We start from the raw sequence: 57,671 nt of genomic DNA, 5'->3' as shown, positions 1-57,671 counted from the left end.
GATGGTAATCTGTTATTGATGACCTTCAGAACCTCCATCTTCCATCTCCCATCTTCCAAGCTCTGGTGGTTAGATTTACGTATTAAAAAAACTATGCACGAGAAACTACTTTTAATATTAGGCTTACTGCTCATCGTTATGCTGCTGGTCATGTTGGCCCAGAGAATCAAAATAGCCTATCCTATTTTTCTGGTTCTTGCGGGGCTGGGGATCAGTATGATTCCGGGAGTTCCCGTATTAAAGCTGGATCCTGATATTATATTTCTTATTTTCCTGCCGCCGTTATTGTATGAAGCAGCGTGGTATACCTCATGGAATGACTTTTGGAAATGGAAACGACCGATCAGTTTACTGGCTTTTGGACTGGTATTTCTTACCTCTTTGGTTGTGGCATATGCTTCACAGGCTTTGATTCCAGGGTTTACTTTAGCATTAGGTTTTTTATTGGGCGGAATTGTTTCCCCACCGGATGCTGTAGCGGCAACCACGGTATTAAAAGGGCTGAAAGTACCCAAAAGAACCATCGCAATACTGGAAGGAGAAAGCTTAATCAACGATGCTTCTTCACTGATTGTATTTCGTTTTGCTCTGGCAGCAGTAATGACAGGAGCTTTTTCAATGCATGAAGCTACAGGTCAGTTTTTTTTAGTAGCAGGAATGGGAATCGTAGTAGGAATTGCAGGAGCCCATATCTTTTATGCCATTCACAAATTTTTACCAACCACTCCGGCTATTGATGCGGCACTTACGGTGATGACTCCATACATTCTATTCCTTTCCGCAGAACATTTTCATTTTTCAGGAGTAATGGCGGTGGTAAGTGGCGGATTGTTTATGTCTTTCCGTGCGCATGAGATGTTTAAAACAGGAACGACAAGAATCAATATGACGGGAGTCTGGAACACCCTGATTTTTGTGATGAATGCTTTGGTCTTTGTGTTGATTGGCCTTGAACTTCCCGATATTATCAACGGCTTAGGAGAAACTTCTCTGATGCAGGGAATTAAGTATGGATTAATGATCAGTGGTATTGTCATTGTCGTTCGCCTGTTATGGATTTATCCTGTCGCTCATCTTCCAAGATGGATCAGTGAAAAAGCGCGTCGTGATCCTAATCCCGGATGGAAGAATCCATTGATTATAGGATGGGCAGGAATGAGAGGCGTTGTTTCTCTGGCTACCGCATTATCCATCCCGGTAATGATGAATTCGCAGACTGATTTCCCTATGAGAAACCTGATTATTTTTATCACCTTCGTCGTCATTTTTGTAACATTGGTCTTCCAGGGACTCACGTTACCTTTGATTATTAAATTAACAAAAATAGGAGAGATTGATCCTATTATGCCTTCCCATGAGCAACAGGCAGGAATTCAGATAAGACTTGATAAACTGGCTATAGAAAAACTCAATAAAGAACAGGAAATCAGCTCGAACAGTTTGATTGAAAATCTTAAGAATTCTTTGAAAAATGATATTAAACTTCACCAAAATCACTTAAGCTCTCTGGAAATGTGTACCAACAGGCAAAATGACATGAAGGAATACCATAAGATCATGCTTGATATTTTTGCTTTGCAGAGGAAAGAATTATTTAAAATGAAACGTGAAAAGCTATTCAGCGATGATGAAATCAGAAAAGCAGAATCACAACTCGATTTGAATGAATTGAAAATAACAGGAAACAAACATTTATAACAGCCGGAGTAAACCTTAAACTTTGAACCTCGAACCTTAAACTTTAACCCCTGAACGTTAACCCCCATGAATACATTACATTTTTTAGTGATCGGAAAAAACCAGGAAATTCTGGATGTCCTAAAGCGGATTATAGAAAATAATGAAGGCTGGACTGCAGAAATTCAATCTGATGAAGAACTCAGTTATGATTATCTTACAGCAAATAATGTTGATATTGTCCTTTTAAGTTCCGGATTGGAAGAACAGTTTGAGAAAGATATGAAAGTATTTTGTGAGAATTCGGGTGGTAAAGTAAAAGTTATTGAACATTATGGAGGCGGAAGTGGATTGCTAAAGAACGAAGTTTACAGCCTTTTTCCTAATTTGCATTCATAAAATAATTTTATGTTTGAAAATATCATCAAAAACATTACACGATTTATTACCATTACCCCCGAAGAAGAGAAAATTTTTACAGACTTATTGGTCTGTAAGACATTTCCCAAGAAAACTGTTTTGCTGAGAGAAGGAGAGATCTGTCAGTTTGAAGGGTATATTCATAAAGGATGTTTGCGTATGTATTGTTTAGATGATAACGGAACCGAAGTTACCCTGTTGTTTGCCATAGAAGACTGGTGGATCAGTGATATTGCTTCATTTCAGGATCAAAAGCCCTCCAAAGTATATATTGAAACACTGGAGGATTCTGAAATTTATATGCTGAACCCTACAACGAAAGCAGAGCTGCTTGAGAAAATTCCTAAGTTTGAGAGGGTTTTCAGAATGTTGGTCCAAAGAAACCTTTCCACGCTTCAGGCCCGTTTGGTCAATACCATTTCAAAAGCCGCTTCAGACCGATACCTTGAATTTATCAAAGTGTATCCTTCCATCCCACAAAGAGTAGCCCAATATTATATCGCTTCCTATCTGGGAGTTTCAAAAGAATTTGTAAGTACCATCCGAAAACGTTTGGCCTCCAAAGAGAAATAAGCCTCTTATCTTTCTACATCAAAAATTTCATTCATGCATTTGTGGCAATCTAAAATCATTTTGCTACGAATGCACGAATTTTTTATTGGTCATATGATAAAATACTTCGGATACAGACACTCATATTTAAATCTGCATAAGAAAATAAACCCCTCGTATCTTCCATGCACTTTTTCATTCCGTAGAAATCTCAATGATACTCTCCATCAAAAATTTTACTCGTGTATTCGTCGCAAAAATAATATTCAGCCGTGAGAAAATGCCGAATATAAAAGTATCCGACATTTTTTTTATTGCAAAGTCATTTATTAAACTAGTTAAATGTGTAAGCTTTTTCATCTCTCTAAATTTGTCATATCAAAAACGAACAAATAACAATTGAGATATGGACAGAAAAGATTTTTTAAAAAAAGGATTACTTGGAACAGGAATGTTTGTGGCATCTGCTTCCCTAGGAAATACGATGAAAAATGAGATCGATGAAATCGAACCGCTAGAACCCATCGGCTACAATCATTTGCCTAATACAGAATCAAAAATCAAAGACAATTCTGTAATCCATAAAGCAGACTCAAGAGGGAAAGCAGACCATGGATGGTTATTGAGCCAGCATACTTTCAGTTTTGCCAATTACTACAATCCCGAAAGAATGCACTTCGGAGTATTAAGAGTTCTGAATGATGACAGAGTAGAAGCAGGAAGAGGTTTCGGAACTCACCCTCACGACAATATGGAGATCATCAGTATTCCGTTGGAAGGAGATCTGGAACACAAAGACAGTATGGGAAATACGGCGATCATCAAAAGTGGAGATATTCAGGTGATGAGTGCAGGAACAGGAATTATGCACAGTGAATTCAACAAAAACAGTGATCAACTGGTGAAATTTCTTCAGATCTGGGTATACCCGAATAAGAGAAATGTAACGCCAAGGTATGATCAGATCACTTTAGATAAAACGAAAAGTAACAACAGGTTTCAACAGATTCTTTCTCCTAATGCTGATGATGAAGGCGTTTGGATTCATCAGGATGCCTGGTTTCACGTGGGAACTTTTGATGAAGGGAAGGAAGTCAATTATCAGATCAGAAAAAAAGGAAACGGGGTGTATGCTTTTATCATTAAAGGAAGTGCTGAAATCGAGGGTCAGAAAATAGAGGAAAGAGACGGTTTCGGTGTTTGGGATATTAAAGATATAGATATAAAAACCCTTACAAAAGGTACAGAAATCCTCCTGATGGAAGTACCGATGACCTTATAAAGAACAAAACAAAATCCATATTATTATGAAAAATATCCTAAAAAACACTGTAAACAGATTATTGATAGCTGCAACATTAGCATTCTCAACGGTTACATTGGCACAAACCACCACTACGACGGCTGCAGCAAAAACAACTGCCGTTGGAACCTACAAAAACTGGGGTTCAGTAGATGGGATTTCTATGATAGGATTGGTGCAAGGGCCTTCTTCGGCTGATACTCAGCTTCAGGTAGCCTGTGTTTTCGAATATACAGACGGAGATATTTTCAACGCTCCGGCATTGCCAGCCAACCTGAACGGTCTGGTACACCTGGATGAGGGATTGAAAGGAGAGCTGACTAAAATCAGACAAACAGGACAGTTTCAGGGGCATGCTTTAGAAACCATTCTTATTACGCCACCATCCGGATCTATGTCTGCGAAAAAACTGTTACTGATTGGTTTAGGAGACCGAAATAAATTCACTCCTGATCTGATGACTTCCGTAGGGGAAGTGGCGGCCCGTGAAGCCATGAGACTGGGCGTTTCCAACTTTGCCTTTGCCAGCGATTTAAAAGATGCCGGAATAGATTCTCCAACAGCTTTGGTAGCAGGAAATGTAGTAAGAGGAATTGTACATGCCAACCGTTCCGAGAGTTATTTAAAAGAACATAAGCTTTCCACCACAAAAAAATTAGAAAAAGTATACCTGCTTGCAGGCCCTGCCTTCTTTGAAACTGCAGGAGGCGGAATTTCTGAAGCGATTTCAGAAGCGAAAAAAAAATAATGAACAGGTTTCATTAATATTGTTGATGTGCGGGCTGTCTCAGATATGAGATAGCCTGTTGTGTATGAGTCAATACTTAATCTGACACTTATAATCAAAAATAATAACTTTAAAACGGATTAAATATTGACTCATTCAGTTTAATAATGATCTGTTAAGCTATACTATTTCCATTAATAATCGGGTGCGATCATAAGGGGACTCCCAAAATCTTCTGATTTTTGTTTCTAAATTATTTTCCTTCATTAAGGACTCATTATAAGAATCTTCAGGAAATAAGTTTATATGATGAGATTGAATAGAAATTGAAAAACGATTCATTTGATCTCTAAAATACCCTTCTTCTTTTAAATCGCGCAAGACATCCAAAAACAGTAAATCCAGTGCTTTAAAATCAATTTCCGATTTAATATCTGTCAAAATTTCATCCATAGAAATAGCTTGGTGATAATTCATTGTTTCAGGGTTCCACAATTGATTATAATCTACCTTTTGCTTGTTCATTTCTACTTTGAAAGTATTAAGACTTCCGCCATATAAACGGTACAAATTACCCTCACTATTTTTTGCGATCACAATACCATATAAGGTATCTTGGTTGTTGGTAACGGTTTCATTCAATTGACTAAAACTCTTTATAAAAGAATTTTTCAAAGTATTTTTATGATCTTGAAAACTTTCATAAACGGAATTGACCTGTTGTATGATTTCAAACTTCTTAGAATCTAAAGCTTCTACAGCTTGTATTAACATTTGAGAAAAAGTCATTTCCAGATCAATCAAATGATCATCTTCTATTAAAAATAGCTTCTGATTTTCAATGTGTACAACAATAAGATTTTCATTGTATGCATCACCTATGGCAATATAGTCAGCATATCCTAATTCCTGAATCATCTCATTTTGCTCCACAAAATCAGCTTCCTCATTAAAAACTCCCCCAAATAAATTATCATTAAAGCCAAAGACTTTGAGATAGGATGTAAAAAAGTCAGGAATATTGTTTCCTGAATTCTCATTTAATACTCTAATGTCCTCTAAACTAAGTCCTTTTTCTTCTTCAAAACGGTTCATTTGGATTAACTTATCTATTATCTTATCCATGACGTATTTTTATTGATCTTTTATTTTCAAATTAAGGGTTTTAAAACTTACAAATCACTCCCCATAATCAGTGATTTTATACTTATAAATAAAAGGTAAACGATCTTGTTTTTTGTATAGATGATATGTTTACAAAGGAAAAAAGGGGTGGCAGATACAACATCTAAGGCGAAGAATCTTTATTTTCCGGGCTATCAGGAAATAATGGGGAAAATCGGGAAGGAGAGAGGGTGGTCCACTCCTGCACGGGAAATGTTTGAAGTTCAAGCTGATCCTAGCGGAGCTTATGTTATTGGCGACCCCGAAGAAGTTGCAGAAAAGATTTTACGACATAGTGAAGCATTAGGAGGGATCTCAAGATTTACCTTTCAGATGGATAATCCGGGGCTGAGCAAAGAAGATATATTCCGGGCTATTGAATTAATTGGAACAAAGGTAATTCCTATTGTCAACCAGTCCTGATTACTTTCTGATGGCCCGGGATCGGATTCTGCTCAGGGTTTCCTGGGTAATGCCTAAATATGATGCAATCATGTGTTGAGGAAACCGCTGTGCAAATTCAGGATAGCTCTCAATAAGCATAGTATATCGTTCCTCAGCCGTCATGCTTATGGCAGCATTGATTCTTCTTTGACTGGCGAAAGAATAGTTTTCATCCAACTGACGTCTAAGTTCATTCATAACAGGAAGGGAGAATACTTCCTCTGCCGCCGTCTTGGTTAAAACAAGTAAATCAGTATTTTCACAAGCCTCAATATTGAAGGAAGAAGGAGTGAGTTTTGCAAAACTTTCACGATCACCTACCCACCAGCCTTCAATATAGAGGCTCATGATGTGCTCGGTACCTTTAGAATCTGTACTGTATTTTTTCATGGAACCTTTGGCAAGAAATCCCATATAACTGCTTATATCTCCTTCATGCAAAAAAAATTCCCGTCTTTTGAGTTGATGAGGAACAAAATTATTTTTCAGAATGTCAATTTCATTGGGAGCTAAAGGTCTGGAGACCCGCGAATTGATATATTCGATTAAAGTGTCGTACATGAGTTGTTGCTTTGTCTAAACAAGAAGTAAATATACTGAAAATTTGAATCCTTCACTAGGGTATCATTACCATTAAGATCGTTGAGAATAATCTATATTTAGGACATTGATATTAATTTTCATTTCTAATCATAGAAGAGATATTGAGATTAGTTTTAAACCGATTTCTGATCAATAAAAGTAGCGGACAACTTTGGTAAAGTTGCCCGCTATCATTTAAAAAGAAATGCCTGTTGAATAGAATTCATTATAGCATATATTGAACGAATCTATGTAAGCTTTTTTGTTCATTCTCTCAACTATGATACAGGATGTTCAATAGTTTCAATTTTGGAACTGAATATTATCCATGTGCTTGTTCAGAAACTTCTTTCCATTCTTCAAAACTGGCCAAACGCTGCTCATAAGTACTCTTGACTGATGGGTAGGCAATTTTTCCAAGTAATAGTCGCAATGGTGGGTTTGGAGAATCAACCAGTTTTTCTATTGCTGTCACGGTAGCTTCCGGATTCCCGTAAATATCAGGGGTTGCTCCTTTCATAAATGCTTCCTTCACAGGATTGTAGACTTCCATCGGCTCTGTCTGGAAAGCTGATGCCCCTGACCAGTCGGTAGAGTAGCCATTAGGTTCAATCAAAGAGATATTGATCCCCAGATGCTTTACTTCACTTGCCAGTGTTTCACTAAATCCTTCCACTGCAAATTTAGAAGCATTGTATAGTCCTAATATCGGTAAGGTAACCAGTCCCAGAAAACTGGAAACCTGTATAATATGACCGCTTTGCTGGGCTCTCATTATGGGAAGTACAGCCTGTGTCATCCAAAGCGTACCAAAAAAGTTCGTTTCCATCTGGTCACGGGCTTCTTTTTCAGAAGTCTCCTCAATGGCTCCGAACAGTCCATATCCGGCATTATTAATCAGTACATCGATCTTTCCAAAATGTGCATGTGCCTCTTTCACTGCTTCAAAGGAAGCTTCACGGCTGTTTACATCCAGTTGAAGAGTCAATACATTTTCTCCGTATTTCTCTACAAGATCATATAATGTTTCTTTGTTGCGTGCTGTTGCAACCACTTTATCGCCACGTTTTAAAAAGGCTTCCGCCCAAAGTCTCCCAAATCCACGGGATGCCCCGGTAATAAAAATTGTTTTTGACATGTTTTCTATTTTTTAGAATGTTAATAATATATTTATGACCTTTCGGTCATTTTTGTTTCAAAAAAAATCAGCACAATTGTGCCTCAATCATTTTTTTTAGACTTTTATTGATAATACTCATCTTATCGATTTTCTTAGTGGTATTGCTTATAAAAATACCTCCTTCAAGCATGGCGAACATGATTGTAGAGAATTCTTTGTGATCCCAATCTGCTTTAAAAATATCTTTTTCAATCCCTTCTATAATAATTTCACTGATCAGATACTGACTTTTATTGACCAGATCCGCTACTTTCCCAAGTATTACGGGATTTTGGTCATCAGCTTCCATTCCAAAGTTCAACATGGGGCAACCTCCAGTTACCGGAGGATTTAATGGATTCTTAAATGCATCAATATAGGCAAATAACTTATCTTTCGGATGTTGAAATTTATTTATTAAAGCGATGACTTTACTTTGTAGCTGATCCATATTATAATCCACAGCAGCCTCTACCAATACGTCTTTATTCTCAAAATGAACATACAGGCTGCCTTTGGATAGCTTGGTAACCTCCATGATGTCGCTCATTGCTGTTGCTGCCATACCTTTCTTGTTAAAAAGCGGAGCAGATTGTTCAATGATCATCTGTCTTGTACGCTCACCCTTATTCATTTTATTTCTATTTTACACTGCAAATGTAAATGACCTTTCGGTCATTTCCAAATTTTAGAGTAAGTTTTTTAATACTATTTTTTCCAAAAATGCATGAGATCATTGTAAAACTTCCTTCCGAAAGGGATTGGAAGGAAGTTCGGTATGTTTTCTATCGTAAATGTTTTGGTTTAAGATTTAATGCAGCACTTTCTACGACTTCTTCTATGCGTTTTTGTCTGGTTTCCTGTTTTCTGACGAGGATAATCCAGCTCAATATTATTTTTCTTGTTGATTTGCTCAGGCCTAGAAAATAATCTTTCGAGCCATTATGTTTTTTGAATGCAGTTTCTAAGTCGTCTGGAATGATTACTTCTTCTATTTCATCCAAGATTGTCCAATATCCGTTCTGTTTTGCTATTTCAATACTTTCGTAGCTCTGTTTTGTCATTCTTTTGCTGTCGATGAGCTTCTGAACTTTTTCCTTGTTGATTTTTGACCAGTTGCTTTTTGGTTTACGTTTCCTAAAGAACTGCATAAACGAGATGTCATTAATCTTTTTCATTGTGCTATCAATCCAACCGAAGCAAAGCGCTTCGTCAACGGCTTCACTCCAACTTAATGAAGGAATATTTGATTTTTTTGTATGATAAACAAGCCAAACAGATTGTTTGGACTGATGGTTTTCTTCCAACCATTGTCTCCAATCTGTTTGACTTTGCGGGCAATATGTTTCAATGTCCTTATTATGCATTCTGTTGGGCTAACCATTTTAAAATTGAACGGTTGGTTTCCTCCGGTTTTTCCTGCTGAATCCAATGACCACAATCTAAACTGACAACGTCAAGATTAGGAACGATATTTTTCAGGTTTTCAGACTTTGGAATTGTATCCTGTTCTCCATATATCATCAGAGCTGGCTGATGAATGATTGGCTTTACGTCCGCCATCAGGTGCCAGTTTCTATCAAGGTTTCTGTACCAATTTATAGCTCCGGTAAACCCAGATAATTCAAAGGCAGAAACGAATATAGACAGTTCATTGTCTTCCATTAGAGGCTTCCCAAAAGGTTTTTCTGCTCTTGCAAGATTGATCATCAGCATTCCCGGAGCAGGTGGAGCGGGAGGGACATCTTTGCGGAATAGGTTACGCAGAAATCGAGGTGTATTTTCATGCATTATAGCATCTGAAATTCCCACTTTCTTGTTGAAGTGAACAAAATAGAAGTCTTCTCCAAATAGGGTTTCCATAAATTCAAGCCATGGTTGCTCTCCGCGCTCCTGATAAGGCAGAGCTAAGTTTATGATTTTATTGACCCGTTCAGGATATAATAGTGCCAGATTCCAGACAACATTTGCACCCCAGTCATGACCAACAAAGGTGGCATTCCTGTATCCGTAATAATCGAGTAGAGCAATAAGATCACCAGTAAGGTGCTTTATATCATAATCAGTTACTTCAGTTGGGCAAGATGAGTTACCATAGCCGCGTTGATTGGGGACAATGACATGATAACCTGCTGCAACAAGAGCTTGTATCTGATAACGCCAGGAAAATGCGTGTTCCGGAAAGCCGTGACAGAGAATGATTGGATTCCCTGAATTTTGTTTTCCTGCTTCAAATACTTCTAATACCACATTATTCACTGAAATCATAGTTGGCTTTGGAAATTCGGTTTGCTTGTTGGTTGTACTGGATGGGTCTCTCATGTTTTTATTGTTTAATAAATAATTGTGAGACAAATTTAAGTCTGGTTTATGACAACAAGCTGTCAGTAGGAAAAAGCATTTTAGTGATAACGATCAAAATATCCCTGTAAACTTATGTTTCGGTTCAGGTTTTATCATAGAAGGAAAATACCGTGCGTGCGTAATAGGAGTGAATCGTAATTGATTTCTCTAATCTTTTGTTTTACATCTCTCGTTATATTCTATTTGAAGATTTGTTTTTTTTGCTTGTATAATAGATGATAACTGCACTTAAAATCATCAAAACCGAAGCCAGAAGAAACGGAGCCCCTGAAAATTTAAACGGAGCCTTATCATGCGTAAAATAGTAAAAAAGATGAGTCATAATAGGCGGCCCAATAATTGAAGTGGCGCTTACCAGACTTGTTAATGCTCCCTGAAGCTCACCCTGTTGATTGGAAGGAATACTTTTACTGATCATCGACTGAAGGGAAGGCCCGCAGATGCCACCCAATGAATAAGGAATAAGGAACATCAGCATCATCCAGCCTTCACTTGCAAAAGAAAATAATAATAAACCTAATGCGTAAAAAATCAATCCGGAATAGATGCTTTTTTGTTCACCTAATTTAGGAGCTGTCCATCTTATTAAAACCCCTTGAACTAATCCAAGCAAAAGCCCTAGCACTCCCAACGATAAACCTACGGCTCTTTCTGACCAATTAAATTGATACATCGTAAAGAAATGCCAGTTACTTTGTACTGCCTGGAGCCCGATATATACTAAAATTAAAGCAATCACTAAATTTGAAATTTTTGGATGCTTTGCTAAAAACTTCAGAGATCCAATGGGATTGGCACGTCTCCAGTCAAATGACCGCCTTTTGTTTTTATCCAAACTTTCAGGAAGTATAAAGTAACCATAGAGAAAGTTCAATAAACATAGAACCGATGCAACATAAAAAGGAATTCTGGCACCATAGTGTCCTAGTAGCCCTCCAATGACGGGGCCAATAATGAATCCCAAACCAAATGCAGCACCGATTAATCCAAAATTTTTAGTTCTGGTTTCATCCGTAGATACATCGGCAATATAAGCACTTGCTGTTGAGATACTGGCTCCGGTGAGCCCCGCAATGATTCGTCCGGCAAATAACCACCCAATAGAAGGAGCTACTGCAAGTAACAGGTAATCTAATGCAAATCCCAGAAGAGAAATTAATAGGATAGGACGTCTTCCGTATTGGTCACTAAGGTTACCGACGATTGGTGAAAATATAAACTGAGTGAAAGCATAAGCAAAACCCAGCCACCCGCCATAGGTCGCCGCTTCAGTAATATCACTATGAATAAGCTCACCAATAAGTTTAGGGACAACAGGAAGTATAATTCCCCAACCTGTAATATCAATCAGCAAAGTGATCAATATAAAACCGACTGCTGCTTTTTTATCTGTTTTTTTCATGTCATAAAAGTAGACAGAGCCAAAAAATCAGACGTTGACACGTTAATGGGTTTTACGTACAATTTGTAAAGTGATCTGTGAATTGACTATGGAAGCGTGGTTATTGCATTTTGATTCCTGTATGATTTTGGAGATACTCCGGTTATTCTTTTAAAATATCTACAGAAGATGCTGGTCTCCCCAAAGTTTAATTCATTACTGATTTCCTTGATGGACAAGTTGGTTGATTTGAGGAGTGTTTTGGCTTCCAGTATTAAAATATGATCAATCCATTGCGATACAGATCTGCCCGTTTTTTCTTTCAGAAAGGTGGAAAGATACTGAGGGGTTAAATGAAGTTTCTCTGCATAAAAATGAACACTTCTTTGTTCCTTGGTATGTTTTAAAATCAATTGATAAAAGTCATCTATAATTTCGTGTGTCCGACTTTTTGACGAAACTTTGGAATTGGGCATCTCAGTATATACTTCGGAAATCATATTGATTATTACCATGACAAGATGTCGAAGCATTTCAGCTTTATTGGGGCTCTGCTTTTTATGGTAAAAATTTTTTATCAAAGTGATTAATTCATTTTGTAACCTTATTTCATCCTCTTGAAGCCTGATTACAGGTTGCCATCGTATCTGATTATTCATTACAAATTCACGCAGGATTGGAAATGCTGACATGAAATCTAAGGAGATCCCAATGGTTACTATTTCTGCGTCGTCACTCAGGTATTTTGTATCTATTAATAATTGTGGGGGTAAAACTGCTATATCACCTGCATTGATTTCGTAATCCAGGAAATGGATCTGCATTTTCATAGATCCGGTAATCATAAAACCAAGTAATAATCCGTCAAATAAACGGCTATGTTCAGTATATCCATTACTTGAGTTGGCCAATTGATGAAAGATAATTATTCCATCTGTCTTTTTTGAGGCATCAATATTATATAATTGATAAACGTTATCCAGAGTTATAAATAAAGCCATGTACAAATATTGAAAAATATTTTTGAAAAAATTGGCCTTGTACTTTTATTTTGGGTTTTATGTACAAGATGAAATTCATTTTTCTATCTTGAAGATGTAATTTTTATAAAATCTGACCGAGTAATTTTTCAAAAAACTAAGTAGTACACGGCTGGTAGTCTCTCGCTGGTGCGAGGGTAACGCTTGTTGCTCATTATTTCAAAAAATACAAACAAAAAAAGCGAGTCAACAACTCGCTCTAATTTTTATAAAAATTTCAATTATATTATCTGAAAAATTTCTATTTCCCGATACAAAACTTAGAGAAAATATTCCCAAGCACCTCATCATTAGTAACTTCACCGGAGATCTCACCAAGATGTTCTAAAGCATTTCTCAATTCATACGCCAGCAATTCTGTAGAAATCCGGAAAGAAATAGCTTCTTTTACCTTGTTTACAGCATCCAAAGACTTTTGTAAAGCTTCGAAGTGACGCTGGTTAGTAATGACTACATTGTTTTCTTCGGATTTTAATTGCTCAACATAGGAAGATAATTCATTTTTAAGATCCTGGATGTTCTGGTTTTCAACCGCTGAAATTTTGATGAAGTCAAATTCATGAGAAATGGCATTTCTGAAAATGTCTTCTACTGTTTCATATTTTGTAGGAGTAACTTCATCAATTTTTGTAGCACAGATAATCAGTTTCAGATCATCCCTTAATAAAGACTGAATCATTTCAATATCCTCGGAAAAATCTTCAGTAGCGGCATCGGCCAGATATACCAGAATATTGGCATTTTCTACCTTTTCTTTAGCTTTTTTTACTCCAATGGCTTCAATTTCATCCACTGTTTCACGAAGTCCGGCAGTATCAATCAAACGGAAGGCGTGTCCTTTGATGTGAAGAACTTCCTCAATCGTATCTCTTGTGGTTCCGGCAATATTACTTACAATCGCTCTTTCCTCTTTTAATAAAGAATTGAGTAGGGTAGACTTTCCGGCATTGGGCTTTCCGATAATGGCAACAGCAGTCCCGTTTTTGATGGCATTTCCGTATTGGAAGCTTTCAATAAGAGAGAGCAGCTTTATATCAATCTTATCCAGCAATCCACTTAATGCGGTTCTGTCGGCAAATTCTACATCTTCTTCAGCAAAATCAAGTTCCAGCTCGATCAGGGAAACGAAATTCAGAAGATCAGTTCTCAATATAGATATTTCATTGGTGATCCCGCCTTTCAGCTGGTTGATCGCTACTTTTCTCGAAGCTTCATTTTCGGAGGCAATCACATCAGCAATGGCTTCAGCTTGAGAAAGGTCAATTCTTCCGTTAATGAAGGCGCGCAGGGTAAATTCACCCGCTTTGGCCATTCGGGCCCCATTTTTGATCAGGGTTTCAAGAATACGTTTTCCAATATGTGGAGAGCCGTGAAAGGCAATTTCTACAGAATTTTCTGTTGTAAAACTTTTCGGAGCCAGGAAGATCGAAAGCATTACTTCATCAATAGCCTCTTCTCCGTCCATGAAATATCCATAATGAATGGTATGGGATTTTTGCTTCTCAAGCTTTTTAGCCGGAAAACTTTTCTGAACTACAGATAAAGCTTCATCTCCTGAAACTCTGATAATGCCTAAAGCACCTATTCCGTTGGCTGTGGCCAATGCACAAATGGTATCGTTATTCATGCTGCAAATTTACGTTTTTTAATGCGAATTATAATGAGGCAGATGATTCAGTTTTATAATGAACATGATTGAAGAAATGAAAACACAACACCATTGTAAAATGATTATGATCGGTAAAATATATCATGTAGTATCTGTGTAGTATATCGGATGAATGGCCTGTTTTACGTTTTTTTTTAATGAAATGGCATTGTTGATGAAATAATATTTTATTTTTTTTAATAATAAGGTAATATTAGTGTGAAAATAGTGGTATTTTTAATAGTAAGAAAGTATTTCTCAAATACATAAGCTCTTGTTTTGTAAAGTATTGTTTCGTAGTGGATTGGGCTTGTTTTAAAAATTGATTTATAAATTGTTATTCTTAGATTAAAATAAATTTCTACACAGTATGGTATTATTATTTAAATAATTAAATGAAGTTTGGTATGTTAATTGTTTATTAGGGATTCGATATATTGAAATGATAAATATTTGTCATTAAAATATAAATAATATGTTAAATTTCTACAAATACATATGAATAGTTTAGTTTTTTTAAATATCAATAAGAAATTGATTTTTTTATTGATGATTGCCTTTTACAGTGTGGCCGGTGCCCAATGTATTGCCTATACCGGGCAGCCAATGACCCCCGGGAATACGTATTGCCTTAATGGAAATCTTAATGTTGGAACCAATATTAGTATTCCAAATGGTGCAACACTTATTATTCAGACCGGACAGTTACAATCTGTTAATATTCAGGTTGATGGAGTGTTGGAGATTGGAGATGGAGCAAGCGTCAGATCCAATGGATCTATCCTCATAGGTACTTTTGGAACCAATCAGACTTCAGTAATTAAATTAGGAACCAAATCATTCTTGTCACTGGTAGGGTCAGTAGTTCAGGGAGATACTTCATTTTTTGGAACCTATCCAAATGTAACTTCTACAATGGAGATGGGAACGAATAGTGTGGTGGAGATATGTGGTACATTTACCCAGCAATCAACAACTTATCCCTTTATTAAGTATGTAGGCCTGCCCGCCGGTAAAGCTTATTGTATTGCTAAAGGAGATGTAAGCGGCGGAAATGGGTCGGTTTTAAGTGATGACAGTCAGATTATAGCGATTGCAATGGCAAGTGTTACAAGTCTTGGTCCTGGTGCAGCTAGTTTCTGCGGTCCTAATGCTACGTCTGCTACCTGTCCGTTACTTTGGCCAAAAGGATTATCTGATGATAAAAGCAGTTGTGGAAATGCGCCTACAATTATTGATGATATGGATGGCTTCTGTACCAAGCCGGCAACTTCAGGTACACCGGACGGTTTTACCAAATTCGGAATTACCATACAGCAGAAAAGCAGCTCATGGCCTGAGAACATTCCTAATGGCTTTCTGGCTATGGAATCAAAAGACAAAGGATTTGTCATTACCAGAGTACAGCACGTAAGCCAGACTCCGCAATCCGGAGATGCTATTGCCGATCCAAAAGAAGGAATGTTGTTGTATGATATTCAGGACAAATGTGTAAAGCTTTACAACGGTTCAGAATGGAAGTGTGTGGAGAGAAGCTGTAACGATTAATTTAATTGACAAGGTATTATGAAAAATATAAAAAATATAAGTATTGTGGCTGCGGTTGCCTTTTTTAACTTTTCAGTTGCCCAGGTAGCTATTGGAAAGCAGGTGGTAGACGGCAACAGCACTGTTTTGGATTTCAATAATGTAGCGGGTAATACAAAAGGACTGATCCTTCCTGCGACATCAGGTGTTGCCACCGGAGCACTGGTGAACGGAACCTTTGTTTTCGATACAACAGATAATAAAGTTAAAGTATATGAAAATGATACCTGGAAGTCATTATCAGATGCAGGAAACTCAGCAGCTGTTGTGGCGAATACGACTGCGGAGCTGGGGAAAGGGGTTGTAATGGGTGAGTCATCCAGCAGAGCAGATGGAGTATTGGTTCTGGAATCTCAGGATAAAGCAATGATCCTGCCTCAGATTTCAATGCCGCATCTTAATGTAAAAAATCCATACCCCGGAATGATATGCTATGATACAGCCAGTAAAACATTGGCAGTATTTGACGGATCAGTTTGGAACTATTGGAAATAAAAAAAATCAGATTAATAATCGTACCCGGGAAGCCGGGGCTTAAATATCTCTTGAAAACAGCTGTATAGATCATATGCAGCTGTTTTTTTTATTTTTAAATGTGTCGAAAAATGTGATCTGCTTTATACGATCTGAACAGTTTCTTTAATGCTGTTCATCACAAAGATGCTTTTAGTCTGCCCGATTCCTTCAATCTCTGAAAGCTTGTTGATGAAAAACTCATGAAATTCATCCATATTAGGTGCCAGAATCTTAAGCATAAAATCAAAATCTCCGCTGATGTTGTAAAACTCAACCACTTCTTTCAGCTTGCTGACTTCCTCAATGAATTTTCCTGCGGTTTTCTTATTGTGTACATTCAGGGCAATCATACAAATGACCATCATTCCTTTATTTACTTTTTTACGGTCTACCACAGCAGTATATTCCTTGATAATTCCCTGTTTTTCCATCCGTTTGATACGTTCGTGAGTAGGAGTTGGGCTCAGATTGATCCTTGCGGAAATATCTCGGACGCTCATTTTAGCATCTTTCTGAAGTAATCTTAAAATCGATAAGTCTTTTTCATCCGGAGTATAATTTTCTGTTGCCATTTTGTTCTGTTTTTATAGATTATGATTTGTTGTTTTAGTTGTTTTGTTCTTTATTATTGTGTTTTAATTTTATTTTGTTCCAAATTTAAGGTTAAATTTTTATATACGTTCTGTTAATTTTAATTTTGCAGGAAATTTGAATATATGGATACAAGGAAGAATGTAATATTAATTTTAGCATCGGTTGGGACTTTTGTAGAGGCGTTGGATATTGCCATTATTAATTTGACTATTCCTTCTATTCAGCAGCAGTTTAAGATCGGAGCAGAGACAGTTCAGTGGCTTCAGACCCTTTATGTTTTGTTCTTTGGAGGTTTTCTGATCATTGGTGGGAAGCTTTCTGATCAGATCGGAAGAAAGAAAATGTTCTTATGGGGAGCTTTGATCTTTATGCTGACCTCATTAGGAGCAGGATTATCCGGAAGTTTTGAAGTATTGGCGGTATTCCGGGCTCTTCAGGGATTGGGAGCGGCATTGGTAATGCCATCGGCATTGTCGATTGTAACCAATACTTTCAGAGGGGAGCAGGAGCGGAATCGTGCTATAGGAATTTTCAGTTCATTTGCAGCTATTGGTTCAGGAAGCGGTCTTTCCGTGGGTGGAATTATCAGTACATACCTGAGCTGGCATTGGGTATTTCTTATTAATGTGCCGATTCTTTTCATCACATTGATCTTGTCTTATTATTATCTGCCTTCAGATGAGAAAAATGAAACCTCTCAGAAAACAGATCTTGTTTCTGGGATACTGATGGTATTGGGGCTTTTAAGCTTGACTTACGGAACTCATGAATTAGTTCATATCAAAGATCAGCCATTGCTTGTGGTGGGTTCTCTGGTTCTGGCTGTATTGCTTTTGGTGGTTGTATATTACAGGTTAAAATCTGTGGCAGAACCCTTGTTTGATTTGCAGCTTTTTAAGCACAGATCATTAGTAGTTTCTAATGCGGCATTCTTTGCTTTGGGGGCGTTTTTCATAGGATTTCTGTTTCTGATCTCCCTGATGCTTCAGAAAGATATGGGATATAGTGCAGCGTCTGCAGGATTGATGTTGGTTCCTTTCAGTGTGGTATCTGCATTGACGGCAAAATTTATCCTTCCTCATGTGTCAAAACGTTTCAGCTCTTCTCAAATGGGTGTTTTAGGATGGTTATTTATGCTTACAGGAGGATTATTGTTGCTGACTTCAGTGTATACCGGGCATCCGCTAACTTTAGTATTATTGGGGGCAGCATGTATTTCAGGAGTGGGAATGACATTCTGTTTTACGGCACTTTCAGTAATGGGAATTCAGGATATAGAACCTGTAAATTACGGATTGGCATCAAGTTTGAGTTCTACAAGTTACTTTCTGGGAGCAGGGATTGGATTGTCATTCATGACTTTAATGAGCCAGGTATTTCCTTCAGAATTTGCAGTAGGAAGCCTTAATCTGATTATTTTGATCGGGTACGCCCTTTCAGCACTCGGAATGTTATTCTATTTTATATTGAAAAGCTTAAAAGTGAAACAAGCAAAAATAGCCGTTTCATCATAAGCGGCCTTAAAATTACACAAACTATATGATAAGGAATCGGTGCTTAGGTGTCGGTTCTTTTTTTGTGGAAAGGTGAAAAGGCAAAAGGGCGAAAATGCAAAAATGTAAGAAGGCAGAGGAGATTTAGGTCTTAAAAAAAAGAAATAATAATATAAAGGAATGGATGATTTATTCGAATTGCATGATGTATAAAATTTTATATTTTTTTATTTTTTCTATTCTCCCTTCTGAATCATCTCAGTCTTACTGATGTTCTGAGTGTCTTTCCTTCTTTCCTTCTTTCGCCCTTTTACCCTTTTGCCTTTTTACCTTTTTGCCCTTTCGCTATTTCACGTTTATCCTTTCCTCCTTTCCCTACACTTACTATCTTTGCTTTTTACAAAATATCATGAAAATACAGGTGATTAGTGATCTTCATCAGGAATTTGGAAGTACAGAATTGTGTTTTGATCATGCAGATGTGGTGGTTCTGGCAGGAGATGTGAATCTTGGGACAAAAGGAGTAGAATGGATTAAAAGTAAAATTACTGATAAACCCGTGATTTATGTTCTTGGGAATCATGAGTATTATAAAGGTTCCTATCCGAAAACACTCAATAAAATTAAAGCCGCAGCTGAAGACTCCAATGTTTTTGTGCTTGAAAATTCTTTTGTGGACGTGGAAGATGTACGTTTTCACGGGGCGACATTGTGGACGGATTTTTCCCTCTTTGGTAATCCTGTGAAATATGGGATGATTTGCCAACCTCTGATGAATGACTATAAAATGATCAGACGTGATCCGTTGTATTCAAAAATGAGAACGATGGATACTTTTAAAATTCATCAGTTTTCAAAAACCTGGTTACAGGAAAGCCTTGAAGAATCAAAAGGTCTGAAAAATATAGTCGTTACTCATCATGCACCAAGTCTGCAATCGGTGCCGGAGCATTATAAAGAAGATCCGTTAACAGCTGCTTACGCCTCCAATCTGGAAGAAATGATCCTTGAACATCAGCCTTTGTACTGGATTCATGGCCACATCCATACCCCATGCCGATATAATATTGAAAAAACAGAAATTATCTGTAACCCCCACGGATATATTGATGAAAAATACAATGGATATAATAAAGAACAGATCATCGAAATTATCTAGACTAGAGAAGCATAAAAAGGGGAAATAAAAAGACAAAAAAACATCCCAATCAGCAAGTTTCCTCTTTGCTCCCTTCTCTCTTTCAGTCTCCTTTACCTTCTCAGCTTCCTTTTGCCCTTCCTCCCTTTAGCAATTTCGCCTTCTCGGTTCTCTCAGCTCTCTCAGCTTTCTTCGCCTTCTCAGCCTCCTTCGCCTTTCCTCCCTTTAGCAATTTCGCCTTCTCGGTTCTCTCAGCTTTCTTCGCCTCCTTAGCCCCTTGGCCTTTCCTCCCTTTCGCAATTCCACCCTTCCCCCTTTCCCAACTATTCACTACCTTCGTATTCCCAATTCTCTTTCAATGCCTAAAAAACTCCGGCCGGAACCCGATTTTGTTTCACAACTAGCTTTTGATGAAGTTCTTTCACAGGTAGAATTTGATCTCAGGATTCAGGAATTTGTGGTGATGGAAATCGATAGGGCAAACTATATTATAAAACCAAACATTCCGTATCGGTCAGATTACTTCTGTATTTTTATGGTGCAAAAGGGGAGTGTTAGCTTTAGGCTTGACGACAGGAGTTATGAGGTGTCTAAAGGAGATATTGTTTTTTGTCCCATTGCAGAAACGTTTTGGGTAGATCATATTGCAGATGATTACCACGCGAAATACATTTTCTTTTCCGTTGATTTTATTTCTCAGGCAGGGTTTAACTATAAGTCTAATAATGTACTGAAGAGTCTTTCATCAGATCCTACCCATATTGTACGCAACGAACCGGATCTCTACAGGAGAATGGATTTTCATTTGGATGAACTGAAAGCGTTGAATAATAAAGAGAAAGATAATTATTACTTTAATGAAATGATCTGGCATCACTTCTCTCTGGTGATCTATGAAATTGACAACTATTTCAAAAAGATTGAAAAGCCGCATCTGGTTACTCACAGGGAAGATGAACTTACCACCAGCTTTTTCAAACTCGTTCAGGAGTATTTCAAAGAAGAACATAATGTTCAGTTTTATGCCGATAAACTGTTTATCAGCCGTAAATATCTGACTAAGGTTATTAATAAAACGACTTTTAAATCCCCAAGAGATATTATTCATCAAGTTTTGGCGGTAGAAGCCAGACTGTTACTTAAAAACCCTAATTTGAATATCAATGAAGTTGCTGTGCAGCTGAAATTTTCAGATCAGGCGTCTTTCAGTAAATTTTTTAAAAAACATACAGGCAGGTCACCTTTAGAATATAGAAAAGATGATTTGTATTGAGTATGAGTGAGTTATTTGTATTGATGTCTTTTTGCTAAATTTTTGTTCTTTTTTGATTAAAAAAACCGAATATTATCATTTATATTGTCTATAAATGATATTTCTCATGTTTTTTAAAATTAGGAGTCTTTCTGACAAAACAAGGAGTTTTTCGAATAATTCTATTCAATTTTTTTCGTTCGAATTTTGTGCGGAAATTTAAAAGGATTATTGTTATGCAAAGATTTTTTATTCAGAAATCAACCTTACTTTTCCTCTCACTCATCGTCTTGGCGGGATGTAGGAAAAATAACCCCAACTCATCTTATCAGCAACAGGCACCAGAACTTCCTGTAGAAATAGTACAACAAGGAGACGCTTCTGTTTCCAGAGAATATGCGGCATCGGTAGAAGGGGTTTCCAATGTGGAAATCAGACCGCAGGTAACAGGCTATTTAAGCAAAATTTTTGTGGATGAAGGAGATTTTGTAAGAGCGGGGCAGACCCTGTTCAAAATTGAAGATCAGGTTTTCCGTGAGCAGCTGAAAAGTGCTCAGGCAGCATTGATCACAGCCCAGGCAAACCTTTCTACGTCTAAAATTGATCTCGATAGAAAAAAAGAACTCTTCAGAAACAAAATGGTTTCAGAGATTCAGGTGAAAGAAGCGGAGGCTGCTTATAATGCGGCAAGAGGAGCGGTAAGCCAGTCGACCTCATCCATTGAATCGGCGAAGATCAATCTTAATTTCTCCACCATTAAAGCGCCGGTGAGCGGATTTATCGGAAGGTTCAACTACCGTCTGGGAAGCTTGATGACACCGGGGAATCAGGAACCGATTACATTATTATCAGATATTCATCAGGTGTATACTTATTTCAGTCTGAGTGAGAATGATTTTAATAACTTCCAAAAACAATATACAGGCAGCAGCATTGACGAGGTGATCAAAAATACTCCTGCTGTTTCCTTGTTGCTTTCCGGAGGTGAAAAATATACTGAGAAAGGAAGAATTGATGCTGTAGAAGGCCAGTTTAACAAAACTACCGGAGCGATTACTTTAAGAGCAAAATTTGAGAATCCAAAGAATGTTTTAAGAAGCGGAAATACCGGAAAAATCGTATTGGATCAGTTTTACAGCAATGTTGTTTTACTTCCGATTGCTTCTACCAGAACCATTCAGGATAAGGTTTTCGTATTTACCATCAAGAGCGGAAAAGCAGAAATGCTTCCTGTAGAAGTGGACGGAAAGGCTGGTGATCATTTCATCGTATCCAAAGGGCTTAAAGCCGGAGATCAGTATATCGTTTCCGGTTTCGACAGATTGCAGCCGGGAACACCTGTAGTGGCACAAAAGAAAAATGCTCAACAGAAAAAATCGTAAAAAGAAATCATGTTAAAGAAAATTATAAAAAGACCCGTATTGGCAACGGTTATTTCCGTATTGCTTGTCATATTGGGAATTGTCGGTATGGTCAGTCTGCCTATCACCAAATTTCCGGACATTGCGCCGCCTACGGTAATGGTAACTGCAGTGTATCCGGGGGCCAACGCTGAGACGATTGCAAGATCTGTTGCGCCACCATTGGAGAACGCTATCAATGGAGTAGAGAATATGGACTATATTACTTCTACAGCGAGTAATGATGGAACCTTAAATATTACCGTCATTTTTAAGCTGGGAACTGATCCTGATCAGGCGGCGATCAATGTTCAGAACAGGGTGGCCCAGGTGACCAATCAGATGCCGGCAGAGGTTATCCAGGCCGGGATTACAACGCTGAAGAGACAGAACAGTATGATTGCGATGGTTTCACTGACCAGTAAAGATGGTTCAATGAACGATCTCTTTCTGGAAAACTATGCCAAGATCAATATTGTACCGGAACTGAAAAGAGTGAAAGGAGTAGGAGATGCAATGGTATACGGTAATAAAGATTACTCTATGCGTATCTGGCTTGACCCGAATAAACTGACTTCCTATAATCTTACGCCGTCTGATGTTTCCCGTGCCATTCAGGCTCAGAACCTGGAAGCAGCACCCGGAAGATTGGGTGAAAGAAGTAAAGAAGTGATGGAATATGTTCTTCGGTACAAAGGAAAATTCACTGAACCTGAGCAATATGAAAATATTACCATTAAAGCATTGAGCGATGGTTCTGTTTTAAAACTGAAAGATGTTGCCAAGGTAGAGTTTGGAGCTTATAGTTATACCGTTTCTTCCAATTTCAATAAAAAGCCTTCCGTAACGATGGCGATTTTCCAGATGGCAGGATCGAATGCCAATGAAGTGCAGATTGCTCTTCAGGAAAGAATGAAAGAACTGGAAAAATCGTTCCCGGCAGGAATGGATTATGAAATTCCTTATGCCACCAAAGAAGCGCTGGATCAGTCGATAGAACAGGTAATTCATACGCTGATAGAAGCGTTTATTCTGGTATTTATTGTGGTGTATATTTTCCTTCAGGACTTCCGTTCAACATTGATTCCGGCAATTGCAGTTCCGGTATCTATCGTAGGAACGTTCTTCTTTATGAAGGTTTTCGGGTTCTCAATCAATATTCTGACATTATTTGCATTGGTACTGGCCATCGGTATTGTGGTGGATGATGCTATTGTAGTTGTAGAGGCTGTCCACGCCAAGATGGAGCATAAAAAACTGAATCCGAGAGCGGCGACCATGTCTGCAATGAGCGAGATCACAGGAGCTATTGTTTCCATTACGCTGATCATGTCTGCAGTATTTGTTCCGGTAGCATTTATGAGTGGCTCCACAGGATTGTTTTATCAGCAGTTTGCTTTGACCTTGGCTATTGCCATTGTGATTTCAGCAGTAAATGCTTTAACGCTGAGCCCGGCATTGTGTGCTTTGTTTTTGAAACAGCATCATGGTGGCACTCACGAAAAAATGAACTTTAAAGATCGTTTCTTCGCCGGATTCAATGCGAGTTTTAATAAACTGACATTCCGTTATGGAAAAGCGGTTTTATTCCTTTTAAAAAGAAAATGGATCGCATTCATTATGATTGTGGCGTTCGGAGGATTGTTTGCCTGGATGTCTATGACCACTCCTAAAGGATTTATTCCGGATGAAGATCAGAGTTTCATTATTGTAACAGCCAACCTGGCTCCGGGAGCTTCCAAAGACAGAACTTCAAAAGTAGTTTCTGATACCGAAGATCTTTTGATGAAAAATCCGGCAGTGGAAAAAGTAATTTCAGTAGATGGATTAAACCTGTTCAGTGGTTCGATGTCATCTTCAGCAGCTTCTATTTTCGTTAAATTAAAAAAATCAGGCGAAAGAGGTGCTGTTAACAATATTAATGATATTATCGGACAGACCCAAGGGATGCTTTCTCAGGATAAAAGAGCCAATTTCCTGGTGATTAATACACCAACCGTTGATGGTTTTGGGAATACCAGCGGAATGGAGCTTGTGCTTCAGGACCGTACCAATGGCGAGCTTCAGAATTTAGGAAATATTTCTTACGGAATGATGGGCGCTTTGATGCAGAGACCGGAAGTAGCGGTGGCATTTACAACATTTGACGTGACCTATCCGCAGTTTGAAGTACTTGTAGATGAGGTGAAATCTGCTCAGCTTGGAGTGAATGTTTCGGATGTATTAGGCGTGATGCAGGGATACTATGGAAGTATTCAGGCTTCGGACTTCAACAGGTTTGGGAAATATTACAGAGTATTGGTACAGTCCAGTCCGGAGATGAGACAGGATAAAGAATCACTGAACGGTATTTTCGTTAAAAATAATCTTGGTCAGATGGTTCCTGTCAACACGTTGGTGAGCCTGAAACAAGTAACCGGTGCTGAAGTGGTAGACCGTTTCAATCTTTTCAACTCGTCCAATCTTACGGTAATGGCGGCCCCTGGATACAGTACGGGACAGGCTATGGCTGCAGTTAAAGAAGTGAGCCAGCAGGTGCTTCCTCCTGGATATACTTATGATTATAAAGGAATGAGCCGTGAAGAGGCAGGTTCCAGTTCACAATCGGTGATGATTTTTGGATTGTGTATTGTATTCGTATTCTTTTTACTGTCTGCACAGTATGAAAGTTACATCCTTCCGCTGGCGGTTCTGATTGCTATTCCGGTAGGTTTATCAGGAGTCTTTGTAGGGATTACGTTTGCAGATCTTTCCAATAATATTTATGTGCAGATTGCTTTGGTGATGCTGATCGGGCTGCTGGCAAAGAATGGTATTCTGATTGTGGAATTTGCCATTCAGAGACGTAGAGCAGGGAAGAGTCTTATTGCTTCAGCGGTGGAAGGGGCAAAAGCACGTTTACGTCCTATCCTGATGACCTCTCTGGCGTTTATTACCGGTTTGATTCCATTGGTATTTGTAGTTGGTCCGTCTGCATTAGGTAACCATTCTATCGGGTACGCCGCTATTTCAGGGATGCTTTTCGGAACGATCCTGGGGATCTTTGTGGTTCCGGTTCTTTTCGTGGTATTCCAGGCATTGCATGAGAGAATCAGTGGAAAAGTGGTAACGGATGCGGATTGGGAATATTAATTCAAATGACTTTAAAAATGAAAATTAAAAATATAGCATATATCGCATTCATTTCAGGAACCGCCGTTTCGTGTAAGGTTCAGAAATATGAACAGCCTGAAGTGAATATGCCTGAAGCTTTCAGAAGTGACAGCATTGTGGCGGAACAAAATGAAAATATGGCTAAGATCAGCTATAAAGATTTTTTCAAAGATCCTGTTCTGGTTGGATTGATCGATAAAGCGATGGTGCAGAACAATGATCTGCGGATCGCTTTGAAACAGATCGAATTTGCTTCATTGGCTTACAACCAAAGCAAATGGGGGAATGTTCCTGTCATCAGTGCCGGTGCGAATGCGAATATCAACCGTCCTTCGGATAACAGTATGAACGGAATGATGGCCGGGCAGTTTATGGGGAAAAGGTATATGGAAGATTATACGGCATCTGTAAATATTTCCTGGGAAGCAGATATTTGGGGGAAGATCAAAGGGAGAAAAGAGCAGGCTCTGGCAGAATACCTTAAAACCCAGGAAGCGGCGAAGGCTGTAAAAACGCAGTTGGTAGCCACTGTAGTACAAAGCTATTATAATCTGCTGATGCTGGATACTCAGTTGGAGATTACAAAATCCAATTTAATCTATGCAGATAATACCTTGAAATTCCTGACAAAACAACAGGAGCTCGGCCTGACGACTGCTTTGGCGGTACAGCAGCAGGAAATTGTAAAAGATCAGATCCTTAAATCAATTCCGGCTATTGAAAGCGCTGTTACCATTCAGGAAAATGCACTGAGTCTGCTTACCGGTTCTATGCCAGGCAGGATTGAAAGAAAGGAAAGCTTGAATACTGTACAGTCTCCGGATCATATTTCGGCGGGGATTCCGTCTGAATTATTAAGCTACAGATCTGATGTGAAAACAGCTGAACTGAACGTAAGAAAAAGCGCAGCGGCCATTCATGTAGCCAAAATGAATATGTATCCTTCTCTGAATATTACTGCCCAGGGAGGTGTCAATGCTTTCCAGATCAGCCACTGGTTCAGTATTCCCGGATCTCTTTTCGGGATGGCTGCCGGAGCGATTGCACAGCCTATTTTGAATGGTAAGCAACTGAAAACACAGTACGAACAATCAAAAGTACTGGCTGATCAGGCAGAAATTGGTTTTAAGCAATCTGTTTTGAAAGCGGTAGGAGAGGTCTCTGATGCTTTGGTGCAGATTCAAAAGCTGGAAGAACAGCAGAAAATTGCTGAAGGGCTGGCTGTAAAATCAGGAGAAGCTGTAAAAAAAGCTGATTTGTTATTCAAATACAATTCTGCCACTTATGTAGAGGTCATTATAGCACAAAGCAATAAGTTACAGGCAGAAATGGAACTGGCTTCTCTGAAAGCTCAGCGACTGAATGCGATAACGGCGCTTTACCGTTCTGTAGGAGGCGGATGGCAATAAAGTAAAACTGAATCTGCTTCGTCTTTAGTGATGGAGCAGGTTTTTAATCCATTATCATTATGAAAACAAATATACAAGAGGGGATCATTCTTATACCGGATTTCAGCGGATTTACAGAATTTGTATTCAATACGAAGCTGTATACCGGAGAGTATATTGTACGGCAGTTGCTTTCTACGCTGATCGATGTGAATGATCAGTATTTTGAAATTTCTGAGATTGAGGGGGATGCCATTTTATTTTACCGCTATGATGATAGCCCGTCTTATCAAAGTATCTCACGGATGCTCTGGAAAATGAGATCTGCATTCAACAGGAAGATTGCGGAACTCAGCAAAAGTTTAAGTACAACCATTGATCTGTCACTCAAATTTATTGTTCATTATGGCTCATTTTCACAGTATAATATCGGGAACTTCAGAAAATTATACGGAAAGACAATTGTGGAGGCACATCAGCTATTGAAAAACGGTGTGGCAGAGCAGCCTTCCTATGCGCTTTTCAGTAATTCATTCCTGGAGAACAGCCAGCATAAAGAGCCAGATTTTAATAAGGATAAATTTCACCTGCCTGAAGTAGGGGTTATCCATTATTTTGAAAGTATAAACTAGCATATTTTTTAATATTATTCCTTGTAAATTTGCTATTGCTAGCGGCCCGGGTGAGATCCGGGCTTTTTTTGGTTGTATGGGAGAATTTTCTTTAAATAAATTTAAATTAAGAATAAGATATGTTTTCAGTTTATTTAGTATGAATAAAATTAAAAAATAACACATTTTATGATGTCTTTTTTATTGTTTTTGAATTTATGTTAAGTTGAGGTGTTTCTATATTGCTGTTCTATTTATATTTTTTTACAAATTGGTGTAACAAATCTACCATGTAAGTGGTCTTATAGAAAAAACTATAATTTCACATGAAAATAATTTTATTTCCAATAGCAATATTAACAGGTTCTTTAGCACTGGCTCAGACTAAGGCTGCGAAAGATACTGTAAAGGCTCAGGCAAAAGAAATAGAGGGCGTTACCCTTGTTGCCAGAAAGCCTACAGTAGAGTCTAAAATAGACAGAACCGTTTTTAATGTAGCCAATAGTTCTATTGTGGCTGGAAATACAACGTGGGATGTTCTCAGAATGACCCCCTTGGTAAGTATTGATAATAATGATGCTGTAAAAGCAGAGGGACAGACCGTAACGGTTTATATCAACGACAGAAAATCGGTTTTCACCGGAAAAGAATTAAAAGAATACCTTAAGACCATTCCCGCTGATAATCTGATGAAGATTGAAGTGATTACCAGCCCGTCTTCACGATACGAAACTTCCGGATCCGTTATCAATATTGTATTGAAAAAGAGAGACGATGAAGGGATGAAAGGCAGTATCTCTCTAAACAACAGACAGAGTACCAAGAATTCACAAAACGCCAATTTCAACCTGAATTATCATAAGAAAAGCTTCACGCAGACTTTTATAGGCGGCTATAGTGACGGATTTTATGTTCAGAAGAATGAAAGCACGGATACCCGATATAATAATAACAAGGTCACTCATTACAGGATGGAAAATGTGATGAAAAATGAAAGTCCTTCTCTTTCTTCCACCTCAGAATTTGAAATTAATGATAAGAACAATATCGGACTTGTACTGGAATATTACCAGAACAGGAGCTTATCATTGGCCGAATCCGAAGGGACGCTATCAACAAATGGTAATCTGGATGATTCTTTTCGCCAGACTCAGAATACCTGGGGATTTAGCCGGAACTTAGGGACTAATGCCTTTTATAAGTACTATGATAAAGAAAAGAGTAAAATTTTAGATATTAATATCGGGACCAATTATTCAAGTTATAATAATGATAATCTGATTGATAAGCAAGGTTCGAAAATCCAGCAGTTGGGAATCATTAACAGCAATGAGATGCGTAATTATTACCTGAAAGTGGATTATACGCAGCCACTGGGTAAGTCCGGGGGAACTATTGAAGTAGGAGGGAAAACAGAATTGAATAATCATGTTATTCCCAACAGTCTTTATGGAACCAGTTTAAATGATCCCGGTTCTGAGTTTTATAGCCTGTTCAGAAATGATACTTTCCACTATGAAGATAACCTCAGCTCTTTATATGCCAATTATAGCAAGACGTTTTTCAAAAAGCTGGAAGCGAGAATCGGACTTCGATACGAATACATTGATTATAAAATAAGACAGGATGTAGCAGGTACGGAGCGAAAAGATTCATATGGCAATTTTCTTCCCAATCTATTGTTGAAGTATAGTTTCTCAGACAAGTATGATGTGAGTTTTACCTATAACCGCAGTATCTGGCGACCATGGTATGAAGAATTCAACCCTTTCCTTGTCCCTGAGATTAACGGTACCTATTCCAGAGGAAATTTATATCTGAATCCTAACCCGAATGACCGCCTTTATCTGAAGTTTGGAATTTTGAAAAAATACTTCCTTTCTGTAAGGTATATGCATACCAACCAGGATTACTGGACCACCTATGTGACGGAGAACGGAAGAACGGTTTCCCTACCCGGAAACTTCGATGGAAAGGTTGAAAAATATTACCTTTTTGCCAATACCAATCAGAATTTCCTGAAAAACAAACTGAACGTGAATGTCGGATTTGGCTGGTATTATATCAACAATAAAGATTTTAATGAAAAGAATAAGCTAGGCGGAAAAGACTATATCAGCTATTGGGGTGGATCTCTTAATGCTTCCTACACCAATCTTTTCAACAAAAATATTAACCTGAGTGCGTGGATGGAAATTGCCAATCAGAATAACGGGAATACGTATGCCAACAATACAAATGTCTTCCATAATATCTCTGTGACCAAAATTTTTCCTAAGACACAGATGGAGCTGAGCATGCAGCTGATGAATATCTTTAAAAGACCTTATGCCGATAACACCACTTACAGTCCGGACGGGACTTTCAGACAGTACTCGAAATGGGACTGGTACGGAGTTTCTCTTACCTTTGTAAAACGTTTCGGAAATCAGAAAGTGAAAGAAAATACCAAAACCGATGTAGAGAAAAATTCCGGAGGCGGAAAATAATTCAAGATTTGTTAGATAAAAATGGGGAGCAGGTTTCAATTCGAAACCTGCTTTTTTATTCAACCATCTAATCCATAACCTATAAACCCCTCGCTTCATCATCGACGAAGTCGCTCTGCTTTGCTCCTTAAAATAAAGCATCGGAATCACTATACCTTTGCGTCAGATAAAAAAATAGCTACTAATGCCCGAATATTTACTTTGAGTTTCTCCAACTGTCACTAAGTTTTTTCAATACAAATCTGCATAATCTCGTCAATCAGCGAGAAATAAAAAGGCAGATTTCAGTTGGTAATTTGTTTTTACTCAGTCATACAACCCCTTCGCTTCATCATCGACGAAGTCGCTCTGCTTTGCTCCCTAAAATAAAGCATCGGAATCACTATACCTTTGCGTCAGATAAAAAAATAGCCACTAATGCACGAATATTTACTTTGAGTTTTTCCAACTGTTACTGAATTTTTTCAACGTAAATCTGCGTAATCACCTCAATCAGCGAGAAACAAAAAAGGCAGATTTCAATCGAAACCTGCCATAATCAATTCTACAAAATTAATTTCAGAAGTTAAACATCAAGCATTAACTTCATTTTTTATTTCAAAGTAAACTTCACCTTTGTTTTAATAGCATCCGAAGAATTTCCTATCAGGGCTTCAAAATCTCCCGGTTCAGCTACCCAGTCGTGTTTGCCGGCATCAAAATAACTTAGAGCCGTTTTATCAATGGTAAAACTTACTTCTTTGGTCTCACCAGGATTTAAATATATCTTTTCAAAACCTTTCAGCTCTTTTGCCGGGCGTGGAACAGATGATTTTAAATCACTGATGTAAAGTTGAGCAACTTCTGCTCCTGCTTTTTTACCTGTATTTTTTACCGTTACTGTAAAGGTAATGGTATCATCCTGTGAAAGAGTTGTTTTATCAGCTTTGGCTTTTCCAAACTCAAAAGTGGTATAGCTCAATCCATGTCCGAAACTGAACAATGGCTTTATATTTTTGGTGTCATGCCAACGGTAGCCTACAAATACGCCTTCGTTGTAAGTAATATTGATCGGGTTTTTCTGATCTTTACCTTTCCCGGCTGCCAATTCATCTTTTTGTCCGGGATATTCTCCAAGCTGATGCGCTGAGTTGTCTTCAAGCTTTACAGGGAAGGTAAACGGAAGCTTTCCTGAAGGGTTCGCATCACCTGCTAAGATAGAAGCAATAGAATTTCCGGCTTCAGATCCCAGGTACCAGGATTGAAGAACGGTAGGAACTTCCTTGATCCATGGCATGGCCACAGCATTTCCTGATACTAAGACTACAGCCAGGTTTTTGTTTGCTTTTGCAAGAGCAGAGATCACATGATCCTGATTATAAGGAAGTCCATAGCTTTTTCTGTCGTTGCCTTCGCTGTCCTGGAAATCAGCTTTATTCAGTCCGCCCACAAAAATGACATAGTCAGATTTTTTGGCCAATTCTACAGCTTCGTTCAATAATTCAGCTTCAGAACGGGTATCTTTTAAATTCTGTCCGGATTTTACGCCGTTGTATTCACCGCCAATATCTCCTACATAACCTCTCGCATACTGTACATCAGCCTGTTTTCCGAATCTGGCCTTGATGCCATCCAGAGGAAGCGTTTCATATTTAACTTTTAAAGAAGAAGAACCACCGCCAACAGTCATGATTTTGATGGCATTTTCTCCGATAACCGCTATTTTTTTAGCCTTATTTATATCGATAGGAAGAACATTTCCCTGGTTTTTCAGAAGAACAATTCCTTCTTCCCCAATCTCTTTTGCAACAGCCTTATGCTCTTCAGAAGCAATATTTCCAAAAGGTTTGTTACGGTTCATTGTCGTTTTGTAAGCAAGGCGAAGTAGTCTTGTTACTTTATCATCAAGTTCTGTAGTTCCTACTTTTCCTGCTTTGATAAGGTCTAGATAAGGTTTTGCCAGATAATAGTTGTCATAGGCATTTTTAGTTCCTGCAGAAAGCCCGTTGGTCCACGATCCGAATTCAAGATCAAGGCCGTTGTGGATAGCCTGCTCTGTATTATTTACGGCTCCCCAGTCGGATACAACCACTCCTTTATAGTTCCATTCTTTTTTTAGAATATCATTGAGAAGATATTGGTTCTGGCTGGCATATTGACCTTTGTACATATCGTAAGCGCCCATGATCGTCCATGAGTCACCTTCTGTGACAGCGGCTTTGAAAGGAGGAAGATAAATTTCATACAGGGTTCTGTCATCTACAATTACATTGCTGGTATGACGGAACATTTCCTGGTTGTTGAGGGCAAAATGTTTTACAGAAGTAGCAACGCCATTAGATTGTACCCCTTTGATATAAGGAACCACCATTTTTGAGGTCAGATAAGGATCTTCACCCATATATTCGAAATTTCTGCCATTCAGGGGAGTTCTGTAGATATTGACTCCAGGTCCCAGAAGAATATCTTTTTTTCTGTATCGGGCTTCTTCGCCTAATGCTTTCCCGTAGTTCCAAGACATTTTTTTATTCCATGTGGCAGATAATGCAGTAAGAGCAGGGTAAGCGATAATAGAATCGTTGGTCCATCCGGCCTGGTCCCATTCGTCCCACATCACTTCAGGACGTACCCCGTGAGGGCCGTCAGTGGTCCAGAATTCCGGAATTCCGAGTCTTGGTACACCTGGCGAACTGAATTTGGATTGTGCATGGAGCATGGCCACTTTCTCTTCCAGGGTCATTCGCGATAATGCATCCTGAATACGCTGTTCCACAGGTTGGGATTCATCTAAATAAACGGGTAGGGGAGTATTGGTCTGAGCCATATAAGAAGCAGAAATAAAGGTGAGTAAACTTATAATGACGGTTTTCTTTAACATAATTCCTTTCTATTTGATTGAAAACAAAAGTAAAGAAAAATTTTTATTATCTCAAATTGAGAAAATAAATTTTGAAGATAAAAAAACTGCCCGCTTATTGGCAGACAGTTTACTGTTGTATATTTTTATTGGTAAGAGCAGATAAGAAGAGGGCTATAAAAGTAAATCCATTTTCACTCATCCTTCTCCCTCATGCTCTCAAACGCTCTCAACCATCAGTCCCATCCTTTTACAGCTCCTCCTTTGAAGACTTCCAGAGCTTTCTTTTCCACTTCCGGAGACTCATAGGCTTTAACAAAATTTTTGACTTTCTGACTGTTCTTATTGTCATGTCTGGCAACAATCACATTCACATAAGGAGAATCTTTATCTTCAACAAGGATGCCCTGTTTTTTCTGATCTAGGCCAGCCTGAGCTGCAAAATTGTTATTGATTATACCAACCACAACATCTCTGTCGTCCAGAACTCTTGGGATCTGGGCTCCTTCAATCTCCATGATCTTCAGTTGTTTCGGGTTTCCTGTAATATCCGTTACTTTTGGCAACAATCCGACACCGTCTCTCAGTTTCAGCAGGCCGCTTTTCTGCAAAAGAAGCAAAGAACGTCCTCCGTTGGTTGGGTCATTGGGAATCACAATGGTATTGCCTTCCTGCAGTTGGCTGATATTCGTAATCTTTTTGGAATACGCTACAATAGGGTAGACGAATGTATTTCCTACAGGTACAAGGTTATAGCCTCTCTGTTTTGACTGTTCCGTCAAATAAGGAATATGCTGAAATGCATTGGCGTCAATATCTCCGTTGGTTAATGCCTCATTAGGAACTACATAATCGTTGAATGGAATAAGCTCCACTTCCAGGTTGTATTTATCCTTAGCTACTTTTTTTGCCACTTCAGCCACTTCCTGTTCCGGGCCATATGTGATTCCCACGCGGATAAAGTTCGGATCATCTTTTCTTCCCGAACAGGCACTGAATAGCAATACTCCAGCAGCTAGCAGACCAAAAATTTTTATTTTTTTCATTTTTTTTTATTTAAAGGGTTTTGGGGGGAGGAGGCGAAGAAAGCGAATATGGCTGAGAAGGCAAAGAGGCGAAAGGGCGAAATTGCAAAATGGCAAAATTGCAAATAGGTGAAGAAGATAAAATATGGATGATATTAATCTTATACTCTATAGTCATCTTACCCTCAAACTCTCTTACTCTCAAACTCCCCGAGCTTTCAAGCTCTCCAACCTGTACTACCTGTGATCAAAGCTTTTCGATAATCTGTCTCCCATAAACTGTATGATGAATACAAGGAGCACAAGTAAGATCAATACAGTGTTCATAATGACAATATCATATCCTATGTAGCCATACTGGTACCCCACCTGTCCCAGTCCTCCGGCACCTACAGCACCTCCCATTGCAGAGTACCCTACAAGGGTAATCAGAGTAATGGTTGCATTATTGACTAAAGAAGGAAGGGCCTCAGGAAGCAAAACTTTTCTGATAATCTGTAATGGTGAAGCTCCCAGAGCTCTTGCAGTCTCAATAAGACCGTGAGGAACTTCAATAAGGCTGTTCTCCACAAGTCTTGCAATAAACGGGGCTGCTCCTACACTCAGTGGAACCAAAGCTGCATTCACTCCGATAGATGTTCCGGCCAATATTCTGGTAAAAGGAATCATCCATACAATCAGAATAATAAAAGGGATCGCACGGAAAATATTAACCAGAATAGATAGACCTCTATGATAGAAAGCATTTTCCAGCAGTTGTCCTTTTCTCGTTAAAAACAACATAATCCCAACCGGAAGTCCCAGTACAAAACCAAAAAATCCCGACAGAAATGTCATATAAACCGTTTCCCAGGTTCCTTTTGCCAAAAGGGCAATTACTGTATCACTAAGCATATCCTCTTACTGTATTTTGAATTTTATTTTGGTTGAAATAATAAATCGCCTGTTGGTTTTCCTCAGCCTCACCCTGAAGCTGTAGCAAAAGCTTACCAAAATTGGAATTTCCAAGATATTCTACGTCAGCCTTTAAAAGTTTGTAAGGGATTTTATATTGGTTATAGAGTGCTGAAAGAATTTGTTCAACACTGATGTTTTCGTTTAGTTCTATTTCGACCAGCGGAAATAAACCTTCTTTCGGTTCTTTCTGCAGTCTGTTACTGAGTTCCTGTGGCAGGGTCATGATGTCTGAATTTATAAATTGGCGGATGATCGGATTTTCTCTATCCGAAATAATCTCGCTTAAAGTTCCTTTTGTTAATAATTTTCCTTTGTCGATCACAGCAACGTGGTTGCAGACCGCTTTGATCACTTCCATTTCGTGGGTAATCAAAAGGATGGTAATTCCCAGTCTTTGATTAATATCTCTTAAAAGCTGCAGAATAGATTGCGTTGTAGCCGGGTCCAGTGCACTGGTAGCTTCATCACAAAGCAGAAGGTGAGGATCATTGGCCAGAGCTCTTGCAATGGCTACCCTTTGTTTCTGTCCTCCTGAAAGGCTTTTTGGGTAATCATTCGCTTTATCTTCAAGTCCTACGATCTTCAATAATTCATTAACTTTTTTGTTGATCTGATCTTTGCTGATATGGTCCAGTTCCAAAGGAAGGGCTACATTATCAAAAACAGTTCTCGAAGAAAGAAGGTTGAAATGCTGAAAGATCATTCCTATCTTTTTACGCTCTTCAGCCAGTTGTTTAGAATTGAGCTTTGTAAAATCTTTTCCATTAATAATGATCTGTCCCTCATCAGGGCGCTCCAGCAGATTGACGGTACGGATCAGGGTACTTTTCCCGGCACCTGAAAACCCGATAATACCTACTATATCTCCTTTTTCTATATTGAGGCTCACCTTATCCAGTGCTTTAAAAGACTGTTTTTTCTGGTGAAATGTTTTTGAAATGTTCTTGATTTCTATCATTCTGATTTTATATCCTGTTTAAATAGGCTGGTATCGTCTGCCTGCTCTGTTAAAAAATCTTCTTAATCTTCTGATTTTGACCTTCGACCGTTTTGAAAGTTTAAAATACTTGGTGACATTCGTTAGAAGTACTCCCAGCAATATGATGAATAATCCATACAGCTGACCTCCATTGATACTCTGGTGAGCGACAATCCAACCTGCAATCACCGTTACGATAGGATTGATGTAGGTATGGGTGCTTACCAAAGCAGCGGGTTTCACGGACAACAGCCAAATGTACGACAAATAAGCGACTATCGATCCAAAGAAGATCAAAAATAAGACCCCAAACCATGCCGATAATGGAACTTCGGATACCGAAAAATCAGTCCATTCTTTCCTGAAAAAAGCAATCATAAAAGAGGCCGCTCCCGCTACTATAAGCTGTTGTGCGATATTCATAAAAGTAGATTGTGAGGCCGGATTTTTCTTTGAATATAAAGAACCGAGCACCCATGCTATGGAACTTAACCCCAGCACAATAAATGCTGTGATACGAAGATTTTCGGACCCGACAGCATGAGCTGCCGTAGAATGTACACTTCCTTTTAAGAAGAATACCAATCCTATAAATCCTATGATCAATCCTATCGGAATAAATTTATCCGAAAAATAATATTTCCAGTTTTTTCTGTCGATAGCAATGAACCAGAACGGGCCGGTTGCTATGGAAATAGCCGCTTCAGAGGCTGTTACATATTGTTCTCCCCAGGCTACAAGACCCGTCCCTCCGGTAAGAATAAGGATACCGGTAATGGCATTTTTCTTCCAGTTGACCAGAGAATTTGCTTTTTCTCCCTTAGAAAGAAGATAGGCGATCATCAGAATTCCGGCAACCATAAACCGTAACCCGGAAAGAATGAATGGTGGAAAACCCTTTAAGCCAAATGAAATAGCTAAAAACGTAATTCCCCAAATTACATAGATGTTGGTAAACGCAACAGGAACCAACCATTTGTTTTTAGAATTGCTCATTTTTATATTTTTAATGTTGTTCGTTCTCAATGAAAAAAGGCCCTACAATTCAGTAGGGCCTTTAAAAAGTATATTATATTAAAAAGTAAGGTCACCCACCGTATTCTTGATGCACAGGCATACACATATCCTTCATCATGTTTTTGATGATATGTTTACTTGTTGAATTATTCTTTGTTTCTGTGCTCATTTTGTTTTATTTCCTGAATACGGTTGCAAATATATAATATAATTTTTATTAGTCCACTAAAAAAGTAGAGATTTTAAATATTAATTTATCGTTAACAGTGTAAGTTGTTTGTTTTCAGTTGTTTGCTTGTGTTTTTTAATTTTAAGTAGTGGAACAGATGCTATATCTTTTTTATTTCAAATTATCCTAAAATCATACTTTTATTTGTGTTATGAAAAAGATAAAATAAATTGAATATTTTGAGAATTGTGTAAAGTTCTTGAAAGCTCAATCTGAGATCAATCCTGAGGAGTCTTATTTCGCATTCAATAGACTGGACTGTCTTTATTTAGGCGGCACAAAACACCTATGAAACCTGTATTTTTTAAGTTTATAATTACCAGATCAATGGTGATGTTGATGGACGCTTTTTTGTAATAGGCATTTTTTATTATATTTAATTTTTGATTAAGTAAATGAAAAATATACTTTGGATCATTCTGTTGCTGTCCTTTATTTTTTCTGATACATTTACTTCTTTCTGATACCGAAAAAAATCAAAAGCTTTGACAGTCAGAGACTCAGAATCTAAATTAGCTAAAGTCAAAAAAAATCCCGATTTTTGCACTCCTTCAATAAACCCTGAGTTCATGAAATTATGTATTGCCGAGAAACCAAGTGTTGCCAGAGATATTGCCAAAGTATTAGGGGCTACCACGCCTAAACAGGGCTATATGGAAGGAAACGGCTATTGTGTAACATGGACTTTCGGACATCTTTGTACCCTGAAAGAACCTCATGACTACGGTCCTCAGTACAAATCCTGGAATTTATTTTCACTGCCAATTATTCCCAGCAGTTTTGGAATCAAACTGATCCCGAATAAAGGCGTTGAAAATCAGTTTAAAGTGATTGAGAAATTGGTAGAAGACTGTGATGAGGTCATCAACTGCGGGGATGCCGGGCAGGAGGGAGAACTGATCCAGCGTTGGGTGCTGCAGAAAGCAAAATGCAACAAACCGATCCAGCGTTTATGGATTTCTTCATTGACGGAAGATGCGATTAAAGAAGGTTTTGCCAGCTTAAAGCCTGCAGAAGATTACAAGAATCTTTATCTGGCCGGAAATGCAAGAGCTATAGGAGACTGGTTGCTGGGAATCAATGCCACGAGACTTTTTACCAAGAAATTCGGAGGAAATAAAGCGGTTCTTTCTATCGGAAGAGTGCAGACGCCGACATTGGCCATGCTGGTTCAGCGTCAGAAAGAGATTGATGCCTTTACCACAGAAGAATATTGGGAACTGAAAACAAAATACCGTGATGTTCTTTTTAACGCAGCGATCGATCGTTTAAAGACATTAGAACGTGCTGAAAAAGGACTGGAATACCTGAAGGTAAATCCATTTGAAATTGTTTCTTTCGAAATTAAAGAAGGAAAAGAAAAAAATCCCCGACTTTTCGATTTGACCGGACTTCAGGTAGAAGCCAATAAAAAATATGGCTATTCAGCGGAAAACACGTTGAACTATGTCCAGAGTCTTTATGAAAAGAAACATGTAACCTATCCGCGTGTAGATACAACGTACCTATCCGATAGTTTATATCCGAAAATAGAGGGTATTCTTAAAAAAATGTACCCTTATCAGGAGTTGATTGCCCCATTACTGGAAGCTCCGATTCCAAAATCAAAAGCTGTTTTCGACGATACCAAGGTAACGGATCACCATGCGATCATTCCTACGGAAATTCCACCGTCTCAAAACCTGAGCAGGGAAGAAAAGCTGATATATGATCTGATTGCCAAACGTTTTATAGCGGTATTCTACCCGGAATGTAAAATTTCCAATACTTTGGTAGAGGGAAAAGTAGGAACCATTCCTTTCAAAACCAGCGGAAGACAGGTTCTTGAACCGGGATGGAGAGCCGTGTATTCAAAAGAACCTAAAGAAGAAACCACAGATAAAGAAAAAGAAAAGGAGGAAGAACAGACCATTCCTGAATTTGTTGTGGGCGAAACCGGGCCACACGATCCAATGATTCACCAGGGGAAAACAACCCCTCCGAAACCCTATACCGAAGCAACATTGCTGAGAGCCATGGAAACTGCCGGGAAACAGGTAGAAGATGAAGAATTAAGGGAAATGTTGAAAAATAACGGGATTGGAAGACCATCCACCCGTGCCAATATCATTGAAACCCTTTTCAAAAGAAAATACATCGAGAAAAAAAGGAAAAACCTCATCGCTACCCAAACGGGAATTCAATTGATCGACACCATCGAAGACGAGCTTTTAAAGAGTCCAGAACTGACAGGTGAATGGGAATCAAAACTTCGTAAAATTGAAAAAGGCGAGTATGAAGCCAATCTTTTTAAAGAAGAACTGATTCAGATGGTAACAGAACTTACTGAAAAAGTGGTGTATGGAAAAGGAAAAGTCATCATGCTTCAGGAAGAAGAAAAAGAAGTCGTGAAGGAAAAGAAAAAAAGAGAACCTGCACAGAAAAAAGAACTTCAGTCCTGGGAAGAAACAAAATGCCCGAAATGTAAAGAACATAACCTGATCAAAGGTAAAACAGCAGTCGGCTGCTCCGATTTCAAGAATTGTGGTTTCAAAATTACCTTCGAAATTTTTGGGAAGAAACTGTCCGATAAACAATTGATGGATCTTGTTCTGAAAGGAAAAACCTCAAAACTGAAAGGCTTCAGTAGCCATCCGGAAAGTATAGCGGAAGGGGTTTTGGCTTTAGGTGATGATTTCCAGGTACTTCTTAGCTGATGAGTTAATTGTAATCCATTTAACTCCAAAAGTCTCAAAAGTTTTTTAAACACTTAAGTTATTTAAGTTTACAAACTTTGCGTATATAAAGTACACTAAAGCCTATGAAAATCAAAGATTTTCATCTAAAGTGAACTTACTGATCAGTATCATGATAAACTTACTTATGTGAACTAAAGTGTTTTAAAATATACAACTTAAGATTCAACTGCTATTTTGTGGAGAATACGGGATTCGAAACCGTGACCTTTTGACTGCCATTCAAAAGCGCCATTTTTTTACCAATATTAGAATGAAAGGTACTCACATTCCCTTCCTCTGGAGGGGTGGCAAAAATTCAAAGAATTTTTGACGGGGTGGTTTACCAGATCTTCAGAATAAAGCCCCCTACAACCATTACCGGAACAGCTTATGATACCATCCGTCAATATCCGTTTTTATATCCTCGTGATATTTACATAAGATCTTTGCCAGCTCCAGTTCAGATCTTTCAGATTTATAGGGATTCAGAGTAAGATACCCATAAAAATTTCCGTTTTCATCAACGATAGCTGGCGGATAAGAAGCATAGGCACTCCACGGAGAGTAGGTACTGTATGAACTTCCATAGTTCCCGTTAGTATTCCAGATCGATTTTGAACCGAATATATTCCCGAAATCACTGAATTTGTTCCACACTGAGTTTTTATCAAAAGTATCACAGTTCAGACATCCCAGGTATTGATCCTGATCGGCACCTCCATACAAATGTAAAGTCTGCGCCTGAAAACTGCAGCCTATCAGGAACACTAAAAACAGGAAAAACTTTTTTAAACTCATTATGAAAGCTTTACTGCAAAGCTAATCTTTTTTTATCATCCAAAATTTTCACAAAACGTGTCGAGTGCTAATTTTTATGTTTTTAATTCTTTAAATTTTAAATCAATCTCTAAATTTACATTCAAATTATAATCAATGACTCCAGAGAAAAAGAAACTTATCACCGACAGCTTCGGCCGTTCAGAAACTTTGAAATTCTATAAAGCAGAATTATTGGAAGTAGAAACGGATTTCATTTCTATGAAAATTCCTAAAATGGAAATAATGACCAGAAAAGCAGGAATGTTTAATGGGGCAATGATTGCTTCATTGGTAGATGTTTCTTCAGGATATGCTGCTGTGAGCCATTACGAAGAAGACTGCTATGTGGTAACCGTTGAATTGAAAGTAAATTATCTTCGTCCCGCAATAGGAGATGCTTTGGTTTCAAAATCCTACGTCATCAAAGGTGGAGCGAAGATCAGTGTGGTAAGAACAGAAATTTATGTTCAGGATGAAAATGGCAGCTCAGAAAGTCATGTGGCGACTTCATTAGTCACGATGATGAAAATAAAATAATAAATTTCAGGTCAATTTGGAGATAAATATTCCTTCAATAAAGGGTTTAGCGGAATTCTTTTTATGAGAATGGAATAGCTTTTGCTCAACAATCCCCATAAACATTAAAAAAATAACAATATGAACTTACTTATCCGATTATTTATAACGGCAATCGTTGCCTTTTTTCTAACCAAAGTTTTATCGGGAGTACATTTTGACGGATTTTCTTCAGCAGTTATTTTCGCCATTGTACTTGGTGTTTTAAATATATTTGTAAAGCCTGTTTTAAGTCTGTTTGGGCTTCCTCTGACCATCATTACTCTGGGTTTCTTCGCATTGGTGATCAATGCGGCGATCATTATGATTGCTGATTATTTCATAGACAGTATGCAGGTAGACGGTTTCTGGTGGGCATTTATCTTCAGTATCCTGCTGTCGATTGTCACTTCACTGGCCAATTCAATGTTCTCCGATGGAGATTAATTGACTGAATATACAATTTAAAAAGTCCGTTGGTATTGCACCAGCGGACTTCTTTATAAAAAGCTAAAAGGTTTAAGAATCTGATCATCCGGAAACAATAAAACCTCCAAAAATAAAATTAAATAAAGAAAATTAACCTCCCCCAATTCACTTCACCTCCTCAACCTCCCAGCCATCTTTGCCATCTCAGCTATCTTCACCCTTTCACCTTCCTTTGTCCCCTCAGCCCCTTTACTCCCTCCATCCAAACAAAAACCTCCCACAATTTTACCCTTCCTCCCTTTCACCTTTTCACCTCCCCCCAACTTTATTGTTAATTCTTTCGTCCATTTTTATTTTAAATACTAACTTTGGCAATCTTTGAATTTAATGAAAGGAATTAATGAAATCAACAGGATTCCAGAATTCCGTTAAAAAATGAATATCAACATATGAAACTTAAGTACAGTCTGCTGGCTCTGGCAGCTCCGCTTTTAATGAATGCACAACAAGTAATGACGCCTGAAATTCTTTGGACTTTGAAAAAAGTTGGAGTACAGGCAGTTTCACCGGATCAGGCTTCCCTTATCTATAAAGTAGGGCAGGTAGATCTGAAAACAGAAAAGACAAAAAGTGAGAATTATTTCCTGAATGTTCTTAACAGCCAGTCTGCTAAGATAGATTTCGGAAAAAAAGCCCTTATACAGTGGGATAAGAACGGAATCTATGCTCAGGAAGGAGATAAAATCTATCTTTCAAAAGATGCAGGAAAAACCTGGACAGAATTCTATACCATTGGTGAGGTTGACAACATCGTGATCTCTCCGGATGGGAAGAGAATTGCCTTCAGCAAGCAGGTTTTGGTAGAAAAAGTAATGGGTAAGGACAAATACAGCGATACCCCTAAAACTACCGCTCAGGTGTATACCGACCTTAACCACAGACACTGGGATTATTTTAACGAAGGAAAATACAATCATGTATTTGTAGTGAATACTTCCGATAAAGTAGACGGAGCTAAAGACCTTTTGGAAGGAAAAACCTGGGATTCTCCTCAGAGACCTTTCGGCGGAGCTGAAGATTTTATCTGGAGCCCGGATTCTACACAGCTTTTATATGTGATGAAGCCTAAAAGTGGTAAAGAATATTCAACAAGTACGAATACCGATATATTTGCTTACGATATGGCAACCGGTACCACCAGAAACCTGACAGAAGGAAATAAAGGATATGATGTCAATCCTAAGTTCAGTCCGGATGGAAAATCTTTGATCTGGCAGAGTATGGCCAGAGACGGATATGAGGCAGATAAAAATGATGTGAAAATCATGGACTGGAAGACCGGGAAGACCACAAATCTTACAGCAGCTTGGGATGACAGCGTTTCAGGAGATGTTCTTTGGGGAGCAGACTCAAAAACGATTTACTTTACAGCCGCTTACAGAGGAACAAAACAACTTTTCTCCCTGGATTCAAAATCAGCAAAAGTACAGCAGATTACCAAAGGAGATTTTGACGTTAATGAAATCTTTACAGATAATAAAACTTCACTTTTAGTAGGAAGAACAGACGTAAATCACGCTACAGAACTTTTCTCGGTTAACCTTAAAAACGGAGAAATGAAGCAGGTGACTGAAGCCAACAAAGATACTTATGCGAAATTGGCTCAGGGGAAATCTGAACTTAAAATGGTTAAAACTTCAGATGGTAAAGAAATGGGCGTATGGTTCCATTATCCACCTAATTTTGACCCGAATAAAAAATACCCGACATTGGTTTACTGCCAGGGAGGTCCTCAGTCTGCATTGACGCAATACTTCAGCGTAAGATGGAATTTTGCTTTAATGACAGCAAACGACTATATCGTAGTAGCGCCAAACAGAAGAGGAATGCCGGGATGGGGAACAAAATGGAATGAAGATATTTCAAAAGACTGGGGTGGACAACCTATGAGAGACTATCTGGCAGCTACTGATTACGCGAAAACATTACCTTATGTAGACGGTGACAGAGTAGCGGCTGTAGGAGCGAGCTATGGAGGATACAGCGTATTTATGCTGGCGGGAATCCATGAAAACAGATTCAAAACATTTATCGCTCACGATGGATTGTTTGATATGAAATCATGGTATCTGACCACTGAAGAGCTTTGGTTTGCCAACTGGGATCTTGGTTCGCCATGGGAGAAACCACTTCCAAAAGCTTATACAGAATTCAACCCAAGCAACTTTGTAGAAAAATGGAATAAGCCAATCATGATCGTTCAGGGTGGAATCGATTTCCGTGTCCCTTACGAGCAGGGTCAGGAAGCTTTCCAGGCTGCAAAATTAAGAGGTTTAAAATCTAAGTTGGTATACTTCCCGAATGAAAATCACTGGGTACTTCATCCACAAAACGGATTGGTATGGCAGAGAGAATTCTTCGATTGGTTAAAAGAAACATTGTAAGATCAACAAGAATAAAATATGAATAGAAGCGGGCTTTAGCCCGCTTTTTTTATGATGAAAAAGTTCAACGGTTTAAGGTAATATGTATAAGGTGAGGCAAATCTGTAGAGAAAGAAGAGGGAAATTCAATAGAAGTGGGCTTTAGCCCGCTTTTCTCATAATAATTAATTCCGATGGCTTTAACCAAAACCTAAAAAATAGATTGCATTTTTCTTAATCATCAAAAATTAAATTCAATAGAAATGGCTTTTAATCTGTTTTTTATGATTTAAAATTCCATTGGCTTTAATATGAAATATATTTTTTGATTTGAAATCGGTAAATAATCAAATTCAATAGGAGTGGGCTTTAGCCCACTTTACTTAAATTTACCGTTCCATTGGCTTTAGCCAAAACTTACATAAAATGCTTCACTCTCCAAATCAACACAACCTGTGAAAAATAAAACTAACCATAACTAACCCTGCCTCGTTTTTTAATTTTGAAATCCCAAAGACTCTGACCAAAATTAATATATTTGGATATGCAAAACCGTATTTCTTCATTCGCTCCCCTTATTGATGATCAATCTGAAATCATAATTCTAGGTTCCATTCCGGGAGTGAAATCATTGGAAAAACAACAATATTACGCACATCCCCAGAACAAATTCTGGAAGATCATTCTTGAATTGCTTCATGAAGAGTTTACCGAAGATTATCCCGAGAGAATCCAAACATTAAAGAATCACCATATTGCCCTTTGGGATGTCATCGATTCCTGCGAAAGAAAAGGAAGCCTGGATTCTGAAATCAGAAACGAAGAAGCCAATCAGATCGGCGAATTATTGGAAAAGCATCCTAATGTCAAAGCTGTTTTCTGTAACGGTGGGAAATCTTACAAAAACTTGCAGAAGTTGTTAGGGAAGAACTACAGATTACCTGTCATTTTATTGCCTTCCACGAGTCCGCTTCATACCGTTTCCTTTGAAAAGAAATTTGAAGAATGGAAGAGGATACTGGAGTTTTTGGAGTGATTGTGGGGTATGGAGTTTTGGATATTTAGTTTGAGAGTTTTAGAGTCTGAGAGTTTGAGGGGGTTGAAAGCTTGAGGGTTGGTTAGGATTGTAAAAGTGTAGATTCCTGAGATATGGAAAACTAAGAACTACCCACACACTTTGTCCATTCCATAGAAATCTATAGATCGCGTAATTAATCCTTGAAAGAGAATTCTGAGATGTTGAGTGTGAGTATTTTATCACTCAGTCCATTTACCTTTTGGCAATTTAACCTTTTTGCTCTTTCGCAATTTCACAGTTTCCTTCCTGTAAATATTCCCTTAATCCTTTCAACAGTTCCAGCTGGTTTTTCGTTCTGTCCAGATTATGCTCAGGATATTTCGTAGAATAATAAATACTTCCGTTCAGGTAATCGGTTAAAAAACGAACTTCCTGAATATAAATGGCGACCTGTGCAGCATAATCCAGGTGATTATATTCTTCCGGAGTCAGTTTTTCCTTGAGATGGAATAAGAAGCCTTCTTTTACCGCTTTATACATTTCAGGGTTGAAATTATCTTTGGCACTTCCGTCATCTTCATTGGTTGTATTGGTGTAAGACTGAATCATTGTTCCAAAATCATAGAGAATAGTGGAAATCATCATGGTGTCCAGATCAATTACAGCTAACGGATGATGATTCTTATCAAAGAGAATATTACTGATTTTTACATCTGCATGAATAATTCTTTTGGGAATCTGATGGTTTTTCTCCATTGTGATCCATTGATCGGGTAAAGAAAGGAACTGGTTGGTGATCTCTATTTCTGCCTTCGCACTTTCTTTTAAATGGGGAGTGGCATTTTTGAGTGAATTTTTATAATCAGTAATCCTTTTTTCAAAATTGAGAAAATTGGGGAGTGTATCTTCAATAGCAGGTAACTTTTCCGTATTTACAGTGGCAAGGAAATAGCTGAAGGTTTTGGCTGCCTCAAAAGCTATCTGTAGAGAAGGAGCAGTAATAAAGGTTATACTGTCTTCTACAAAACTCAGCATACGCCATGGCTGATTATTCGCATCCTTCACCAGAAGTTGATGGGTAAGAGAAGGAACAGGCTCTATAATTTGGAACTGGTAATCATTGGCTCTGAGAAGTTCATTGATCATTAAATGATTATTGACGATGACTTCCGGCTGTTTGAAAACGTTATCATTGATCTTTTGCAGGATAAACTTTTGGTTCCGGTCCTTATCTTCCAAAAGGTAAGTGGTGTTGATCAGCCCGTCTGTAATAGGAGAGAGGGTGTAGTTTTCCGTACCGATGAATTGAATGACAATATCGTTTAGTTCCATAGATTTTCCGGGTATCTGTTTTTTTGAATTTCTGAGGTCAGAAAATCCTTAATATTCTTTTTGTCGTCGGCATAGGTCACACCCATCCATTGAGAAGGAGATGCTTTGACCTTTACTTTTACTTTATTTTCATCGATCATGCTCTGTACAGCGGAGGGAATATAGAATTCCTGATCAGGCAAGGGATCAGACTCGATAAAGTCATAAAAATAAGCTTCCAGAAAACAGAAAATATGAGGATGGAAAATAAAAAAGTTCATCGATACCAGAGTTTCAGGATCTAATTTTATATTTTCTCCGTTTTGAATATAAATGATAGAATTATTGATTCTTTGAATAGAGGTTTGCTCTTCTACCTTCAGGAGATCGTTTTCAGAATTCAGAGTACATATCCCTCTGGCTACAGCTCCGTTACCACTCAATGTAGTACCTACCGGATAAGCAATCATTCCGAATTGTGAATCTGAAATATGATGCTGATTGATCTCATGGGCGGCCAGTTGATAGGCTTCTTTACCGTAAAAATCATCTGCATTAATCATGACAAAAGGCTCCTGTATCGAATATTTGGCACAAAGAACAGCGTGAGCGGTTCCCCACGGCTTTTTACGTTCAGGATAATCAAAGCCCTCTAGTGAAATAGGAATGCTGTCCATTTCCTGATAGACCCAGTGAAGTTCAAAATCCTTTTTTTCAGCAATGGCATTGAGCCGGTCAATATAACTTTGAGGAATCAGTCTGTTGACGATGATGACCACTTTATGGAAACCGGCTTCCAGAGCATCATAGATAGAATACTCCAAAATCGGAGATCCGTTATCGAGTATTCCATCCACTTGCTTAAGGCCTTTATAGCGGCTTCCTAATCCGCCTGCTAATATGAGTAATGCTTTTTTAGAACTCATCGGTCATTCCAAATACAGGTTTACGGGTTTTCCATTTTCCGTTGGTGAAGTCAGGAATATCAACAACCTGTCCACCTTTGGCAATAGATTCTTCACTCAATGGAGTGATAGAATACCATAAGGCAAGATCATAAACATCCATTGGGAATTCTATATTTCTCTTGATGCATTCAATGAAAGTATTCATCACAAAGAAGTCCATTCCGCCATGTCCGGCTCCGGCTGCTACATTTTCAAATTTCTTCCACATCGGGTGATCATATTCTTTCATCCACTTTTCCGTATTGTCCCAACGGTGAGTGTGGTTCATTGTTTTTTCAAAATAAATATGTCCCTGGTTAAAATCTCCCCATCCGAAATCCTGCCACAATCCTTCAGTTCCCTGTACCCGGAAGCCAAGATCGTAAGGTCTCTGCAAGCTGGTATCGTGGGTTAAAAGAATCGTTTCTCCGTTAGCACAGGCAATTTGAGTGGTAACAATATCTCCCTGGTTGAATTTTACTTTTGCACTAGGATGGTTTTCCCCTCCTTTAGGATGTTCCACAATATATTTATGAAGGCCTACAGATTTGGAAGAGAAAGATGAAAGCCTTGTCAAGCGGTTTCCTCTGTTAATGTCCATCATCATTGCAACCGGGCCTAATCCGTGAGTAGGATAAAGTTCTCCGTTACGTTTTACATAATGCTCGGTTCTCCATTTCGCCTCACTGAAGCCTTTTTCTCCAAACTCAGCCCCGGAATTATAAGGAGTAACCCCGTCATTGAAGAGAACTCCTCTCAGATCATGCTGATAACCGCCTCTTCCGTGTACCAGCTCTCCAAACATCCCTTTACGGACCATATTCAGAATGGCCATAATATCTCTTCGGTAGCAGACATTTTCCATCATGAAGATAGGAACTTTCGTTTCTTCATATACCTTCACAAATTCCCAGCAATCCTGAAGCTTTATTGCTCCGGAAACTTCCATTCCAACAATCTTTTTAGCACGCATTGCTTCTACGCCCTGCGGAAGGTGCCATTCCCATGGAGTAGCGATGACGACAGCGTCTATTGTTTTTAATTTTAAAAGATTTCTATAGTCATATTCCCCGTTCGAAAACTCCTGAGCTGCCGATTTATTATTGTCTTTCAATATTTTTTGAGAAGCAGCAAGCATTCTTTTATCAGGATCAGCAAAGGCTACGATCTCTACATCGCTTCGTTTTGCCAGTAATTTCACGTGTTCCTGCCCACGAAGACCAACGCCGATAAAGCCGACACGGACTTTTTTATCTGTTTTAAAATCATTGGAATACGCAAATAAAGAATTGGGTAAAACCAAGGCTCCAAAGCTTGCCAAAGCTGCTGTTTTTATAAAGTTTCTGCGGGAATTGCTATTGTCCATCTATTTTTTTTCTAAATATATTAAAAGTTTTGCAGACTGCGATGGGGTGGGAGTTATAGAGCTGTAGAGCTTGGTGAGTTTGAGATTCCGGAGGTGAGTTTGAAGGTGGGAGGGTTTGTGAGTAAGAGAGTAAGAGAGTATGAGAGTATGAGAGTATGAGAGTATGAGAGTATGAGGGATCATAGAGTATGAGATTAATTGCATCTATCTTTTAACTCCTTCACCCTTTTCACCCATTAGCAATTTTGCCTTTTTGCAATTTTACAATTTCGCCTCTTAGCCTCCTTAGCCTTCTTCGCTTTCCTCACCTATCCCCAAAACCTACCGTCCTATCCATGCCTCTCTTAAAGCCAGCTGTTTTGCATCAGGATTAGGAGAAAGCTTTACTTTTCCGGTACTTTCATCATAGTTAAAACCAACTTTTGCCAGATATTCTTTCAAAGGAAGAGGTTGGGTACCTTCAACGTAATCACTGAAAAAGGTTCTTATTTCCGGGAAAGTCATTTTAGTAATTTCATCAAACAGATCATCATCTTTAAAGTATTTTCCTGCTCCGTATTTCTTCATCAGCAATTGCATCAGATCCTGAGTTCCCATTTTCCCGTCAGAAAGTTCTCTTAACCTTATATCCAGACACATTCCCAATAATGGTCCTTTTTGATAAAAGTTCATGTATTGATCCTGTCTTTCCATCGAGTTTTTACTCATCTCAGTAAAAGATAAGCTGTTGTCAAACTCTTTCATTCCTTCTATCTTTTCTTCTATGCTTTTTTCAAAATCCTTTAAACTGATCATTTTTTGTTTGATAGGCATATGAATCGTTGCGTACTCCGTCATCCCTTCATATAACCACAGATGTTTGGACATGACAGGGTTCAGAAAGTCGTAATGTTGAATTTCCTCGGAATGAATGTTCAATGGGGTAATAATATGGAAAAACTCGTGAGAAGCCACTCTGTTTAGGGCCATCGGAAGGAATTTCATATCTCCTGAGCGGTACAGGCAGACTGTTGATTGCGAATGCTCAAGCCCGTCGCCCAAAAAACCGTTTTCATTGGAAGATTCATAATAAATTAAAAAAGCATATTTGTTAACCGGCAATGAGCCTCCCAGATAGGCTTGCTGATTTTTCAGAATATTCTCCAGTTCAAGGGCTATTTTTTTTGAATAATGCCTTTCCTTCTTATTGTAGAATGAGACAAGCACTTCCGTATGGCCTATTTTCAGCCATGTTGTATCGGGAACACAGTACATTACCGGAGAATCTACCAGTTTATGGTAGTCTTTGGCCCAGACTATATCTGTGTTTTTATTTTTCTGCTTGTAATCCAGGGCGGAAGAAGCATAAAACCCTTTTTTCTTTGTAACATTGATCTGATAGGGAGCTTCTCTTATTTCTTCAAAATAGCCTACTAAAGAATTGTAATTGATGACAAAAACACTGTCTTTTATAAACGTACTGCCGGCAGATCTGGCCTCATGGCTTTCCTTTTCCAAAGAATCCCAGCCATCAGCTACCTGATAAGATATTTTACTTACACGCTTGAGATCATGTACCATCCAGCTGTTCTGATCCAAACGTTCAACAGGTATTTTCTTTCCGTTTTTATCAGCCGCTGTAAAATGGGAAACATATTGCCCGAAATTCATAGCCTGATAAAATCCGGGAACCAGTTTGGGAATAATAAATTTCCCCTGTTTAAGATTATTCTTTGGAGGAGCAAAAGAAACCTTCACTTCATCATTGGATATATGAAGAAGATCTATATTGTATTCGTAATTTTTCTTTGATTTTTGGGCAATAATTGCATTTGGAAATACAATGAGTACGAAAAGTAATTTTATCAGTTTATTCATTTGTTTTTTAGTTTTATGATAATACAAAAATTGCCCAGGGTTAAGTTGCTTTAAAGTCCTTATTTTTCCATATAATAAACTTCTTCATAAGGCTGGATCAGTACCCATCCGTGTCCTGAAAATTTCATCTGGAATTCTTCACCACTACCTCTTCCGATCAGACTTTTAAAAGATACATTTGTTTTCAGTTCAGGGCTCAGATTTCCGGACCATGCCACAGTAGCATTAGGATCTGTGAAGACAGGAGTATCCGGTGTTACTACCAAAGTCAGAGGATCTCCGTGAGTGGTAATTGCAATATGACCCGTTCCGGAAAGCTTTACCTGAAATAGACCGCCAGACATCATTCCTGCAATGCTCTTAAGCATGGTAATATCACTTTTTATACTTTGTTCATGGGCTAAAACATCATTTCCGTTTACACATACAGATTCATTATTCAGATAAAGAATACGAACTTTTTTCCCGGAATCGGCTACATACAGTTTTCCGGTACCTTCCGCTTTCATCAGCTTGGCTCCTTCACCACTGATTGCTTTCTTTAAAAGATTTCCAATTCCTCCGGCCAGCATTCCCTGTCTTTCAAAATTGATATTACCCACATAGCTTACCATACTTCCTTTTTTGGTCCATACTGATTGGTTATTAAGGTTGATTTCCAGAAGGTGTTTCGTTTCCAGTTCAAAATAATCTCTCTGTTGCGGATTCTCTTTCGTTTCGTTGATAAATGCTTCTATTGAATATTTACTCATAATAATGATTTTTTAATTTGTCGTTTTTATGTTGTTATTATTTTAGTTTGTCGAGCTTATACTCTCTTTTGTTACTTTTAGGATTCAGATCTACAAATTCATAGTCTTCAAAGTGGGCGAGTTTGGCTTTGAACATTTCAGTCGCTTTTTCTAATGACCATGTTTTAGGATAATGAAAACCTTCGAACTCAGCATTGAAAATCTGTGCCTTGAAATCATGCGAAAATTCATGATCACCCGCATAGGTTAATGCTATTTTACCCGTCCATGTTATATCATATTGATTATGGGCTGTTTTTGAAAATCGGATATGATGGCCGGTGCAGCTGTCATGTCCCAGCAGATAAATATTGAAGGCAAGATCATCGTCCTCAAAATGTTGCTCAGAAGGAAGGTCGTTACTGAAAAGATCAGTTTTAACCACAGCATCAAAATCCAGCTTTTCATCCAGATTGTTTATTCTGATTCCTCTCTGGTCGCCCCAATAATTTGAGGATAGAGTACAGGCGTGATAGTTTCCCCATACGATTTTGGAGTTCCAGTCAGACAGATCTTCATCTTCTTCCACACTGTTTTCATCATCATTGGCATAATAATTTTCAGTTTTTAAATGAAAATCGAACCAGATGAATCCATATTCGTCAATCCGGCCGCTCCAGCTGAATATTTCAATTTTATGTCCGTTAGGATACGGATTATCAATGAAGTATATTTTGCTTATAGATTCCATATTGAAAATTGATTTTTTCAAAAGTACTCTTTTTAAGCTTTAAAAATTCCCGTAAAATCACGGTTTTATAGATGATTGAAAATAATACTTGACAAAGGGGTGTTCAATGTCGTATATTTGCACTCCGAAAATTACACCTTGTAATTTCAATAATTTTTAAACCGTAATTTAAAAAATGAAAACATCAGATTTTAATTTTGATCTTCCTGCGGAATTATTGGCAGAACACCCATCAGAGCACAGAGACGAGGCTAGACTAATGGTACTTGATAGAAAAACACAAACTATCGAACACAAATTATTCAAAGATGTAGTAGATTATTTTGATGAAGATGATTTGTTTATCTTCAACAATACTAAAGTTTTCCCTGCACGTCTTTATGGAAATAAAGAAAAAACAGGAGCTAAAATTGAAGTTTTCCTTTTAAGAGAGCTTGATAAGGAAACAAGAGTTTGGGATGTTTTGGTAGATCCGGCAAGAAAAATCAGAATTGGTAACAAATTATTCTTCACTGAAGATGAGTCATTGGTAGCTGAAGTTATCGATAACACAACTTCAAGAGGGAGAACGTTAAGATTCTTATTCGATGGTTCTTACGACGAATTCAGAACGAAACTTAAAGAATTGGGAGAAACTCCACTTCCAAAATATATCAAAAGAGCAGTAGAGCCGGAAGATGCAGAAAGATACCAGACGATCTATGCAAAAGTAGAAGGTGCAGTAGCAGCTCCTACAGCAGGTCTTCACTTCTCTAAGCATTTGATGAAGAGATTGGAGATCAAAGGGATCAATTTTGCTGAAGTTACCCTTCACGTAGGATTAGGAACTTTCAACCCAATTGAGGTAGAAGATCTTTCTAAGCACAAAATGGAATCTGAAGAAATCATCATCGATGAGAAAAATGCTGCTATCATCAACAAAGCAGTAGATGCTCACAGAAGAGTATGCGCAGTAGGAACTACTACTATGAGAGCGTTGGAAACTTCTGTTTCTTCAAACAAAAAAATCTCCGCTTTCAACGGTTGGACGAATAAATTCATTTACCCACCTCACGATTTTGGAGTGGCTAACTCAATGATCACCAACTTCCACACACCGAAGTCTACTCTGATCATGATGATCGCTGCATTTGCAGGAAGAGATTTCGTAATGCATGCTTATGAAGAAGCCGTAAAAGAAAAGTATAAATTCTATTCTTACGGTGATGCAATGTTAATTCTATAAAAAAGATAATAGGTAAAGGTTGCAGGTAGTAGTTACCTGCAATCTGCAACCTAAAATCTACAACCTTACAATGAAAGACATCCGTATATTATCACTTGATCAGCTTAAAGATTACTTTGTGTCTTTAGGAGAAAAGCCGTTTCGTGCGAAACAGGTCTATGATTGGCTATGGAGTAAAAATCTCCATTCGATTGATGAAATGACGAATCTTTCGAAATCACTTCGGGAGAGAATTTCCGAAGAATATACCATTAATCCTGTTTCCGTAGATCTTCTTCAGAAAAGTTCTGACGGAACCATCAAAAACGGTGTGAAGCTTCACGACGGTCTGATGGTGGAATCTGTTCTTATTCCGACAGAAACAAGAACCACAGCCTGTGTATCTTCACAGGTAGGCTGCTCATTGAACTGCGAATTCTGTGCAACCGCAAAGCTGAAAAGAATGAGAAATCTTGAAGTGGCGGAAATTGTAGATCAGGTAGCACTTATTGACAGCCAAAGCAGAATGTACTTTGAAAGGCCACTTTCCAATATCGTTTTCATGGGAATGGGAGAGCCAATGATGAACTACAAAAATGTAGTGGAAGCCATCAGGAAGATCACCCAGCCGGAAGGATTGGGAATGTCTCCAAGAAGGATTACCGTTTCCACATCCGGTATTCCCAAAATGATCAAAATGCTTGCCGATGATGAACTGCGTGTGAAACTGGCGCTGTCTCTTCACTCAGCCATTGAAGCAAAACGTAACGAGATCATGCCTTTCTCCGACAAATTTCCATTAACGGATATTATGGAGGCTCTTCAGTACTGGTACCAAAAGACCGGTTCTGTCATTACTTTCGAATATTGTGTATGGAAAGGAATCAATGACGGGGACGAGGACATCAAAGCTTTAATCAAATATTGTAAGCAGGTTCCTTCTAAAGTGAATCTTATCCAATATAACCCGATCGGGGATGGGAAATATGACCAATGCAACAAACAGGCGGAAGAAAATTACATCCGTCAGCTTGAAAATGCAGGCATTACTGTAATGGTCAGAAGAAGCCGTGGAGGTGATATTGATGCTGCTTGTGGGCAGTTAGCCAACAAAAATGCGGATTAAAATTTCCTTAAAAAAACCTTAAAATTCTCTTAACGCACCGCTTAAAATCCTACCTTTGCACAAAATTATTTTGTGATGATGGATTTTCTTATGAGCGAGGATGGGCTAGAACACGTGTATGCTTGGGCAGTTCCTCTGCACGCTACGGTTATTTTAGCTGAAATGATTTATAGCCATGTTTCAGAGGCTAAGCTCTATAGTGGGAAAGATCTTGCAACGAATATTTATCTGGCATTGATGAATTTTGGGCTCGATCTGATCATGAAGGCTTTTGCGATGGGGGTAATGTTTTTCTTTTACAGCCACAGAATTTTTTCATGGGATCTTAGCATCTGGTATCTGCTTGCTTGCTTTATCATTACCGATTTTGCTTACTATGTCCTGCATTATGTAGACCACCGTTCCAGAGCATTCTGGGCTGTTCATATTACGCACCATAGTTCAGAATATTTCAACCTGACAACAGGATTCAGAAGCCCTGTACTGCAGCCGCTTTACAGATATTTATACTTTTCACCGCTTGCGTTTTTAGGATTCAATCCATGGCATATTATGGTAGCTTATGCCATCGGACAGGTATACGGAACCTGGGTACACACCCAGACGGTAAAAAGCATGGGATTCCTGGAGTATATTCTGGTAACCCCTTCCCACCACCGTGTACATCACGCATGTAACGTGAAGTATCTGGATAAAAATATGGGAATGTGCCTGATTATCTGGGATAAAATTTTTGGTACCTTCCAGAAAGAAGATCCTAATGTTCCTGTGAAATATGGAATCTACCCGAAAATGCCGGATAACAGACCAGACACTGTTCTTTTCTATGAATGGCGAAAGATTTGGAAAGACCTTAAGCAGCCGGGACTGAAATTCACAGACAGAGTCAATTATATCTTCAATTCTCCGGGATGGAGACATGATGGGACCGGAAAAACGGTAAGACAATACCAGAAAGAGTATTTCGCCAGACAGGCAAAGAAAAAAGAACAACAGCAAAATCAGAAAGAGCAGAAAACTGCTTAAATTCTGGTTCAAATCAATAGAAATCTGAGGGAAAACGGGCTATTTGGCTCGTTTTTCTATTATAGGGATAAGATGAAAATGTAAAATTTGAACCATTAAGTTTTTTAAGAGGACAATAAAATTTGAAATAACAACTGACGCTATTGGTAAAGCGCTATTCTTAATTAATCTTGTTTGAATCTTAATTTACTTTAAAACGGTCTAAAATACACGAAAAGATTTCATTCTGTGCTATATTTTAAGAGAGCCAAAAAGAGCTATTTTGTTACTGAAAAGGTTTGGTTACTGTGCGTTTGCTTCATCAGATCGATTGAAAATCGATTCCATCTTAGCTCACTTAAAATATAAAAACAAAAAAATAAATCTTTGCGTTGGAAAAAATACACATATTCTACAAAATCTTCACGTACCTTCATTCTCCCCGAAAGATTCTCATTTCAACATAAACTCCTATTTTTGCAACATGAAAAGAACCATTCTGCTATTGGCATTTTTCGCCTTTCAAATTACATTCTCCCAACAAACTGATTTCCTGAAAATAAGAAAATACAGAATTGCCTATCTGAATGATAAAATCCAGGAAACCTCGGGATTGAGTATTCTGAATGGAAAACTTTATACTTTTAACGATAGTGGAAACGATCCGGAATTGTTTGAAATCAGTAAAGCATCTGGAGAAATTGTAAATACCCTTAAGGTGAATGGCAAAAATAAAGATTGGGAAGCTTTGACTAATGACGGCACCCATTTTTATATAGGAGACTTTGGAAACAATGGGGGGAAGAGAAGAGACCTGGAGATTTATAAAGTCCCGTTTCAGAATGACAGCTTGCAGAATAGCCAGATCAAAAAGATTTCATTTCAGTATCCGGAGCAGGATGATTATGGTTCAGGGTATCTGAAAACGGATTTTGATGCAGAAGCAATGATCTATCTTCACGGGAAAATTCATCTTTTTACAAAAGAATGGACTTCAAAAGCAACCACCCACTATGTTATTGATCCGGAGATCGGAGAAAAACAGGATGCCGTGAAAACAGAGTCTTATAAAACCAATTTCGTCGTAACAGACGCTACATATTTTGATAAAAAACTCTATCTGGTAGGATATACCAAAAAAACGGAAGTATTTTTAGATATTTTTACAGAGACAGAACCCGGGATCTTTTTCAAAGAAGTGCCCAAACATTATTATCTTGGAAGTTCATTGTCAGTAAGCCAGATTGAAGGAATTACCGTAGATGAAACAGGAATTTATATCTCCGGTGAAAAATTCAAATCTCCATTGGGAAGCACAAAACCTTCTTTATATTTTATCCCCAAAGATCAACTCAAGTATTAATTTTATCTTAAAATTGAGCGAAAAAAATTATCTTTGTGAGAATTAATAATTATTCACCCAGCATTCGCAGATTTTGGCAAATACAGTAGAAGAAATTAAACGACCGATCAACGAGGAAATGAAACTTTTTGAACAGAAGTTTTATGAGTCGATGCAGAGTAAAGTAGCTTTATTAGATAAAGTAACCCGTTTTATTGTAACCACCAAAGGAAAGCAGATGCGTCCTATGTTTGTGTTTCTTTGTGCCAAACTGGTAGGAGAGGTGACGGAAAAGACATATCGTGGGGCTTCTATGATCGAGCTGATTCATACGGCGACATTGGTACATGATGATGTTGTAGATGAAAGTTTTAAACGTCGTAATTTCTTTTCGATCAATGCTTTGTGGAAGAATAAAATTGCCGTTTTGGTAGGGGATTACCTTTTGTCCAAATCCGTATTATTGTCTACAGACCACAAAGATTATGACCTGTTGGGCGTTATTTCCAGAACGATCCGTGAAATGTCTGAAGGAGAGCTTCTTCAGCTTGAAAAAGCCAGAAAACTGGATATTACGGAAGAAGTCTATTATGAAATCATCCGTCAGAAAACAGCTACCCTGATTGCTGCCTGCTGTGAAATAGGCGTTCTTTCTAACAGTACAGACGAGGCTCTTGCCAAGAAAATGATGGATTTCGGAACCTATACCGGAATGGCTTTCCAAATCAAAGATGACCTTTTCGATTACCTGAGCTCCAATGTGATTGGTAAACCTGTAGGAATTGACATCAAAGAGCAGAAAATGACGCTGCCTTTGATTCATACCCTGAAAATAGCCAGTGAAAAGGACAGGAAATACTACTTTGACACGATAAAACGTTATAATAACAATCCCAAAAGAGTAAAAGAACTTATAGAGTTTGTTAAAAATTCCGGCGGATTGGA

The 57,671-nt window shown here is 38.3% G+C and carries 49 protein-coding genes (1 of these 49 only partly in view); 26 read left to right on the top strand and 23 right to left on the bottom strand.

Annotated features, from left to right (window positions below):
- The first annotated feature begins 93 nt into the window (after positions 1 to 93).
- The 5 genes from AC106K_RS24685 (at position 94) to AC106K_RS24665 (ending at position 4,700) form a co-directional block, all read left to right on the top strand.
- The gene (locus AC106K_RS24685; protein ID WP_482448208.1) at positions 94 to 1,698 is read left to right on the top strand and encodes a Na+/H+ antiporter; all 1,605 of its coding nucleotides are present in this window, start codon (positions 94 to 96) and stop codon (positions 1,696 to 1,698) included.
- A gap of 66 nt (positions 1,699 to 1,764) precedes the next feature.
- Complete coding sequence (locus AC106K_RS24680; RefSeq protein ID WP_482448206.1) at positions 1,765 to 2,076, top strand: hypothetical protein; 312 nt, start codon at positions 1,765 to 1,767, stop codon at positions 2,074 to 2,076.
- 9 nt (positions 2,077 to 2,085) lie between these two features.
- The gene (locus AC106K_RS24675) at positions 2,086 to 2,670 is read left to right on the top strand and encodes a Crp/Fnr family transcriptional regulator (RefSeq protein WP_047096732.1); all 585 of its coding nucleotides are present in this window, start codon (positions 2,086 to 2,088) and stop codon (positions 2,668 to 2,670) included.
- A gap of 385 nt (positions 2,671 to 3,055) precedes the next feature.
- On the top strand, positions 3,056 to 3,931 hold the full coding sequence (locus tag AC106K_RS24670) for a pirin family protein (RefSeq protein WP_482448204.1): 876 nt from the start codon (positions 3,056 to 3,058) through the stop codon (positions 3,929 to 3,931).
- Between the two features lie 25 nt (positions 3,932 to 3,956).
- Complete coding sequence (locus AC106K_RS24665; protein WP_482448203.1) at positions 3,957 to 4,700, top strand: M17 family peptidase N-terminal domain-containing protein; 744 nt, start codon at positions 3,957 to 3,959, stop codon at positions 4,698 to 4,700.
- Positions 4,701 to 4,859: 159 nt separating this feature from the next.
- On the opposite strand, the gene AC106K_RS24660 is transcribed toward AC106K_RS24665, so the two are convergent.
- Positions 4,860 to 5,804, bottom strand: a complete 945-nt coding sequence (locus AC106K_RS24660; protein WP_482448201.1) for a hypothetical protein — start codon at positions 5,802 to 5,804, stop codon at positions 4,860 to 4,862.
- Positions 5,805 to 5,951: 147 nt separating this feature from the next.
- Here AC106K_RS24660 and AC106K_RS24655 point away from each other — a divergent pair, with 147 nt between their 5' ends.
- Complete coding sequence (locus AC106K_RS24655) at positions 5,952 to 6,266, top strand: hypothetical protein (protein WP_482448200.1); 315 nt, start codon at positions 5,952 to 5,954, stop codon at positions 6,264 to 6,266.
- On the opposite strand, the gene AC106K_RS24650 is transcribed toward AC106K_RS24655, so the two are convergent.
- From AC106K_RS24650 to mnmE, 8 genes are all read right to left on the bottom strand, one after another.
- Complete coding sequence (locus tag AC106K_RS24650) at positions 6,267 to 6,848, bottom strand: Crp/Fnr family transcriptional regulator (protein WP_482448199.1); 582 nt, start codon at positions 6,846 to 6,848, stop codon at positions 6,267 to 6,269.
- Positions 6,849 to 7,191: 343 nt separating this feature from the next.
- Positions 7,192 to 8,007: an SDR family NAD(P)-dependent oxidoreductase gene (locus AC106K_RS24645; RefSeq protein ID WP_482448198.1), complete on the bottom strand. Its 816-nt coding sequence runs from the start codon at positions 8,005 to 8,007 to the stop codon at positions 7,192 to 7,194.
- A gap of 67 nt (positions 8,008 to 8,074) precedes the next feature.
- Positions 8,075 to 8,662: a TetR/AcrR family transcriptional regulator gene (locus AC106K_RS24640; protein WP_482448197.1), complete on the bottom strand. Its 588-nt coding sequence runs from the start codon at positions 8,660 to 8,662 to the stop codon at positions 8,075 to 8,077.
- 151 nt (positions 8,663 to 8,813) lie between these two features.
- Entirely contained in the window at positions 8,814 to 9,395 is a 582-nt protein-coding gene (locus AC106K_RS24635; RefSeq protein WP_482448196.1) for a YdeI/OmpD-associated family protein, read from the bottom strand.
- Positions 9,388 to 10,350, bottom strand: coding sequence for an alpha/beta fold hydrolase (locus AC106K_RS24630; protein WP_482448195.1), 963 nt, complete (start codon positions 10,348 to 10,350; stop codon positions 9,388 to 9,390). The genes AC106K_RS24635 and AC106K_RS24630 overlap by 8 nt, the downstream gene beginning before the upstream one ends.
- Before the next feature lie 214 nt (positions 10,351 to 10,564).
- Entirely contained in the window at positions 10,565 to 11,794 is a 1,230-nt protein-coding gene (locus tag AC106K_RS24625; protein ID WP_482448194.1) for a TCR/Tet family MFS transporter, read from the bottom strand.
- A gap of 86 nt (positions 11,795 to 11,880) precedes the next feature.
- Positions 11,881 to 12,774: a helix-turn-helix domain-containing protein gene (locus AC106K_RS24620; RefSeq protein ID WP_482448193.1), complete on the bottom strand. Its 894-nt coding sequence runs from the start codon at positions 12,772 to 12,774 to the stop codon at positions 11,881 to 11,883.
- Positions 12,775 to 13,054: 280 nt separating this feature from the next.
- Complete coding sequence (mnmE, locus tag AC106K_RS24615; protein ID WP_047096756.1) at positions 13,055 to 14,440, bottom strand: tRNA uridine-5-carboxymethylaminomethyl(34) synthesis GTPase MnmE; 1,386 nt, start codon at positions 14,438 to 14,440, stop codon at positions 13,055 to 13,057.
- 519 nt (positions 14,441 to 14,959) lie between these two features.
- Between mnmE and AC106K_RS24610 the strand changes: the two genes are divergently transcribed.
- Positions 14,960 to 16,009, top strand: a complete 1,050-nt coding sequence (locus AC106K_RS24610) for a hypothetical protein (protein ID WP_482448192.1) — start codon at positions 14,960 to 14,962, stop codon at positions 16,007 to 16,009.
- A gap of 18 nt (positions 16,010 to 16,027) precedes the next feature.
- Positions 16,028 to 16,543 carry a hypothetical protein gene (locus AC106K_RS24605; RefSeq protein WP_482448191.1) on the top strand — a complete coding sequence of 172 codons (516 nt, stop codon included), beginning with the start codon at positions 16,028 to 16,030 and terminating at the stop codon, positions 16,541 to 16,543.
- A gap of 122 nt (positions 16,544 to 16,665) precedes the next feature.
- Here the strand turns inward: AC106K_RS24605 and AC106K_RS24600 are convergent, their stop codons facing one another.
- Complete coding sequence (locus AC106K_RS24600) at positions 16,666 to 17,136, bottom strand: Lrp/AsnC family transcriptional regulator (protein WP_047096988.1); 471 nt, start codon at positions 17,134 to 17,136, stop codon at positions 16,666 to 16,668.
- 144 nt (positions 17,137 to 17,280) lie between these two features.
- Here AC106K_RS24600 and AC106K_RS24595 point away from each other — a divergent pair, with 144 nt between their 5' ends.
- Complete coding sequence (locus AC106K_RS24595) at positions 17,281 to 18,672, top strand: MFS transporter (RefSeq protein WP_482448190.1); 1,392 nt, start codon at positions 17,281 to 17,283, stop codon at positions 18,670 to 18,672.
- A 388-nt stretch (positions 18,673 to 19,060) separates the two neighbouring features.
- Positions 19,061 to 19,810 carry a metallophosphoesterase gene (locus tag AC106K_RS24590; RefSeq protein ID WP_482448189.1) on the top strand — a complete coding sequence of 250 codons (750 nt, stop codon included), beginning with the start codon at positions 19,061 to 19,063 and terminating at the stop codon, positions 19,808 to 19,810.
- A 100-nt stretch (positions 19,811 to 19,910) separates the two neighbouring features.
- Here AC106K_RS24590 and AC106K_RS24585 read toward each other — a convergent pair whose 3' ends face one another.
- Positions 19,911 to 20,120 (bottom strand): hypothetical protein, encoded by a 210-nt coding sequence (locus tag AC106K_RS24585; RefSeq protein ID WP_482448188.1) that lies wholly within the window; start codon positions 20,118 to 20,120, stop codon positions 19,911 to 19,913.
- A gap of 27 nt (positions 20,121 to 20,147) precedes the next feature.
- On the opposite strand from AC106K_RS24585, the gene AC106K_RS24580 reads away from it, so the two are divergent.
- The 6 genes from AC106K_RS24580 (at position 20,148) to AC106K_RS24555 (ending at position 30,082) form a co-directional block, all read left to right on the top strand.
- Entirely contained in the window at positions 20,148 to 21,062 is a 915-nt protein-coding gene (locus AC106K_RS24580; protein ID WP_482448187.1) for a helix-turn-helix domain-containing protein, read from the top strand.
- Between the two features lie 215 nt (positions 21,063 to 21,277).
- Positions 21,278 to 22,423 carry an efflux RND transporter periplasmic adaptor subunit gene (locus AC106K_RS24575; RefSeq protein WP_482448186.1) on the top strand — a complete coding sequence of 382 codons (1,146 nt, stop codon included), beginning with the start codon at positions 21,278 to 21,280 and terminating at the stop codon, positions 22,421 to 22,423.
- 9 nt (positions 22,424 to 22,432) lie between these two features.
- Entirely contained in the window at positions 22,433 to 25,573 is a 3,141-nt protein-coding gene (locus tag AC106K_RS24570) for an efflux RND transporter permease subunit (protein WP_482448185.1), read from the top strand.
- Between the two features lie 17 nt (positions 25,574 to 25,590).
- Positions 25,591 to 27,003, top strand: coding sequence for an efflux transporter outer membrane subunit (locus AC106K_RS24565; RefSeq protein ID WP_482448184.1), 1,413 nt, complete (start codon positions 25,591 to 25,593; stop codon positions 27,001 to 27,003).
- A 59-nt stretch (positions 27,004 to 27,062) separates the two neighbouring features.
- Positions 27,063 to 27,614, top strand: coding sequence for a DUF2652 domain-containing protein (locus tag AC106K_RS24560; RefSeq protein WP_482448183.1), 552 nt, complete (start codon positions 27,063 to 27,065; stop codon positions 27,612 to 27,614).
- 305 nt (positions 27,615 to 27,919) lie between these two features.
- The gene (locus AC106K_RS24555) at positions 27,920 to 30,082 is read left to right on the top strand and encodes an outer membrane beta-barrel protein (RefSeq protein WP_482448182.1); all 2,163 of its coding nucleotides are present in this window, start codon (positions 27,920 to 27,922) and stop codon (positions 30,080 to 30,082) included.
- A gap of 592 nt (positions 30,083 to 30,674) precedes the next feature.
- Here the strand turns inward: AC106K_RS24555 and AC106K_RS24550 are convergent.
- The 5 genes from AC106K_RS24550 to AC106K_RS24530 all read right to left on the bottom strand — a co-directional run bounded on the left by AC106K_RS24550 (position 30,675) and on the right by AC106K_RS24530 (position 36,875).
- Positions 30,675 to 32,885, bottom strand: a complete 2,211-nt coding sequence (locus tag AC106K_RS24550; RefSeq protein WP_482448265.1) for a glycoside hydrolase family 3 C-terminal domain-containing protein — start codon at positions 32,883 to 32,885, stop codon at positions 30,675 to 30,677.
- A 269-nt stretch (positions 32,886 to 33,154) separates the two neighbouring features.
- Positions 33,155 to 33,964 (bottom strand): methionine ABC transporter substrate-binding lipoprotein MetQ, encoded by an 810-nt coding sequence (metQ, locus tag AC106K_RS24545; protein ID WP_482448181.1) that lies wholly within the window; start codon positions 33,962 to 33,964, stop codon positions 33,155 to 33,157.
- 216 nt (positions 33,965 to 34,180) lie between these two features.
- On the bottom strand, positions 34,181 to 34,837 hold the full coding sequence (gene metI / locus AC106K_RS24540) for a methionine ABC transporter permease MetI (RefSeq protein ID WP_482448180.1): 657 nt from the start codon (positions 34,835 to 34,837) through the stop codon (positions 34,181 to 34,183).
- On the bottom strand, positions 34,830 to 35,858 hold the full coding sequence (locus AC106K_RS24535; RefSeq protein ID WP_482448179.1) for a methionine ABC transporter ATP-binding protein: 1,029 nt from the start codon (positions 35,856 to 35,858) through the stop codon (positions 34,830 to 34,832). Before AC106K_RS24535 ends, metI begins: the two co-directional genes overlap by 8 nt.
- Before the next feature lie 18 nt (positions 35,859 to 35,876).
- Positions 35,877 to 36,875: an EamA family transporter gene (locus AC106K_RS24530; RefSeq protein WP_482448178.1), complete on the bottom strand. Its 999-nt coding sequence runs from the start codon at positions 36,873 to 36,875 to the stop codon at positions 35,877 to 35,879.
- 819 nt (positions 36,876 to 37,694) lie between these two features.
- On the opposite strand from AC106K_RS24530, the gene AC106K_RS24525 reads away from it, so the two are divergent.
- Positions 37,695 to 39,821: a type IA DNA topoisomerase gene (locus AC106K_RS24525; protein WP_482448177.1), complete on the top strand. Its 2,127-nt coding sequence runs from the start codon at positions 37,695 to 37,697 to the stop codon at positions 39,819 to 39,821.
- A 396-nt stretch (positions 39,822 to 40,217) separates the two neighbouring features.
- Here the strand turns inward: AC106K_RS24525 and AC106K_RS24520 are convergent, their stop codons facing one another.
- Positions 40,218 to 40,640, bottom strand: coding sequence for a hypothetical protein (locus tag AC106K_RS24520; RefSeq protein WP_482448176.1), 423 nt, complete (start codon positions 40,638 to 40,640; stop codon positions 40,218 to 40,220).
- 135 nt (positions 40,641 to 40,775) lie between these two features.
- Between AC106K_RS24520 and AC106K_RS24515 the strand changes: the two genes are divergently transcribed.
- From AC106K_RS24515 to AC106K_RS24500, 4 genes are all read left to right on the top strand, one after another.
- Entirely contained in the window at positions 40,776 to 41,198 is a 423-nt protein-coding gene (locus AC106K_RS24515; protein ID WP_047097006.1) for a PaaI family thioesterase, read from the top strand.
- Positions 41,199 to 41,318: 120 nt separating this feature from the next.
- A complete protein-coding gene (locus AC106K_RS24510; RefSeq protein WP_047097007.1) occupies positions 41,319 to 41,663 on the top strand; it encodes a phage holin family protein in 345 nt (114 codons plus the stop codon).
- Between the two features lie 431 nt (positions 41,664 to 42,094).
- The gene (locus AC106K_RS24505) at positions 42,095 to 44,089 is read left to right on the top strand and encodes a S9 family peptidase (RefSeq protein ID WP_482448175.1); all 1,995 of its coding nucleotides are present in this window, start codon (positions 42,095 to 42,097) and stop codon (positions 44,087 to 44,089) included.
- Between the two features lie 523 nt (positions 44,090 to 44,612).
- Positions 44,613 to 45,104: a DNA-deoxyinosine glycosylase gene (locus tag AC106K_RS24500; protein ID WP_482448174.1), complete on the top strand. Its 492-nt coding sequence runs from the start codon at positions 44,613 to 44,615 to the stop codon at positions 45,102 to 45,104.
- A gap of 249 nt (positions 45,105 to 45,353) precedes the next feature.
- Here AC106K_RS24500 and AC106K_RS24495 read toward each other — a convergent pair whose 3' ends face one another.
- From AC106K_RS24495 to AC106K_RS24470, 6 genes are all read right to left on the bottom strand, one after another.
- Positions 45,354 to 46,418, bottom strand: coding sequence for a phosphotransferase enzyme family protein (locus tag AC106K_RS24495; protein ID WP_482448173.1), 1,065 nt, complete (start codon positions 46,416 to 46,418; stop codon positions 45,354 to 45,356).
- Positions 46,409 to 47,323, bottom strand: a complete 915-nt coding sequence (locus AC106K_RS24490) for a nucleotidyltransferase family protein (protein ID WP_482448172.1) — start codon at positions 47,321 to 47,323, stop codon at positions 46,409 to 46,411. Before AC106K_RS24490 ends, AC106K_RS24495 begins: the two co-directional genes overlap by 10 nt.
- A complete protein-coding gene (locus AC106K_RS24485; protein ID WP_482448171.1) occupies positions 47,313 to 48,710 on the bottom strand; it encodes a Gfo/Idh/MocA family protein in 1,398 nt (465 codons plus the stop codon). Before AC106K_RS24485 ends, AC106K_RS24490 begins: the two co-directional genes overlap by 11 nt.
- A 321-nt stretch (positions 48,711 to 49,031) precedes the next feature.
- On the bottom strand, positions 49,032 to 50,567 hold the full coding sequence (locus tag AC106K_RS24480) for a M61 family metallopeptidase (protein WP_482448170.1): 1,536 nt from the start codon (positions 50,565 to 50,567) through the stop codon (positions 49,032 to 49,034).
- 59 nt (positions 50,568 to 50,626) lie between these two features.
- Positions 50,627 to 51,319: an AIM24 family protein gene (locus AC106K_RS24475; RefSeq protein ID WP_482448169.1), complete on the bottom strand. Its 693-nt coding sequence runs from the start codon at positions 51,317 to 51,319 to the stop codon at positions 50,627 to 50,629.
- A gap of 37 nt (positions 51,320 to 51,356) precedes the next feature.
- Positions 51,357 to 52,070, bottom strand: coding sequence for a hypothetical protein (locus AC106K_RS24470; protein ID WP_482448168.1), 714 nt, complete (start codon positions 52,068 to 52,070; stop codon positions 51,357 to 51,359).
- Between the two features lie 154 nt (positions 52,071 to 52,224).
- Here AC106K_RS24470 and queA point away from each other — a divergent pair, with 154 nt between their 5' ends.
- The 5 genes from queA to AC106K_RS24445 form a co-directional block, all read left to right on the top strand.
- Positions 52,225 to 53,274: a tRNA preQ1(34) S-adenosylmethionine ribosyltransferase-isomerase QueA gene (queA, locus tag AC106K_RS24465; RefSeq protein WP_482448167.1), complete on the top strand. Its 1,050-nt coding sequence runs from the start codon at positions 52,225 to 52,227 to the stop codon at positions 53,272 to 53,274.
- A 70-nt stretch (positions 53,275 to 53,344) separates the two neighbouring features.
- On the top strand, positions 53,345 to 54,379 hold the full coding sequence (gene rlmN, locus AC106K_RS24460) for a dual-specificity RNA methyltransferase RlmN (RefSeq protein WP_482448263.1): 1,035 nt from the start codon (positions 53,345 to 53,347) through the stop codon (positions 54,377 to 54,379).
- A 75-nt stretch (positions 54,380 to 54,454) separates the two neighbouring features.
- Positions 54,455 to 55,405 carry a sterol desaturase family protein gene (locus tag AC106K_RS24455; RefSeq protein ID WP_482448166.1) on the top strand — a complete coding sequence of 317 codons (951 nt, stop codon included), beginning with the start codon at positions 54,455 to 54,457 and terminating at the stop codon, positions 55,403 to 55,405.
- A 463-nt stretch (positions 55,406 to 55,868) separates the two neighbouring features.
- Positions 55,869 to 56,747: a hypothetical protein gene (locus tag AC106K_RS24450; protein WP_482448165.1), complete on the top strand. Its 879-nt coding sequence runs from the start codon at positions 55,869 to 55,871 to the stop codon at positions 56,745 to 56,747.
- Positions 56,748 to 56,820: 73 nt separating this feature from the next.
- Positions 56,821 to 57,671, top strand: the 5' portion of a protein-coding gene (locus AC106K_RS24445; RefSeq protein WP_482448164.1) for a polyprenyl synthetase family protein. Its footprint extends 127 nt past the window's final position; only the first 851 of its 978 coding nucleotides appear in the window; it begins with the start codon at positions 56,821 to 56,823; its stop codon lies beyond the right edge, outside the window.

Source organism: Chryseobacterium sp. FR048 (assembly GCF_056844665.1).
The sequence above is the reverse complement of the archived record's forward strand: the minus strand, read 5'-3'. Positions and strand labels throughout refer to the sequence as shown.

Bases quoted from the DNA above. Each gene is read 5' to 3' on its own strand.
- AC106K_RS24530 (WP_482448178.1), bottom strand. From the start codon at position 36,875: ATGAGCAATTCTAAAAACAAATGGTTGGTTCCTGTTGCGTTTACCAAC.
- queA (WP_482448167.1), top strand. From the start codon at position 52,225: ATGAAAACATCAGATTTTAATTTTGATCTTCCTGCGGAATTATTGGCA.
- AC106K_RS24620 (WP_482448193.1), bottom strand. From the start codon at position 12,774: ATGGCTTTATTTATAACTCTGGATAACGTTTATCAATTATATAATATT.
- AC106K_RS24635 (WP_482448196.1), bottom strand. From the start codon at position 9,395: ATGCATAATAAGGACATTGAAACATATTGCCCGCAAAGTCAAACAGAT.
- AC106K_RS24595 (WP_482448190.1), top strand. From the start codon at position 17,281: ATGGATACAAGGAAGAATGTAATATTAATTTTAGCATCGGTTGGGACT.
- AC106K_RS24505 (WP_482448175.1), top strand. From the start codon at position 42,095: ATGAAACTTAAGTACAGTCTGCTGGCTCTGGCAGCTCCGCTTTTAATG.
- AC106K_RS24495 (WP_482448173.1), bottom strand. From the start codon at position 46,418: ATGGAACTAAACGATATTGTCATTCAATTCATCGGTACGGAAAACTAC.
- AC106K_RS24640 (WP_482448197.1), bottom strand. From the start codon at position 8,662: ATGAATAAGGGTGAGCGTACAAGACAGATGATCATTGAACAATCTGCT.
- AC106K_RS24560 (WP_482448183.1), top strand. From the start codon at position 27,063: ATGAAAACAAATATACAAGAGGGGATCATTCTTATACCGGATTTCAGC.
- AC106K_RS24600 (WP_047096988.1), bottom strand. From the start codon at position 17,136: ATGGCAACAGAAAATTATACTCCGGATGAAAAAGACTTATCGATTTTA.
- metI (WP_482448180.1), bottom strand. From the start codon at position 34,837: ATGCTTAGTGATACAGTAATTGCCCTTTTGGCAAAAGGAACCTGGGAA.
- AC106K_RS24550 (WP_482448265.1), bottom strand. From the start codon at position 32,885: ATGGCTCAGACCAATACTCCCCTACCCGTTTATTTAGATGAATCCCAA.
- AC106K_RS24515 (WP_047097006.1), top strand. From the start codon at position 40,776: ATGACTCCAGAGAAAAAGAAACTTATCACCGACAGCTTCGGCCGTTCA.
- AC106K_RS24525 (WP_482448177.1), top strand. From the start codon at position 37,695: ATGAAATTATGTATTGCCGAGAAACCAAGTGTTGCCAGAGATATTGCC.
- AC106K_RS24665 (WP_482448203.1), top strand. From the start codon at position 3,957: ATGAAAAATATCCTAAAAAACACTGTAAACAGATTATTGATAGCTGCA.
- AC106K_RS24450 (WP_482448165.1), top strand. From the start codon at position 55,869: ATGAAAAGAACCATTCTGCTATTGGCATTTTTCGCCTTTCAAATTACA.
- AC106K_RS24490 (WP_482448172.1), bottom strand. From the start codon at position 47,323: ATGAGTTCTAAAAAAGCATTACTCATATTAGCAGGCGGATTAGGAAGC.
- AC106K_RS24590 (WP_482448189.1), top strand. From the start codon at position 19,061: ATGAAAATACAGGTGATTAGTGATCTTCATCAGGAATTTGGAAGTACA.
- metQ (WP_482448181.1), bottom strand. From the start codon at position 33,964: ATGAAAAAAATAAAAATTTTTGGTCTGCTAGCTGCTGGAGTATTGCTA.
- AC106K_RS24675 (WP_047096732.1), top strand. From the start codon at position 2,086: ATGTTTGAAAATATCATCAAAAACATTACACGATTTATTACCATTACC.
- AC106K_RS24660 (WP_482448201.1), bottom strand. From the start codon at position 5,804: ATGGATAAGATAATAGATAAGTTAATCCAAATGAACCGTTTTGAAGAA.
- rlmN (WP_482448263.1), top strand. From the start codon at position 53,345: ATGAAAGACATCCGTATATTATCACTTGATCAGCTTAAAGATTACTTT.
- AC106K_RS24520 (WP_482448176.1), bottom strand. From the start codon at position 40,640: ATGAGTTTAAAAAAGTTTTTCCTGTTTTTAGTGTTCCTGATAGGCTGC.
- AC106K_RS24625 (WP_482448194.1), bottom strand. From the start codon at position 11,794: ATGAAAAAAACAGATAAAAAAGCAGCAGTCGGTTTTATATTGATCACT.
- AC106K_RS24580 (WP_482448187.1), top strand. From the start codon at position 20,148: ATGCCTAAAAAACTCCGGCCGGAACCCGATTTTGTTTCACAACTAGCT.
- AC106K_RS24575 (WP_482448186.1), top strand. From the start codon at position 21,278: ATGCAAAGATTTTTTATTCAGAAATCAACCTTACTTTTCCTCTCACTC.
- AC106K_RS24500 (WP_482448174.1), top strand. From the start codon at position 44,613: ATGCAAAACCGTATTTCTTCATTCGCTCCCCTTATTGATGATCAATCT.
- AC106K_RS24610 (WP_482448192.1), top strand. From the start codon at position 14,960: ATGAATAGTTTAGTTTTTTTAAATATCAATAAGAAATTGATTTTTTTA.
- AC106K_RS24680 (WP_482448206.1), top strand. From the start codon at position 1,765: ATGAATACATTACATTTTTTAGTGATCGGAAAAAACCAGGAAATTCTG.
- AC106K_RS24685 (WP_482448208.1), top strand. From the start codon at position 94: ATGCACGAGAAACTACTTTTAATATTAGGCTTACTGCTCATCGTTATG.
- mnmE (WP_047096756.1), bottom strand. From the start codon at position 14,440: ATGAATAACGATACCATTTGTGCATTGGCCACAGCCAACGGAATAGGT.
- AC106K_RS24630 (WP_482448195.1), bottom strand. From the start codon at position 10,350: ATGAGAGACCCATCCAGTACAACCAACAAGCAAACCGAATTTCCAAAG.
- AC106K_RS24555 (WP_482448182.1), top strand. From the start codon at position 27,920: ATGAAAATAATTTTATTTCCAATAGCAATATTAACAGGTTCTTTAGCA.
- AC106K_RS24645 (WP_482448198.1), bottom strand. From the start codon at position 8,007: ATGTCAAAAACAATTTTTATTACCGGGGCATCCCGTGGATTTGGGAGA.
- AC106K_RS24670 (WP_482448204.1), top strand. From the start codon at position 3,056: ATGGACAGAAAAGATTTTTTAAAAAAAGGATTACTTGGAACAGGAATG.
- AC106K_RS24605 (WP_482448191.1), top strand. From the start codon at position 16,028: ATGAAAAATATAAAAAATATAAGTATTGTGGCTGCGGTTGCCTTTTTT.
- AC106K_RS24570 (WP_482448185.1), top strand. From the start codon at position 22,433: ATGTTAAAGAAAATTATAAAAAGACCCGTATTGGCAACGGTTATTTCC.
- AC106K_RS24475 (WP_482448169.1), bottom strand. From the start codon at position 51,319: ATGAGTAAATATTCAATAGAAGCATTTATCAACGAAACGAAAGAGAAT.
- AC106K_RS24485 (WP_482448171.1), bottom strand. From the start codon at position 48,710: ATGGACAATAGCAATTCCCGCAGAAACTTTATAAAAACAGCAGCTTTG.
- AC106K_RS24455 (WP_482448166.1), top strand. From the start codon at position 54,455: ATGATGGATTTTCTTATGAGCGAGGATGGGCTAGAACACGTGTATGCT.
- AC106K_RS24650 (WP_482448199.1), bottom strand. From the start codon at position 6,848: ATGTACGACACTTTAATCGAATATATCAATTCGCGGGTCTCCAGACCT.
- AC106K_RS24480 (WP_482448170.1), bottom strand. From the start codon at position 50,567: ATGAATAAACTGATAAAATTACTTTTCGTACTCATTGTATTTCCAAAT.
- AC106K_RS24565 (WP_482448184.1), top strand. From the start codon at position 25,591: ATGAAAATTAAAAATATAGCATATATCGCATTCATTTCAGGAACCGCC.
- AC106K_RS24510 (WP_047097007.1), top strand. From the start codon at position 41,319: ATGAACTTACTTATCCGATTATTTATAACGGCAATCGTTGCCTTTTTT.
- AC106K_RS24535 (WP_482448179.1), bottom strand. From the start codon at position 35,858: ATGATAGAAATCAAGAACATTTCAAAAACATTTCACCAGAAAAAACAG.